Source organism: Mesorhizobium kowhaii (assembly GCF_042431665.1).
GTDB classification, from domain to species: domain Bacteria; phylum Pseudomonadota; class Alphaproteobacteria; order Rhizobiales; family Rhizobiaceae; genus Mesorhizobium; species Mesorhizobium kowhaii.
Window position 1 is genome coordinate 53,894 of sequence record NZ_JBHLYT010000008.1, and the last position, 55,010, is coordinate 108,903.

Below are 55,010 nucleotides of genomic sequence, written 5' to 3' on the forward strand. Positions count from 1 at the left end.
CCGGTTTTGAGACAACGACATGCATACAAACAAAGACTTAAAGCGCGGCGCATGAATCCGTTTCGACGCGACGCGCTTTAGAAAAGTGCGCGGTGTCGGCTTGCACTTTGATCGACATCGATCCGTTGTCGCATCTCCGATCTCCTATATGCTTAGTGCACGGCATAGGATCGGCCATGGCCTTCACTGTCATATGGTATGGGAAAACAGGCATTGTGGCAAAGACGCCATTCGATGCCGAGAAGGCTGCGAGGGATCACGCCATGGCGACTTTCCCCGCTCGAAAGCTGGAGGACGGCATTGTAGCGGTGGAGGTTCGCAAAGACGACGGCACGGTCGTTTTCAGCAAGGCAGGGTGACGAATAGCTGCCAATTGGACCTAAGGGCCAAAACGCCCGCCGACGTGATCGGCAATGCCATTGAAGTGATCGTGAAGGCCAGTGTCTCAGTTTGAAATTCGCCACGATCGCAGTGCTTAGGAGTGGCAATGAAGCTTGAGAGCACCCTTACTTGCCCTGAGTGCGGACATCAGTCTGTGGAAACGATGCCGACCGACGCCTGCGTTCACTTCTACGAATGCAAAAACTGCGGCGTGCTCTTGAAGCCCTTGGCGGGTGATTGCTGCGTTTTCTGCTCATATGCCGATCTGCCATGCCCGCCGCTTCAGGAAATAGCCGTGACCGCCGTTGCTAACGGCCAGAAGCCTCCGCCGGCGTAGTTGGCAATGCCGTGCGCGTCATGCGCATGATCGAGCGTTGAATTTCAAACTGACCCACCGCCGCAAGGCGCCTGGTTTGCCAAAGGCGCGACAGCTGGGGCGACCTGCGGCAGGGTCGCCATCGGCAGCTATTTGTCGACCTTCTTGATCGCCTCGGCGGTCACGGGCGTGAAGAAGTTCACCAGATTGCCATCCGGGTCGCGGAACAGCAGCGAGCGGTTGCCCCAGGGCATGGTGGTCGGCTTCTGCACGGTTGCGTCCTTGATGGTGTCGGACAGCCTGGCGAATTCCGCATCGACGTCGCCGACGCGGAATTCGATGATGGCGGTGTGGTTGTCGGCGGGGCGGGCGACGTCGCCACCGAACAGCTGCAAGGTGCGCGTGCTGCCGATCGCCAGCGTGCAGGCCGGTGTCGCCAGTTCGGCGAAGTCTTCCGTGTACATCGTCACGGGCATGCCGGTGATCTCGCCGTAGAAGCGCACGAGGCGCTGGACGTCTGACGTGATGATGCGGACGGAGACGAAATTCATTGTTTTGTTCCCTGATTGCTGAGCCGCCGCCGGGCTCCCGTGATCGCCTTATAGGCCAGGGCTCCTGACAGCTTACCGTCAGGAGTGGGGCCAGACAGGCGGCAGGCCGAAGGGAGCAAAAAGGTCGGGGCCGAGTGGGCCGACATAGACCGTCAGCGAGGCGATCCCGCCGTCGGCCGGCTCGATGACATGCAGCGACTGGGCGCGCCATTCGGGATCCTGGTGGCGGCGGGCGTAGATCGCGACCGCGGGCTGGCCGTTGGCCCTGGTGGCGACCGCGTGGTAGCCGGCGAAATTGCCCCAGACAGTCTTGAAGAAACCGCGGATCGCCTCGCGTCCCTGATACCAGTCCCGCCATGGCGGCATGTGGTAGGTGGCGTCCTCGCGCAGCAATTCGATGAAGCCGTCGAGATTGGCGGCCTGCCAGGCCTGCATGTAGCGTTCGAGCAGCAGGCCTTCCTCGCTGTTGGGGCGCGAGCGCTGCAGCGGACGCCCCTGCGGATAGCGCTCGCCAAGCGTTGCGCGGGCGCGCTGCAGGGCGCTGTTGATCGAGGCGGTGGAGCCGCCAAGCAATTGCGCGGTCTCGAGCGCCGACCAGCCCAGCACGTCGCACAGCAAAAGGGCGGCGCGCTGCCTCGGCGGCAGAGACTGGATCGCGGCGACGAAGGCGAGTTGCACGGCTTCGCGGGTCTCGTAACGCGCTTCCGGGCCAGGCTCGCCGTCGACGAGGTCCGGCAGCTCGGTGTCCGGGTAGGGCTCCAGCCATGCGAGCTCGGCGGCGGGTCCGGCGGCGGCGCGTCCTTCGGTCGGCGGCCGTCCGGGCGGCGCGACAATGCGCTGCGCTGATGACCGCGCCTTGATGGCGTTGAGGCAGCTGTTGGTGGCGATTGTGTAGAGCCAGCCGCGCAGCGAGCCGCGCCCATCGAATTGCGACCGGCCGCGCCATGCCTTCAGGAACGTGTCCTGGACGAGGTCGTCGGCCTCGTGCAGCGAACCCATCATCCGGTAGCAGTGCAGCTTGAGCGCGCGGCGGTGGGCCATTGTCAAGCGCTCGAAGGCCAGCCGATCGAGGATCGGCTGGCCTTGCTCGCCCAATGGCTCAAGCGGGCCGGGAGCGTCTGTCATATCGAGCCCACTGTGTTGAATTCGACTGGCATCCTGCGCGCCTCATGCCGCCGCCGCAAGTCCGCTGCCGCTGACGGTGAAGGAGACGCCTTGCAGCTTGCCGCCGGCGAGCGTGACCACGGCGTGTCCGACATCGGCCGGCGTCTGCATGTCGGTCATGCTGGCGAGGAAATCCGCCGGGCTGATGCCGAGATAGGCCGAGACGCCGTCGATACCGCGCTGGCCGACGCCGGTGCCCGGCATGATCCGCATCGGCACCAGCGCCATGAAGCGCAGGCCAAGGCCAAGCCGGTCCGCTTCCTTCTGACAATGGGCGGCAAGGAACATCTGCATGCGCTTGGCGCCGGAATAGCCGCCGGAGTTCGGCGGGCCGCCGCTGAGTGCTGCGCCGCTGGAGATCAGCACCACCCGGCTGTCCGGCTTCAGCCGGCCCTGAAGTGCGGCCTTGCAAAACAGGAACGACGCCTTGACGTCCATGTCCCAGTTCGCGGAGAAGTCCTCCCAGCTTTGGTCCTGCACGGGTGCTGACGGGGCAAGGGCGCCGGCACAGATCACCAGCACGTCCGGCTGAAGTGTTGCGAACACCGTATCGGGCGCCGCCTCTTGCGTGGCGTCGGCCGCCAGCGTCTTGACGCCTGACGTCTCCCAGGAAAGCTCTTTCAAATCGGCTGCCCCGCGGGCAACGGCGAGCACCGTCGCGCCTTCGCTCAACACGGTTTCGACGATCGCGCGGCCGACACCCCGGCTGCCTCCGACGACGACGACATTCTGACCTTGTAACGATCCCATGGATCACCTCGCTTGTCCGGCGTCTGGACCATTCCACCGCCTGTAGATCAGGACAGCGCGGGTGAGCGGAAATCATCGGTGGGTGGTAAAGATTTTTCCGAGGTGTCGCGGTTGAAGAAGCCAGCACCCGCCGTCGAGTGCCACAGAGCGCAGCCTTTGAGTTGTTCACTCACCCCGCCAGCAGCGCCAACTCCTCCGGCGTCAGGTGCCGCGCCGTGCCCTTGGCGAGGTCGCCGAGCGGCAGGCGGCCGATGGCGATGCGGATCAGGCGCAGCACTTCGATGTCATGCGCGGCGAGCAGGCGGCGGATGTGGCGGTTGCGACCCTCGTCGAGCACGACCTCCAGCCAGGCGGTGCGGCCGCCGCTGCGCAAAAGCTCGATCGCGTTTGTGGTCAGGGTCTCGCCGTCGATGGTCACGCCGGCGCGCAATCTCTCCAGCATCGCCGCGTCGGGCACCGTGCCGATCTGCACGTGATAGGTCTTAGGCAGATGCGAGGCCGGGTCCATCAGCCGGTTGGCAAACTGGGTGTCGTTGGTCATCAGCAGCAGGCCTTCGCTCGCCTTGTCGAGCCGGCCAACCGGCGAGACGAAGGGCAGGTCGAGCCCGTCGAGGCAGGCATAGACGGTGTCGCGCTGTTGCGGGTCGTCGCGGGTGGTGACCAGCCCGCGCGGCTTGTTGAGGATGAGATAGACCTTGCGCTCGGCAACCACCGGCCGGTCGTCGACGACGATGCGGTCGCGGTTGAGGTCGACGCGAAGGGCCGCATTGCGCACCACCTTGCCGCCGACGCGCACGCGGCCTTCCGCGATCAGCAGCTCTGCCTGGGTGCGCGAGCACAGGCCGAGCTTCGACAGCGCCCGGTTGAGACTGACGCCGGGTAGCCTGGCCGGCTTTCCGGCGGGTGGTGGTGGTCGTGCTGCCATGCTGCTGCGGATCGGTCCGTTGTGTCAGACAGATGCCACGGGCGATGACGGCTTCGCAAGCCGGATGCGGCGAGTGGGCGGTGGGGTGCTACTCTCGCCCGTTGAAAAACGCCGTCAGCACGGGCGCGTGCGCAGTGGGTTTCAGCATGTGGTTCCGGCCGGCCAGCGTCCGATAGCGGGCATTGGGCAGCGCCTCGGCCAGCGCCTTGTTGCCATGCTGCATCCAGAGCGGGCTCTTGCCGCCATCGGTCACCAGCGTCGGCACGCGCACCGAGGCCCAGCGGGCAGGGTCGAGCGTCTTGCCGAGCTGATCGCCGGCAACGATGGCGCCGTCATAGGGCAGTGTGTGCGCCACCGCCTTGAGTTTGCGCCAGATCGGCGTCAGCCGCATGAAGGCAATCAGCAGGCCGGGCATGCCGACCGATCTGAGGAAGGCGGTCACGGCGTCGCCGCGCCGGCCTTCCGCGATCGCGGCCCGGATCGTTGCCCAGTCGCCTTGCGTGGTCTCGCGGCTGTCGTCGACGACCAGTGGCGCCTCGTAGAGCGCCAGCTTGCTGATGCCGGGCAGGCGGGTTGCCGCCGTCAGCGCCAGCATGGCGCCCGACGACATGCCCCAGACGAAAGCCTCGCCGCCGGCTGCCTGGAGCACGGCCTCGATGTCGTCGACCTCGCGCTCGGCCGCGTAGGGCGCGGTGTCGCCGCTGTCGCCACGGCCACGGCGGTCGTAGCGGAATACGGTGAAGTTGCCTTCGAGCGCCTTGGCCAGCGGACCGCTCGGGCCCATGGTGCGGGAACAGAGCGCGCCGTCGACGAGGATGAGCGGATGGCCCTGGCCACGGCGCTCGCAGGCGATCGGCGTTCCATCCCGCGACAGGACGGCTTGCGTCGTTGGCCCTTCAGCCAGCATGGCTGCCTCCTATCAGCTGCTCGAGCCGGTCGAAGCTTTGCGTCCAGCCGCCGCGCATGCCGAGCGCCAGCAGGCGCTCGCGGTCGGCGACGCTGGCCAGCGTCACCTCGAAATGGACGTGGGTTCGCCGCGCATCCGGCGTGAAGGTTACCGTATGGCGGCTTTGCCCCGGCGGCTTGCCGGCCCATTCGCGCAATTCGGGATCCGGCTCGTCGGAATAAATCAGCCTGATGTTCTCAACGATTTCGAGATAGCTGCCCTGGTTGCGGTAGAGCGCGCCGCTGGCGGTCAACATGTCGATGCACCAGCGGCCGCCGATGCGTACGTCAAGCACACAATGCGGAATGGTGCAGTCCTTGATGCCCCACCATTGCGCCACCAGCACAGGATCCGTCCACAGCCGGAAGACACGCTCGACCGGGGCGTCGAAAACCCGCTGGATGGCAAAGCTGCGGTCGGCGGCCGAGGCCTGGGGCGCGCTCATTCCGGTTTGTCCGTGCCGCGCCGCAGCAAGTCCTCCATGCGGTCGAAGCGGCCTTCCCAAAGCTTGCGATAGCCGTCCAGCCAGCGGTCGATGTCGCACAGCGGCTTGAGCTCGATGCGGCTCAGATGCTTCTGCGCCGACCGGCTGCGGGTGACCAGGCCTGCCTGCTCCAGCACGCCGACATGCTTGGAGATTGCCCGCACGGTCAGCGCGAAAGGTTGCGCCAGTTCGGCGACCGAGGCTTCGCCGTCGAGCAGCCGGGCAAGAATGGCCCGACGCGTCGGATCGGCGAGGGCGGCGAATGTGTCGTCGAGGGATATTTGAATTGCCATTGTGGAACCAATTAGTTCTGGAACTATTTGGTTCTATAAAAGACGTCACTTGCTGCGTCAACCGAGAAAAGCGTGAAACGGGGTGTTCGTCATGATCGCGCAAAGCTCACACATTGAAGGCGGCCCGCGAAGGGCAAGGCGTTGCCCGCGCCAAAAATCCGATAATTCCGATAATTTGCTCAACAGTTCCGTTGCATCGATTATTGCGCAAAGTGTTGACCCTGGGTTAGCATCCCCGCGCTGACGTCGATGGGAGGCACTTTTCAACAGCGGCGACCAGCTGGAGCGGCACGCGTTTTCGGGCGCACGGAGGATGCTCCAACACTTTGAACTGACGCATGATCCCTTCCCAAGACCGATCCCGGCCTTGGGGATGATGCGTCTCTGTGGAGGAGGATCCTATGAACAGACGTGAATTCCTGCTGTCGTCCGCGGCCTTTGGCGCCATGATGCTTGCCGCACCCTCGGTATTTGCCGAGGACAAGCTGACCATCCTCGGCTCGGTGCCCAATCTCGGCTTTCCGTTCTTCGTGCACATGCTGAACGAGATCAAGGCCGAGGCCGCCGCGCAAGGCGTCAACCTGACCGAGAGCGACGGCCAGAACTCGGCCACCAAGCAGACCGCCGACATCGAGGCGGCGCTGGTGCAGAAGGTCAACGCCATCGTCATCTCGCCGCTCGACGTCAACGCGCTGGCGCCGGCCATCGAAGAAGCGGTCAAGGCCGGCGTTCCCGTGGTGACGATCGACCGCCGTGTCGACGGTGTCGAGGGCATTCTGGCCCATGTCGGCGCCGACAATGTCAAGGGCGGCGAGGCGGAAGCCAATGCCATGGTGGCGGCGTTCCCCAATGGCGCCAAGATCTTCCATCTGCAGGGCCAGCCCGGTGCCGGGCCGGCGATCGACCGCAACAAGGGCGTCCACAATGTGCTCGATCCCTTGAAGGACAAGTACCAGATCGTCTTCGAGCAGACCGCCAACTTCGCCCGCGCCGAGGCGCTGTCGGTGACAGAGGCCGGCCTTGCCGCCAACGGCAAGCCGGACGCCATCGTCTGCGCCAATGACGACATGGCGCTCGGCGCCATGGAGGCCTGTGCCGCCCGCAACTTCACCGACGTCAAGATCTACGGCTTCGACGCGCTGCCGGAAGCGCTGGTCGCGGTGCGTGACGGCAAGCTCGCCGGCACCGTCGAGCAATTCCCCGGCGAGCAGTCGCGCACAGCGGTGCGCATCGCGGTGGCCTATGCCAAGGACAAGACCGAGCCGAAGGAGAAGCTGGTGCTTTTGACGCCCATCGTCATCGGCAAGGACAATCTCGACAAGGCCGAGCGGATTGGCGAGACGAAGTAGTCTGTGAGAGCCAGGCGCATGGCGGATGGAGGTCGCGCTTTGTCGCGCCCCCCTCTGTCCTGCCGGACATCTCCCCCACGAGGGGGGAGATCGGCCGTCGCTTTGGTTTTCGCCAATCGCCAGCCTTGCAGAAGAGGCGCTGCCGGCAAAACTGCCAATCTCCCCCCTTGTGGGGGAGATGTCCGGCAGGACAGAGGGGGGCGCTGTCCCGCTGCCTGCAGCAATCCGGGAGCAACCCTTGCCAGCCGCTGAAGCCGCCACCGCATCGCCCGTCCTGCTTGCCGTCGAGGGCGTCACCAAACATTTCTCCGGCGTGACCGCACTGAGCGATGTCTCGCTCGACATCCGGCCCGGCGAAATCCTTGGCCTCTTGGGCGAAAACGGCGCCGGCAAATCGACGTTGCTCAAGATCCTGTCCGGCGTCATGCCGCCCTCCAGCGGCCACATCACTTTCGACGGCGCCGACTATCATCCATCCAGCCCGCAGGATGCCAAGCGGCTTGGCATCGTCACCATCTATCAGGAGCTGAGCCTGATCCCGACGCTGACGGTGGCCGAGAACATTTTTGTCGGCCGCGCGCCGATCGGCCCGCTCGGGCTGGTCAGCTGGCGGCGTATGGAGGTAGAATCCCGCGCGATCATCGCCCGCGTCGGTCTCTCCATCGACCCGATGACGCCGGTCTCGGCATTATCGGTGGCCGAACAGCAGCTGGTCGAGATTGCTCGCGCCTTGTCGCTGAAAAGCCGGCTGATCATCATGGACGAGCCGACTTCGGCGCTGACCGAGACCGAGGTGCAGCGGCTGCTGTCGATCATGGACCGGCTGCGCAGGGATAAGGTCGCCATCATGTTCGTCACCCATCGGCTGGAGGAGGCGTCGGCCATCTGCGACCGCATGACAGTGCTGCGCGACGGCAGGCTGGCCGGGCATCTCGACCGCCAGGGCGGGCCGATCGCGCTGCCGAAGATCATCGAGAAGATGGTCGGCCGTGCCGCGTCCGAACTCTATGCACGGCCGGCGCAGCGCGCCGTGGCCGGCGATGTCGTGCTGTCGGTGCGGGGCCTGCGTACCGTGCGCGACCCCGAGGCGCCGCATGCCATCGTGCTCGACGGCGTCGACATCGACCTCAAGGCGGGCGAAATCCTCGGCGTTGCCGGCCTGGTCGGCTCGGGTCGCACGGAATTGGCGCGCGCCATCTTCGGTGCCGACCGCATCGCCGCGGGCACCATCACGCTCGACGGCCAACCCATCGCGCCGGCCTCACCGGCGGACGCCATCGCGCTCGGCATCGGCCTTGTGCCGGAGGACCGCAAACACCAGGCGATCTTTGCCGCACTCGGCATCCTGCCGAATTTCTCCGTCGCGTCGCTCGGCACGTTCAGCAACGGCTTCGGCTTCATGGCCGAGCGGCGCGAACGCGACGCGCTTGCCGGCTTCAGGAAAATGCTGTCGATCCGCATGGCCTCGGTCGAGCAGGCGATCGAGGGCCTGTCGGGCGGCAACCAGCAGAAGGTGATCCTGGCGCGCTGGCTGGCGCGCGATCCAAAGGTGCTGATCGTCGACGAGCCGACGCGCGGCGTCGATGTCGGCGCCAAGACAGAAGTGCACCAGATCCTGGTGCAACTGGCGGCGCGCGGCATCGCGGTGATGATGATCTCGTCCGAGCTGCCCGAGGTGCTGGCGGTTTCGGACCGCATCGTCACCATGCGCCGGGGACGCATCACCGGCGAGATGCCGGGCGTCGAGGCAAACGAGGAAAAACTGATGGAACTGATGGCGCTCGACAGACAGGACGCGAAGGGGCAGGCACGATGAGCGTGGCGGGAGAAGAGAACCAGCGTGGCGGCATCAACATAACGCGGCTGCTGATGAGCTTCGGGCCGCTGCTGTTCCTGGCCGCTTTGGTCGTCGTTTTCACCGTGCTGAAGCCGAGCTTCATCGACCCGATCAACCTGTTCAACATCACGCGGCAGATCTCGATCACCGGGCTGATCGCGCTCGGCATGACCTTCGTCATCCTCACCGCCGGCATCGACCTGTCGGTCGGCTCGCTGCTCGCCTTCTGCGGCATGGTCGCCGCCGTGGTCGCCAAGGGCGGCACCGCCAACACGCTGTCGCTGTCGACTTCCGGCACGCAGGGCTATGGCTGGTTCGCCGCGCTGCTGGCCGCCGTCGTGGTGGGGGCGGCCGCCGGCGGCGTGCAGGGCCTTGCCATCACCCGGCTGAAAGTGCCGCCCTTCGTCGTCACGCTGGGCGGGCTGACGGTGTTTCGAGGGCTGACGCTGACCATTTCCAATGGCGGCCCGATCTCCGGCTTCGACGCCTCGATGCGCTGGTTCGGCACCGGCCTGATCGGTCCGGTGCCGGTGCCGGCGCTCATCTTCGCGGCGGCCGCCATCCTGTGCCATATCGTGCTGCGCTACACGCGCTACGGCCGCGCCGTCTATGCCGTTGGCGGCAACGCCGAGGCGGCACGGCTATCCGGGCTGCGCGTCGACCGCATCCTGGTCTCGGTCTATGTGATCGTCGGCTTCTTTGCCGGGCTCGCTGCCTTCGTGCTGTCGGCGCGGCTCAACTCCTCGGAGGCGGTCGCCGGCATCGGCTATGAGCTGACGGTGATCTCGGCCGTCGTCATCGGCGGCACCTCGCTGTTCGGCGGCATCGGTTCGGTCGGCGGCACAGTGGTCGGCGCGGCGTTAATCGGCGTGCTGCAGAACGGGCTGCAGTTCAACAACGTCTCGTCCTACACGCAAAGCATCGTCATCGGCCTGATCCTGATCCTGGCGGTGGCGTTTGACCGGTGGCTGAAGTCGCGGGTGCGAAGGTGAGGGTCAGGCCGCTTCCAGCGCCCACAGATGGTGACCGTAACGGCGGAAGTAGCGTGCCAGCAGACGCTGCTGCTTGGCTCTGATGAGATCGGGCAGGCGCCGCTCCTGGCGCCAGCGCGGCATGTTGCGCCAGAAGGCGATGAAGCGGGCGGCGTCCTCGATGGCTTCTTGCGCCGACAGCGCCGGGCCGATCGCCGCCAGGAACAGCGCCTCCGAATGTTTCAGCGCATCAATGACCGCCTTGCGCCTGACATGATCCTGGCGCGCGCGCTCGATGCCGTTGCGGCGGATTGCCTCGAAGGCTTCGAGCAGAGCAGGGCTGTCGCCGGTGTAACCGCAGGCGCGGGCGAAATCGGCGGCAAGAGTGTCCATCGTCGCTCCCGGATACGATGTGGCGGGCGGTTTGCGCCTCCGACTCACATTTGTGAGTGGATATAAGCATAACTCAAATAATTGTAGAAGAAAAACTTTTGGGAATCTTTGAAATGCGCGACTCGACTCGCGGCTCAAAACACAGGAATATGTGAACAAATCAGGAACAAAGGCGAGGAGGGGCGATGGCATTGCCAGGCAAGGAACCAGTGATCGCGCATGTCGCTTCGATATCGGTCGAGTGCGCCGATTGCGGCCGCAACAGGTGGTGGCGGCCCGATCAGCTGAAGCGGTTCGGGGTGACAGGAAACACACCGCTGGCCGCCCTTTCAGGACGCATCGTCTGCTCCGCCTGCCGCGCCGACGGGCTGCCGGGCGTGGCCATTTCGATCCAGGCGGCGTTCATCGACGAGCGCCAGCGCGTGCGCAGCGAAGCGCAGATGCTGAGCGACCGCGACGTGCCGCTGGAGGGGTCGAGGCGGGGGTGAGAAGAGGGGGGCGGCGCTGGTTTTCCCTTCTCCCACGGGGGGAAGGCAAAGGCGCCCGCTAATACCCCAGCAATTCCTTGAGCGGGATGACGCGCCAGACCTGTTTTATGGCGTAGCGGTTGAAGGTCAGCGTCTTCGGCGGATTGTACTGCTCGACCACCAGCTCGGCGGCGGTGCGCTTGACCAGCTTTTTGATGAAGGCCTTGCCGTTGCGCTCGTTTTCTTCCGGAAAGGTCTCGATCACGACATGGTCGCCGGGCACGGCCTCGCGGCCGCCGCAATAGATCATGTCGCCCGGTTCGTAGCGCGGCACCATGGAATCGCTAAGCACGTGCAGCGCGAACACCTTGGGGAGGTTGCGGATGCCAGGTGGGCGCTGGACATAGCCGGCTGGCTCACCGTTTAAGGTGAAGTCGCCGTCATCGCCGCCGACTGCGGCGCCCAGCACCGGGATATCCATCGGCCCGGCGGGCGGTGGGCCGGCATCGGTGACGATCTCTACGTCGGCGACCGGGCCGGCATCGTCGAGGAAGACGACCTCGCCCTTGCCCAGCGCCACCGGATCGACGCGCAGGAAGGCGGCGGTCTTCAGCAGGTTCTCGGTCTTGGGCAGATTGCGGCCGGTTTCCCAATTGCCGACGGCGGCGACATCGGTGTCGTTGTGCTCGGCAATGTGGCGCATGACGAGGCCGCGCTGCTTGCGCGCCTTGCGGATCGCCGCCCCGACCTTGATCGACAGTTCCGTTTTTGCCATGGCGCCCATGTGAGCGATGAAAGCGGCTCTCGTCTATGAAAGAATGGCTTGCATTTGTTTTTGAGTTATGCTTATATATGGCCATGCAAAACCTGTCCAGATTCGATGGCATCGTGGCGCCGGCCTCACGCGAGGCACATAAGGCGGTCATCGCCGCCGCCCTTCCGTCCCGGCCGTCCTCCTCCCCGGCCGGGGCGAAGCCCGAGGTTCCTTGCTTGATTGCATCGGCCTCGGATCCGGTCCGCCTGTCACCGGCGACCGGAACGGCCGGAGCCGCTGCTCCCAGCGGCTCCGGCCCCCAATTCGATCGAGATGGCGCCGGTCCCGCTGGCTGCTCTTGCATCCGCACGCAGGACGGCACCGTCATCCTGTTCGACACGCTGACGGGCAGGGCCGTTTCCGCCCCTGACAGAAAAACGGCAGAGGCGCGGCTTTCGTGCCTCGCTGAACCGGCCGGGCAGCAAGCCCGGTTCGGCTGAGCCGGCGCCAGCCGGCCCTCGAACAAGACAACCCTGATTGCGGCCCAGGCAACCGGGCCGACCCCCGATGCTTGCCTGACGGCGCGCGGCCGTACGCAGAACTTTGGATGGAGACTGGAGATGGCAAGCTATACCGACGCGGAACTGCAAGAGATCGCCTGCTGGCTGAAGGACGGGCTTTCTGCCTCAAAGATCGCGGCGGCGTTCAGCGCGCTGCGCGGCAGCCCGGTGTCGCGCAACGCCATCATCGGCATCGTGCATCGCAACGCCATGCTCGGCGCGATCGGCTTTGCCCATGGCAAGGGGCTGCCTGCCGGAGCCAAGCGGGCTGCGGGCAAGCGCAGCAAACGGGCGAACGGAACGCCGGCACAGGGCAGGGCCATCGCCACCGCAGTTGCCGGCACGATCGACGTCGCATTCGCCACCGGCGGCGCCAGCGTGCGCGAGCCGGCCCGACTGAGGCGCGAACCGCCACCGGCCTCTGGCTGCCGCCACGCCTATTCGTGCACGAAGTGGGCGTGCTGATCGCCGATGGCGAAGCCTATCGCCTAGAGGTGCCGGTGCCGTCACGTGCGGCCGTTGGCCGCCAGCCGCATGGCGTGGCGATGCGCTTCATCGACTGCCTGTTCGGCCGCTGCCGCGCGCCGCTGGACCTGACGCTGGAGGAGGACCCTGAGAACGACGCACCGGGCGGCCGGCCGGGCGCCGACATGCTGTGCTGCGGCATGCGCACCAAGGCGCTGAAAAGCTATTGCACCTACCACCAAGCGCGCTTCCGCCGCCGGGTTTTTGAGGCGACGCCGGGGTGAGCATCCCTTCTCCCCGTTCACGGGGGTGAGACGTGATCCGCGCAGCGGACGAAAAGCCAATTGCTTGGCTTTTCGAAAGGCGAACGCCCGAAGCGACAGCGAAGGGCACCCTGCCGGCAGGCGGATGAGGGGCAGCGCCCAATGCGCAAGAAAGTGGATGAGCGGCCACGAGGATTTTGAGATGACGCTGAATCGAAACGAAAGCGCAGCAACCCTATTTCGGCATTTGCCGGCCCTGCTTGGGCATGCGGCTTTGCACGGTCTTGGGCTCGAGTGTCATGGCCGGTCCGCTTTCGGCCTCCAGGATGTCGGTCACCCTGGCAAAGCCGGTGAACACTTTCATGGCGTCGGATTCGGAGATCTGCGCGGCAATCGCCGCACTGCAGGCGTTGAGGGCGCTGCGATAGACATGGCCGCGCCGCTCGAGCGGCCACCGCTGCAGGAAGTCGGCGGCGTCGCTGACGCAGTCGATCTCTTCGATCTGGCCGTCCATCCGCACCTTGAGCGGCACTCCGGTCTTCATCGTACCCATTGCGCTCACCTTCACTCTGCGCGGGGCAAGAAACCTCGCTATAATCAACGCGCCACTCTGCCGGGCGGTTGCATCACATTTTCGGCCCGGCCCAGCCCACGTACCTTACTGCCCGGCCACTGCGTCCAGCCAGTCATAGGCGCGGCTTTTGGGCCTGGCCACCAATATGTTCTGTTGCCTGGCCGCCCTGGTGAGGGCGTCGAAGGCGATGCGCTGGCAACAGGTGCCGTCCACGGCCAGGGCGACGAGCCGAGCCGCCTCGACATAGCCAGGTGCAGTCTTGTCAGGCCATTGCTGCCCAAGCGCGTTGGCGGCCTCGGCCACCGAGCCGACCAGCATGGTTCTGTTGTCGCAAAAGCGCAGTGTAATCGGCATGAAGGCTGTCATCGTCGTGTCTCCCGTGGACGCCGCATGACGTCGCAAGATCGCGCTGGTTCCATCGCCGATCGTGAAGGCCTCGACCTCGAAAGCTTGGGTTCCTCGCCCCACGCAGTGGGGAGAGGTGGCTCGGCGTAGCCGAGACGGAGAGGGGGCAACCGTCACGAAGCCAGAGCCGGCTGAGGATGGGGCACGAGACCACGATCCGCCGCGCTGCCCCCTCTCTGTCTCGGGCTTCGCCCGAGCCACCTCTCCCCCGTTCCACGGGGGCGAGGAACCCAGGTTCTGCAAGGCCCAAGCCCAACACACCACACCGCCCAACCAGGAGCCACGCTATGAGCAAGAAGACGAGACCCGCCAAACCCCAGGCGCCAAAACTGCCGAAGGGCGAGGCCGAGCAGGTGCGCATCCGCCGCGAGATCGGCCATGATTTCGCGATGAAGGACGACGAATTCGGCCGCAAGCGGCTGGCCGCCGGCACGCTGGAGGCAGCGCGCGTCTACGAGGTGTCGAATGACGGCTACACCGCCACCGGCGGCATCGTGCGGGTGCGCACTATCGACCCGCTTCTGGGCATCACCTCGCTGTCGCGCCAGCAGCGCGAGGCAGGCCTGCGCTACCGCGAGGATTTCCGCTGCAGCCAGCAGGCAAGCGTCAAACCGATGCGCTGGACCGAGCGCGTCGACGGCGGCCGCCACGGCGGCGGCATCGCCGACAGCGTGCTCGACACCGGCCGCGCGCATGCCGCCGCCACCAGGGCGCTCTGCCATTGGGAAGTCGCCGCCGTGGTGCAGAAAGTCTGCTGCGCCGGTGGCTCGATCAAGAGCCTGGCGGAGCAGACCGGCGAGGGCAGGGATGTGGTAACCAAGCTGCTGAAGGTCGGGCTGGATCTGCTGGCGGTGCACTATGGGATGATGGTGGGGAGAAGGGTAGGGTGAGAGGCGATCCGACCGGCAATGCCGGCCAGATCAGTTTTCACAAGATCGGGTCATCCGCAGACGCGGATTTCCTCGATGATCCTGTGGTGATGGCGCCAGTGCTTGACCAGTTCGATGTGGCAACGGTGGTGCCGGTGGTAATAACGCGGCCTGTAGCCGTTGTCGTAGGCGTCGTACTGGTCATAGGGGCGATAGACGTAGCGATCGCCGTAGTCGCCATAACCATTGTAATAGTCGTTGCCGTAATAGTCGTCGGCATAGCCGCCGATGCCGATAGTGATACGAGCGCGGGCATCCACGGGGGCGATCATCGCCGCCGCCGAAGCAATGGCGATAACCGAAACAAGCAGGAGCTTTTTCATGGCTACCTCCTTTTCAAGGTTGACCTAATATAACCCCCGAGCCGCAGCCTCGTTCCACAGATTCGCAAGATGTAACGAACAATGCTACCGTCCCAATCTCCCCATCTGCCGCGCCAAAAACTCCACGAACAGCCTTGCCCGCACCGGCAGTTGCCGGCCGAAGGCGTGCACAATGTGCACCGGCATGGTTGGCATCGGCACATCAGGCAGGACGCGCATAAGGCGGCCGGTGTCGAGGTCGTCTTGCACGGCGACTTGCATTAGGTGGGCTATGCCGGCGCCGGATAGGGCGGCGTTTTTGATGGCACCGCCGTCGTCGGTGTCGAAACGGCCGTCGGGCACGATTTCGGTGCCGTCGGCGAAGGCGATGGGTTGCGGGCGGCCCGCCGAGACATAGCGGATGAAATCATGGCGCCGCAGGTCGGCGATCGAGGCTGGAAAGCCTCGACGCTGGAGAAAGGCGGGGGCGGCCACCAGCACGATTGGCAGGCTGGCGATGCGCCGCGCGGTGAGCCCGGCATCAGCCAGCGCGCCCATGCGCACCGCCACGTCATAATTCTCGCGGATCAGGTCGGCGTGGCGGTCGGTGACGCTGAGCTCCAGTTTCACCTCGGGTTGCTCGGCCAGGAACAGTTGCGCCCATGAGGCGATGAGGCCGCGGCCGAGCTCGACCGGGGCGGTGACGCGCAGCAGGCCGCGCGCCGTGCCGGTGCTCTGCACGATGTCCTGCGCATCGTCGAGCGCCCGCAGCAGCGGCGCCACGCGTTCGTAATAGGCGATGCCTTCGCTGGTCAGCCCCAGCCGGCGCGTCGAGCGCTGGATGAGTTTTGCGCCGAGCCGCCGTTCCAGCTTGGCGACGCTCTTCGACACGGCCGACGGGCTGGAGCCGATCAGCCGGCTGGCGGCCTGGAACGACCCGGCATCCACCGTGCGCACGAAGGCAACGAGGCCGGCGGTCTTTTCGAGGATGGTGGTCATTGCGGCATCATCGCATGTCGAGAAGGGTTGATTGCGGAATTTCAGGCAAGAAAGACTGGCCTGTTGTCAGGCTAATACGCTTTTTCGGCGCGCTTAAATACCGCTCATCGTCAGGGTTGCAAGGAGAGAATGGATGAGCAGTCTGAACGGCAAGGTCGCCATCGTCACCGGCGCATCGAAGGGCATAGGAGCAGCCACCGCCAAGGGGCTGGCGGCGGCGGGTGCCGCTGTGGTGGTCAACTATGCCTCATCGCGGGAAGGGGCCGAGCGCGTCGTCGCTGCTATCGAGGATGCCGGCGGCCGGGCGGTGGCGGTGAAGGGCGATGTCGCGCTGGCGGCAGATGTGCGCGGCCTGTTTGAAGCGGCAAAGTCCTCGTTCGGCGGCGTCGACATCCTGGTCAACAATGCCGGCGTGTTCCAGTTCGAGCCGCTGGAGGCGGTGACCGAGGCCGAGTTCCACCGCGAATTCGACACCAATGTGCTGGGCGTCGTGTTGACCATCCAGGAAGCGGTGAAGCATTTCGGGCCGGCCGGTGGCAGCATCATCAACGTCAGCTCTGTCGCCAGCTTCAACCCGCAGCCCAACTCGCTGGTCTATGCCGCCACCAAGGCGGCGGTGGATTCGATCACGCTGTCGATGGCGCGTGAGCTGGGCAGCCGCCACATCCGCGTCAACGCCATCGCGCCGGGCGGCGTCGACACCGAAGGGCTGCAGCGCGTCGGCATCGTTGGCAGCGAACACGAAAAGGCGCTGGTGGCGATCACCCCGCTCGGCCGCTTCGGCCAGCCCGACGACATTGCGAAAGTGGCGGTGTTTTTGGCCTCCGACGAGGCGGGCTGGGTGACTGGAGAGCGGATCACGGCGTCGGGTGGGTGGCGGTAGGGGGGTGAGAAGCGGTTCGCGCAGCGAACGAAAAGCCAATTGCTTGGCTTTTCGAGCTTCGAACGCCCTGTGCCTGCGAGGGTTAGGTGGCGCACGATCCACCTGCCGTGTCCCCGCCGCTTCGCAGCGTCCCGGCGTTCGCCGGCCTTTCATCGTGCCAGTGGCACGATGAATTCGCTTCGCGAACCGGCCGCTCACCCCACAAGGGGAGAAGGGAGAGCGCGCGTCTAAAACAGCGCCCGCTCCAGCGGCCCCTCCAGCGTCTCGGCAAACGCGGTGGCGAGGTGGTGGCGGTCGCGGAAGGCGAGCTTGCCGCCGATGAAGACGTGGCAGGAGGTGCGGCCGCAGAAGCGGTCGGTGAGGTCGACATAGAGCGTGTCGGGTACGCTGGTCACAACGGCGCGTTCGGCGGCGGCAGCAGTGTCATTGGCGGCGTCGGCCCTTGGCGTGTCGCAGTGCGGCGACGGCGCCTCGCGCCACCACAGCGTGCGCGCCACGCAGGAGTCGGCGAAGCTGGCGCTGATCGGTGTGTCGCGGATCACCGCCGCCTCGACGCCGGCCCGGCTGAAGGCCTGCAATGTCGAGCGCAGGCCGGCCTGCCAGCGCGCGGTCTCGGCGGTGCGGCTGGCGGCGGGCATGTCGCGCGTCAGATTGCCGATGGAGAATTCCGAGATCACCACCAGGCGCGGCTTGCGGGCGATGATGTCCGATATCGCCTGCTCGCGCCAGGCATCGCATTCGGTGTAGTCGCGCTTCAGCACGGTGTTGAAGGTCGAGAGCCGCGAGGCGCGGCACGATGATTTGAGATAGGTGACCACCCTGGTGTCGTTGCGCCTGGCCGCTTCGATCAGCGGCGTCGACCAGTGGTCGGCATGCGAATCGCCGAACAGCACGATGGTGTGGGCGGCGTCAGCCGCGCCGAACGTGCAGGGCTTGGGCGTCACCGTGTGGAAGTCGAGCAGGCAGCTCTTGTCGACGGCGCGCGCGATCGAGGGTTGTTCGGCCGCCTGCTCGATGCCGCGCTGCTCAGGGTCGATGTTGCGCTGCGCCAGATGCGCATTGGCATAGGCCACCGCCACGCCCGCACCCGTCAGCGCCAGCGCGGGAGCCAGCGCCTTGGCGCCCGCGGTCAGCCAGCCGGCGCGCCGTCCCGGGTTCTCGATCAGGTGATAGGTGAACAGCGACAGCGCCAACGCCAGCGCGCCGCAACCGAGGCGCTGCGGAACGCTGAGATCCGGCACCAGCATCTGCGCATAGACGATGACCGGCCAGTGCCAGAGATAGAGCGAATAGGACAGCGCGCCGATCCATTGCAGGGGTGGCAGCGACAAGGCGGCGGCCGGGCCAAAGGCCTGCCACTCGGCCCGCTTTCCGGCCTGCTCCGCGCCAACCCCGCTCAACAGCACCAGCACCGTGCCGGCGACCGGCAGCAGCGCATAATAGCCGGGAAAGGGCAGGTCCTCGCTCAGCCACAGATAGGCCGCCGCGATCAGCGCCAGGCCGAGCCAGCCAAGTGCAGACCGCAGCCACGGGCGGTGCAGCAGGAAGGTCGCAGATACCAGCGTCGCCAGGCCACCGGCGGCGAACTCCCAGGCGCGCAGCGGCGAGAAATAGAAGGCCCAGGCTGGCGCTGCGCTGGTCAACCAGGCGCAGGCGGCGAACGAGGCGAGGCAGGCCGCGCCGATCACGGCCACGGCCGTGCGCCGGCCCGGCCGCAGCCAGGCGGCCAGCAGAAGCAGCACCGGCCAGGCCAGGTAGAACTGCTCCTCCACCGACAGCGACCAGAAGTGGATGAAGGGATTGCTGGTGGCGTCGGCTGCGAAATAGTCGAACGACCAGCGCAGCAGCCACAGATTGATGGCATAGGCGGAGGCGAACATGGCGCCGCCCGAATAGAGCGCCTGCTCCTGCGGCGAGAGGATGAAATAACCGGCGGCCAGCGTGGCCAGGATGACGAACAGTGCCGCCGGCAACAGGCGCCGGGCGCGCCTGGCATAGAAGCGCCACAGATCGAGCCTGCCGGTGTCGCCGATCTCCTGCATGAGGTGGGTGGTGATCAGCCAGCCGGAGATGACGAAGAAGATGTCGACGCCGGCAAAGCCGCCGGGCAGGCCGGAGAGGCCGAAATGATAGGCGACGACGCCGCCGACGGCGAGTGCGCGCAATCCCTGTATGTCCGGCCGGAACGATGCTGCCACGATGGCTCCTTCGTGCAAGCCCAGCCCCATCGGCCCAGCCCCATTGGCAGGGTCGGCCGGGCAGGTTGATATCGCAATGCAACAAATCTATCGCAGTGCAACATGGCAGGAAAAGGGAGGCGGCACGTCAGGCGGGAAACAGGAATGCTGCCGCCGGATCGAAAAAGACCTGCCGGCTGCAGGGTGACACGTCCTGCGACTGCATGGCGGCAGAGGTCGGTCTGATGTCGACCCCCTCGCCGGCGGCAGTGCGCGCGACGATGCGCCGGCGCTCGCCATAGAAGGCGACGTCGACGATCTCGACGTTGAGCTCCGCGCTCGCCGGGCTCCGCTCCATGCCAAACGCTTCCGGCCGGATCATCAGCCTGGTCTTCTCGCCTTTGCCAAACGTGCCGTTGGCCCTGACCCCGGAGACGACAGAACCGTCGGCCAGCCTGATCGTTGCCGTGCCATCGGTGGTGTCGAGATGTTCGGCGGCGAGGAAATTCGAATTGCCGATGAAGCCGGCGACGAAATCGGTCGCTGGCCTGAGATAAAGGTCCTCGCCGCTGCCGGTCTGCTCGATGCGGCCATCCTTGAACAGGGCGATCCGGTCCGACAGATGCAGCGCCTCCTCCTGGTCGTGGGTGACATAAAGGATGGTGACGCCGGTCTCGCGATGGATGCGGCGGATCTCGGCCTGGATTTCCTCGCGCAGCTTCTTGTCGAGCGCCGACAATGGTTCGTCCATCAGCAGGATCGGCGGATCGTAGGCCAGCGCCCGGGCTAGTGCTACGCGCTGCTGCTGGCCGCCCGACAGTGCGCCCGGCAAGCGCGCGGCGAAGCTTTCGAGCCGCACCAGGGCCAGCATGGCGGCGACCTTCTTCTTCACCTCGGCCTCCGGCCGGCGGCGAACCCGAAGCGGAAAGGCGACGTTCTCGGCCACCGTCAGATGCGGAAACAGCGTGTAGCGCTGGAAGACCATGCCGATGTTGCGCTTGTGCGAGGGCACTGAAAGTAGCGACTTTCCTTCCAGCAGCACATCGCCGGAACTCGGATCCTGGAAGCCGGCGATCGCGTAGAGCGTCGTCGATTTTCCCGAACCCGAAGGCCCGAGGAAGGTCAGGAACTCGCCCCTGGGTATGTCCAGCGTGACGTCGTGCACGGCGGTGATTGCCCCGAACGCCTTGTGCAGATTGCGGATGGAGAGGAAGGGCTGGGTCATGTGCGGAACTTTCGCTGCAGCAACGCCGTCACCACCATCAGGGCAAGCGTCAGCCCGACGAGCAGGCTGGAGGCGGCGGCGATCACCGGGCTCAAATCCGACCGCAAACTGCCCCAGATCTTGACGGGCAAGGTTTGCAGGCTGGGGCTGGCCATGAAGATCGCCACCACGACTTCGTCCCACGAGGCAAGGAAGGAAAAGATCGCGGCGGAGAAGATGCCGATCCGGATCGACGGCAAGGTGATCCTGAGCCTGGCCTCGAGCGGGCTCGCGCCGCAGACGATTGCCGCGTCCTCGATCGACTTGTCGAAGCCTTCCAGCGCGGTGGCGATCGGGATGATGGCGAACGGCAGTGCCAAAACGGTGTGGGCGATGACGAAGCCGATGGTGGTGCCGCCGAGGCCAAGGCGAAGGAAGAAGGCATAGATGGCGATGGCGAAGACGACGACGGGCAGCACCATCGGCGTCAGCAGCAGGCCGCGCAGGATCTCCCGCCCGGCAAACTGTCCGCGAACCAGGGCAATGGAGGCGAGCAGGCCGATCGCTACCGCCAGGATCGCGGTCATGGTGGCGATCCGGGCGCTGGTCAGCGCCGCATCGAGCCAGGCCGGATCGGCAAACAGTTCCTGGTACCATTTGAGCGTCCAGCCGGGCGGCGGAAAGGCCAGCCAGCGGGACGAACCGAAGGAGAGCAGGACGATGAAGACGACAGGCAACAGAAGAAAGCCGGCGACCAGCGCGGTGAAGCCGAGCAGCGCAACCCGCAGCCAGCCCATGCGGTCATAGTCGAGCAGCATCTCAGATGCCTCCGCTCATGCGCCTGGCGCCGACGAGGCGTAGCTGCAGCGCGTAGAGCGCCATGGTGACGACAAGCAGGATGAAGGCGGCGGCGCTGCCGAGCCCCCAATTGAGCAGCGACTGGATCATCTGCGCGATCATTTCGGCAAGCATCATGTTCGACGTGCCGCCGAGCAGCGCCGGCGTGACGAAGTAGCCGAGCGACATGACGAAGACCATCAGGCCACCGGCCGCTATACCGGGCAGCGACAGCGGCAAAAGGATGCGGCGGAATGCCTGGAAAGGACTTGCGCCGCACAGTGCCGCGGCGCGCAGCGTCATCGGATCGATCGCCCGCAACGTGCCGACCAGCGGCAGGATCATGAAGGGCAGCATGATGTAGACCATGCCGATGGTGACGCCGGTGAGATTGTTGATGAGCGGCAGCGGCTGGTCGATGACGCCGGCGGCAATCAGCGTCCGGTTGATGACGCCGGTCCGCTGCAGCAGCACCATCCAGGCATAGGTGCGGGTCAAGAGATTGGTCCACATCGACAGGATGATGACGCCGAAGACGATCGAGGCCAGCGCCGAGGGCATGATCGCCAGCATCCAGGCAACCGGAAAGGCGACGAGGACAGTGGCGATCGTGACCACCGACGCGACCAGGAAGGTGTTGAAGAACACCCGCGCATAGGTGCCGTCGCCAAGCAGGGCGGCGTAGTTCTGCAGGCCGGGCTCGGGCTCCGTGACGCTGCGCAAAAGCAGGGCCAGAACCGGGACGACGAAGAACAGCACGATCAGGACCAGGGCCGGCAGCAGGCCACTGAAGCCCGCCGGCAGCCGCACCGTTCCAAAATTCCGACGTGTTTCGACCGACATGGCAGCGATCCGGGCTAAGGGACGAGACGGCGCGCGCCGTCTCGTCCCTTGCTGTTCAAGGGTCAGGCTTATTTCGCCTGCCAGGCATACCAGCGCGCCGCGATGGCGTCGCGATTGGCGGCCCAGTAGTTCATGTCGAGATTGATCTGTCCGTCGACATGGGCGTCCGGCAGCGATTTGACGGCATCGACCGGCATCTCGGCCTTGGCCTTGGTGTTGATCGGCGCATAGCCGCTGGCCTCGGCGAATTTCGCCTGGCCGGCTGGGCTGCTCGCCGCGGCGAGGAACTTCATCGCCGTGTCCTTGTTCTTGGCGCCCTTCGACACCACCAGGACGTCGGCCGCGGTCAGGTTCTGGTTCCAGGAGACGCCGACATCGGCGCCATCCTTCTCCAGCGCGAAGACACGGCCGTTCCACAGCTGGCCGAACGTCGCTTCGCCGGATGCGATCAATTGCTGCGACTCCGCGCCGCCGCCCCACCAGACGATGTCCGACTTGATGGTGTCGAGCTTCTTGAAGGCGCGATCGAGATCGAGCGGATAGAGCTTGTCGGCCGGAACGCCATCGGCCAGCAATGCGATCTCGATGACACCGGGCGCCGACCATTTGTAGAAGGTCCGCTTGCCCGGGAATTTCTTCAGGTCGAACATGTCGGCCCAGCCGGCCGGTTCACCCGAAACGGCGCCCTTGTTCCAAGCCAGCACGAAGGAATAGTAGAAACTGCCGACGGCATGGTCGGTGGTGAAGCGCGGATCGAGGTCGGCCTTCGGCACAGCAGCGAAGTCGATCGGTTCGAGCAAGCCGTCCTTGGCCGCCTTGATGGCGAAATCCATCTCGACGTCGACGACATCCCAGTTGACGCTGCCGCTGTCGACCATCGCCTTCAGCTTGCCGTAGTCGGTCGGGCCGTCCTGCATGACCTTGATGCCGGACGCGGCGGTGAACGGTTCGGCCCAGGATTTGGTCTGCGCTTCCTGGGTCGTCCCGCCCCAGCTGGTGAACACCATGTCCTCGGCCTTTGCGGCCGTCGTTGCCAGAAGTGTTGTTGCGAGCAGTGTCGTTGCAAGAAGGCGGGCAAGGGCGCCGGTGATGATCAGTTTCATGTCGTTCTCCTCTGTTTGTTTTCGTTGTTGGCTGTTCGCGATCGGCGTTTTCGCCTTGATCGCGAATCCCCGTCCGCGGCGGCTACCGCATGACAAAAGGATCGGGAATCGGGTCGTCCGAGATGCGTATCCACACCGACTTCGAACGCGTGTAGTCGCGGATCGCATCGAGGCCACCTTCGCGGCCGAGGCCCGACTGGCCATAGCCGCCAAACGGAACCAGCGGCGAGACGGCGCGATAGGTGTTGATCCAGACCACGCCGGCATGGATACCGCGCGCCATGCGATGGGCTTTTGCGAGATTGGTGGTGAACACGCCGGACGCCAGGCCGAACGGCGTGTCGTTGGCAAGCGCCAGGGCTTCGCCTTCCGCGTCGAAAGCGATGACGCTGAGCACGGGACCGAACAGCTCCTCGCGCACGCAGGGCAAGCCGGTGTTGTCATTGGCATCGATGATCGTCGGCGCGTAATAGAGGCCGCCGGCGTGACCGGCGGGCCTTTCGCCGCCGGTGACCAGCCGTCCACCTGCGGCAAGGCTTGCCGCAACGACCTTCTCAATCCATTCGCGCTGCCGCGACGTGGCCAGCGGTCCCATTTCGGTTGCGGGATCTTGCGGGTCGCCGATCCGGATCGCCTCGGCCTTGTGCTTGAGCCGGGCGAGGAATTCGTCCTTCACCGAACGCTCGACCAGCAGGCGCGAGCCGGCGACGCAGCTCTGGCCGGTGGCGGCGAAGATGCCGGCGACGACCGCGTTGGCGGCGCTGTCCAGGTCGGCATCGGCAAACACCACGACCGGGCTTTTGCCGCCGAGCTCGAGCGTCGTGTAGGCAAGATTTTCCGCCGTGTTCCTGACGATCTGCCGGGCGGTTGCCGGACCACCGGTGAAGGCGACACGGGCGATGAGCGGATGGCTGGTCAGGCGGTGCCCGCAATCATGGCCGAAGCCGGTCAGGATGTTCACGGTGCCAGCGGGAAAGCCGGCCTCATGGACGAGTTCGGCGAAGGCCAGCAGCGGGGCGGGGCCGTCTTCCGATGCCTTGAGGACGACGGTGCAGCCGGCCGCCAGCGCCGGCCCGAGCTTGACGGCGGACAGGAAGAGTTGCGAATTCCACGGCACGACCGCCGCGACGACGCCGATCGGCTCGGGCCGGATCGTCACCTCCATGTCCGCTTTGTCGATGGGGACAAACGAGCCTTCGTGCTTGTCGGCCAGCCCGCCATAATAGCGATAGTAGTCGCCAACATAGGCGATCTGGGCGCGGGTCTCGCGGATGATCTTGCCGGTGTCGCGCGTCTCGAGTTCGGCCAGCCGATCGGCATTGGCGACCACGAGATCGCCGAGCCGCACCAGAAGCTTGCCGCGCGCCGTTGCCGTCATTGCTGCCCACCGGCCGGAGCGCAGCGCCCGGTGAGCGGCTTCAACGGCGCGGTCGACGTCATCAGACGATGCAGCGGGCATCCTGGCCCATGCCGTGCCGGTCGACGGGTCGATGCTGTCGAAGGTCGCCGCCGCTTCGACGAAGCTGCCATCTATGTAGTTCCTGAATTCGACGGTGCTCATCGCGATCCCGCTTTCGGCTCGGAGAAGGCCGGCATGACCCTGTCGATGAAGAGCTGCAGCGACTTCTTCTTGCGCTGGTGGGAAAGGCCGCTGTCGATCCAGATCGAATACTGGTCGTAGCCGAGCGCCTCGTAAGCCTTCAGCCTGGCGATCACCTCGTCGGCTTCGCCGATGACGAGGTTCTGCCTGATCTTGTCGGGCGCATATTGCGGCATGGCCGCGATCTCGGCATCGGTCAGCGTTTCCAATATGCCCTGGCGCACCGGCTTCTTGTTCTGGAACCAGGCGCCGAACTGGCAGTAGAACTGCGACAGGTCCTGCGCGAGGCGGTCGGCATCGGCCGCGTCCTCGGCGACAAATGTATGCATCAGGAGCATGATTTCGGGCCGTGCTATGTCGGGGTGGGCACCACAAGCGGTGTTGAAGCGCTCCATCAGGCTGGTCACTTCGCCATCGCCAGAGGCCAGCGGCGTCACCTGGACGTTGCAAGCGTTGGAAACCGCGAAGTCGTGCGAGTTGGGGTCGCGCGCGGCCACCCAGATCGGCGGATAAGGCTTTTGCAGCGGCTTGGGCGACGAGGTGGTCGAAGGGAACGACCAGAACTCGCCGGCGAGTTCGAAATCGCCATCCCACAGGCCGCGGATCGCCGGCACCATCTCGCGCATGCGCTGGCCGGCGCCCCAGGCCTCGAGGCCCGGGAAAAGCCGCTCGTATTCGTAAGCATAGGCGCCGCGCGCAATGCCGATGTCGAGACGACCGCCGGTGATGACGTCGGCCATCGCCGCTTCGCCGGCAAGCTTGATCGGATGCCAGAACGGCGCGACGATGGTTCCGGTGCCGAGCCGGATCCGCCTGGTCTTGGCGGCGAGCCAGGCGATGTTGATGAACGGGTTGGGCGAGATGGTGAATTCCATCCCGTGATGCTCGCCGATCCAGGCGGTCTCGAACCCTGCCTCTTCGGCCTGCACAACCAGTTCTTCCAGCTCGCCAACAAGCTCGGAATGCGGCTTTGCCAGGTCCGATCGCTCCATGTGGACGAAAAGCGAAAATTTCATAGGCTTCACCCGCGACCGGAAAGAAGAACTGGCGAGGGCTTGGCGAGCGGCCGGACTTCGCCTTCGACCTCGTTGCCGACATAAACGCCGAATGCATCTTCCATGCGTTCGCGAGCATAGCGGGCAAGCATCGACCGCACCGCCGGGTCGGCGATCCTGAGATCGGCGATCTGCTCGATGTCGACGAGCCGCACATGGCGATCGTCGGAATAGGGGCCATCGACCGTTCCGCGATAGTAGACATGCGTGTGCGAGGGGGCGGCGGCATCGTCCCACACCGCGAACAGGAAGCCGAGCTGGGCGTCGATGGCCCTGGCGGCAAGGCGGCCCTTGAGGCTGCGCGCATCTTTCGGCGTGCCCAGTCCGCGCCCGGCCGGCAATTCATGAAACCCATCGGCCGTTTCGAAGAACAGCACACGGCCCTCGTTCTCCAGAATGGCGCCGACTTCCGTATCGGGGGGCGCTGCCGCCAGCGCTTCCTGGCTGAGGCCGGGCGTCACATAGGTGCCCCTGCAATAGCCGAGAGGCTGGGCTCCGTTGTGGCTGAAATCGCGGACGCGGCCGATGAGGATCGAATGATCGCCGGCATCGACCAGCTGCTGCATGGCGCAATCGAACACCGCAACCGAACCGTCGATCAGGGGATTGCCGGTCTGGCCCGGTTGCCAGGCCACGGCTGCGAACTTGTCGGCGGCCTTGGAGGCAAAGATGCCGGAGTGGGCCTTCTGGCTCTCCGACAAGATGTTGATGGCGAAGCCTTTCGATGTCGAGAAGGCGCTGTGTCCCAGCGCCTTCTTGGCGATGCAGACAAGCACCAGCGGCGGTTCGAGCGAGACCGAGGTGAAGGAGTTGGCGGTGAAGCCGCGCGGTTCGCCTTCAGCCCCGATCGTGGTGACGATGGTGACGCCCGTCAGGAAGGAGCCGAGTGCGCGCCGGAATTCGCCGCTGTCGAACGCGGCATCGGCCTGTGGCTTCTCGGCTTCCCCGGCGTCGAGAAAGGCGCTGATGTGTTGGGTCACCTTTTCGGGGGAGGCTATTGCCATCATGTGCCTTTCTCCGCTGAGCACCAGGCATTGGCCGTGCGGCGCAAGCCGCGCCATGGCCGCAGACATGGCCGGGGTCGAATTGCTGTCCTGCGAGCCGGTCATGAACAGGGCTGGTGCGGCGAGCCCCGCCAGCGCGTCGGCATGGTCGGCATCGGCACGGGCAAAGAGGCGATAGGTGCGTGCGTAGCCTTGCGCGTCGACGCCTTCAAGGGCGGTGCGTGCTGTGGCGGCCGCCCCGGCAAGGCTGGCCGGCAGCGGGTCGCCGAACCAGCGGGCAAGCGTTGCCGCGACGGCCGCAGCATCGCCATGCGCGCCGAGCGCGGCCGCGCGTTCGCGCACGGCCCGCGCCAGGGCCGGGGGGCGGCGGAAGACGGCGTTGAGGCAAACGATGGAGTGGACGCGCGAAGGCGCGCGAAGGGCGATTTCCAAGGCGACCAGCGCGCCCATCGAATGGCCGACGATCGATACCGAAGCGAGGCCGAGATGGTCGAGCAGGCGCACCGCCTGATCGGCGAAATCCGACAGCGTGGCATTCTCCGGTGGCAGAGGCGAAACGCCGTGGCCGAGCATGTCGATAGCGATCAGGTCGTGGCGGTCTTTCATCGAGGCGATCTGACCCTGCCAGATCGTCGCGTTCATGCCGACGCCGTGAATGAGCAGAACCGGCGCGCCGGAGCCGGCGCGGATGAAGCCGGTGCCGTCCGGAGCCGTGTTGCGGACCCATGCGGAGGCGGCGATATCAGCCATGCAGATCTCCGACCTCCTTGAGGTCCTGATAGCGGTCGCCGATACGGTGGTGCGGGCGGCCGCCGATCGAAGCGCCAAGCGCCACCACCAGCTCGTCGGGCGCGGGCGCGTCGCCGATCTGGAAATGCACGGTCAGATAGTGGGAGCGGCGGCCCTCGTCGTTCTTGTCCATCAGCGGTATCATGATCGGCGTGTTCGGCCCGCCGCGCAGGTTGGTGAAGGCGAGATAGGTCTTGGCGCCCACTGCGCGACGATAGTGATTGCCGAAGTGCAGCGTATGGATCAGCGCCGATGCGTGCTCGATCTCGCCCGAAGTGCCGCAGATCGCAGCCTTGCCATAGCCTTCTATCGCCTCGCCCGAGCCGGCGACGGCAATGATCTCGCGGGTCAGCAATTCGCCGAGGACGGGAGCAAAGGCGCGGATCTCCGGCGACAGGTCTTCGGTGAAACCGCGGCCGGCCCAGGGGTTCGTCAACACCGCGGCAACGCCGATCAGGCGCAACGGTTTCGGCGCCGCCTTGCCGCCCTCGATAAGCGTGTTCTCGATGTAGGTGACGGTCTTTCGAATGGCCGGTTTCATGAAAGTCCTCGGTCGCGATGGCGCCATGCGGCGCCGTCATCACTGTATCGTCTTATGGTATACCATGCTATGGAGCGCCAAGGACCTTGTCAATCGGCTTCGGAATCTGTTTTGTGACGGCGCGAGGGAAGGCGGAGAAGAAATGTCAGACGATACGCTGCGGATCGACCGCTCTGCCAAGACGTTGAGGACGCTGGCGCTGGAGCGCATGCGCGAGGCGATCATGGGCTTCCATTTCCAGCCCGGCGAAAGGCTGGTCGAGCGGCCGCTTTGCGATCAGCTCGGGGTGAGCCGTTCCGTCGTGCGCGAGGTTCTGCGGCAGCTGGAGGCGGAAGGCCTGGTGCAGATGATACCGGGCCATGGGCCTGCCGTGGCCAAGCCGGATCTCGGCCGTACCGACGAAATCTACGAATTGCGGGCGCTGCTGGAGGGCATCGCGGCGCGGACTTGCGCACTATCGGCCACCGACGCGCAGATCGCTTCGCTCGATGCCGCCTTGACGAACCTGCTTGATGCGTGGGCGTCAGGCGCGCCGGTCGAGGTGATGCGGGCGACGACCAAGTTTTACGAAACGCTGTTCGAGGCGGCCGACAAGCGCATTGCCTGGGAAATCGTGACGGGCCTGAATGTCCGCATCAACCAGCTGCGCTCGATGACCATCGCGTCGGAGAACCGCCGCGAGCCGGCGATCGCCGAAATGACCGAAATCATGGATGCCATCAGGTCGCGCAAGCCGGACGAGGCGGAGGCGGCGGCCCGGCAGCACGTCGAATCCGCCTGGCAGATCGCACGCAACACGCTTCGTCTTGGCTGACCGCGAACGCCCGCCGCCGGTGCATCAAGCCTCGCGCGCGAGGCTGGCCACCAGATTATCGACGCCGGGATCGTCGAGCCTGACGATATGGGCCATGCGCATCGCCTGTCTCAGGCTGATCCTGGTGACGTCCTGCCGCATGATGACCGACACGAAGGCTGGCCCCGGTCCGGCCAGGACGATGGCCCTGCCGACTAGGACCGGTTCCGAGATGGGGGCCCATTGCACGGCTATGATCGACGGCTCGCCGGTCTGGCGGCTGTTGATGCCGCTGAAATAGATCCAGTTCAGGCGCGAGATCACCACGCCATAATGGTTGCCGGGCGCCCGTGCTCCGCCCTGGCTGTCGCCTGGAGCCCAGCGCGTCGCTCGCCTGAAGGTGACCAGCTCGGCCTCACGCCGCACGAAGGTGACCGAGCGCATCAGAAGGTCGGGGCGGCCGGGGACCGAAAAATAGGTGAAATAGGTGCCACTGGCGATGGCGGGCGAGGGGGGACGCACCATGTTCTCGTAAAGCGTCTGGCGCAGCGATGCGTGGCCGTCGCTGGCCGCCGCGGCAGCGGGCTCGCGATACAGTTCGTTCTCGTCGATCTTGAAATACTCGCAGATCAGCCTGGCGGTGGCCTTGTTCGGAATGGCCTGGCCTTGCAGATAGCGCTCGAACTGGGTGCGGTTGATGCCAACCTCACGGCACACCGCACTCACGGAAGCGTGGCGTTGGATCAGCCGCCTGAGGTTGGCTGCGAGGTTCTCGCGAATTGGCACAACATCGCCCCCGCGACTGATGTACGACCACTTATACAAGCGGTAGCTTATATTACAGCAATCTCGCACATCGGAATGACTTCGCGAATGGGACCTTCGGCCAATACCGCAACCGGCAGTGCGCAGACTGTACGTTTTTGACAGTTTAGCTATGCAAGCCATGCAAATGGGCGTATTCCATTGCCAAGAGCGACCTCTATCGGCCACTCGACATCGTATGATGGAGGGCGGTTTGGATCATACCGACCTGGTCGAGCTTCTGGACTATACGCACACGCAATTGAGCAAGATACGCCAGGCGGTCGCCGCGAGCGACCACGCCGGCGCCATGTTCGCCATCGATTGCCTTGTCGGAGCGGCGGCCGAACAGGCGAAATGCAAGCTCGCAAGCCTGGAGCATGCCGGGTTGCCAATTGGCAGAGATGGGCCGATTGGCCGGCACAGCGCGACGGATGCCTTTGAAGGCGGTGTGGCACGGTCCAAAGTGACACCATCGGGCAAAGCGACACCATCGGGCAAGCCGGCGGCGCCGCGCGATCGCTCTTGATCAGGCCGCGCCGAACTCGCCGATCAGCCTGACATATTCGGCCTCGGCTTCGCCGTAACTGCCATTGGCGAGTTCTTCCAACCCGGCACGGTCGCGAATGACGATCTCGCCGCGACGCGAGCGGATCAGCGCACGGCCTTCCAGCAGCTGGAGCTCAACGGTGACGCCTGGCCGCCGTACACCAAGCATGATGGCCAGGAATTCATGGGTGATGGCGAGGCTTTCGCCGGGCACCCGGTCGTCGCACATGAGCAGCCAGCGCGCCAGCCGCTCCTCGAGCTTCAACCGTGCGTTGACGAGCGCGGTGCAGCCGGTCTGGGTCTGCAGGGAATTGACGAAGCGCAGCAGGAACAGTCGCAAGGTCGCACTTGCCTCTAGCACTGCATTGAAAGGGCCGGCTTCGATGCGGATGGCTTGGCCTTCGAGTTGCACAAAGCAGGCGTGCGCCGCACGGTCGTCGCCCATCACCAGGGAAGATCCGGTCATGCCTTCGAAACCGATGAAGCCCACTTCGGCCTCGTGGCCGCTCGTCGTCCTGGCGACCACCGAACCAATGCCCTGTTCGATGAAGTAGACGGCCTCGATCGGCACATTGGGGGTCGCCAGCATCATGCGCAGCGGCAGATCGCAACGCCGCATATGCGGCTCGAGCAGCGCCAGATCATCCGCAGACATGCGCCGCAACAGTTGATTTCGGTATTGGTGGTTCTTGTCGGGTTCAGATTTTTTATCGGGATTAGTCATGGCGCGGCCCACTGCAGGGCAAGAGCCATCCGATCTCCCAGCCGTCCGCGCCCGTAACAACGTGCCGACGATGGCCTGTATATAGGCGCTCTGAACGAAGAAACCTAGGAATACAGTATGGAATTCGATGCACGGCGTCCCCCCAACGTCCGTTTCGCATACGAAAAGATCGACCAGAGCGTTAGTGTCGGAAACGTACCAAGCACCTCTTGGTACAAAACCGACATATCCCTTGGGAGCTTCCGATCACGAGGACGGTCGATAAAATCCGCCGGCTAACGACAAAGCTCTATGTCGGTCGGCGAACCGTTCGAAAGCGTGGCCAACGACCCGCGCAGGTCTTCCGGCCAGCGAGAAGTGTACGATTTTTACGGTTGGAGCGGGATATTGACTCGTCCTGCGCTCGATTTCATTTTTCGAACCACAGCGTCAGGCAAGTGGGTCGCTGCTCCGAGCGGGGCTTCTCATGTCCAGCCTTAACAAGCGCCATCCCGGCTTCTATCCTTCCGATCTGCAACTGTGCCAACGCGTCTTCGATCAGGTCTGCTCCGAGCGCAAACTGGACCCGAAGTCGCCGGAGCCGGACGTGCAGCAGCTCGCAGCCACGGTGTTCTCGCTTTTCGAGAATGGCTGCAGCAATGAAACCGAATTGCTTGAGAGTTTCAGGTGGACTCGCCAATGACCAAAGTCCGGGTCACCTCCTCGACCCCCCGGGACTGAAAACGAGCCTTACGACACAGCGGTCTTTGCAAAGAAGCACGGCATGTCGCAGAAGGCCGCGGAGGTGTTGCTGTTCGCAAACGGACCATCCAGAACGGCCTGTGACGCTGCCGCACGCTCTTTTTTGGAAGCAGTCGCCCGGAGATCGAAAAAGCAGCAATGAATGCTGACGATACGCCTGGGCCGAAGAGCAGCGGCTCCGCCTGGGGCTCCTGCCAATGAATGCAAGCGATCCGTGACAAACTGCCTGATATGATGTGCTGGAACAGCTCGAAATCTCGACCTGCCGAGCGTGGTTTTGCGCCACCAGAAATGCGCGCCGCAACTATATCTTTGACAAACCTGCGGTTCGTTCGAGGACGGCAATCTGTCTATCCGCTTCAACCTGGGCGATTTGCATAGCGTATCGATTTCAATCACCGCCTCGATATGGCGCGCGTCAATGACAGCCTTGCGGGCAAGACGCAGGAACCCCTGACAACTCTGAGAGTGTCGACAACGCTGGGCTGGTCTGACACCGGTAGTCCTCCCTTGGGAGCTACGACCATAGCGAAGTGACAACGTTCCAACCCCCGAATTGACTCGCTATTTCTGTACGAAAGCGTACGCTTCTCAGGTCGTCCGCCTCCTACGGCACACGGACGTTTGGTAGCCAACTCAGGTGCTCCCGCCCTCTATGCGGTGACTGAAATGGCAGATGACTATTCAGGCGACAGGATATCGGCTTTCGACTGCGAGATTCTTCGCGGCGCCTTCAGAAAATCGGTCGTGGAAAAGCGCATCGCCGAAAGGGAATGGCGCATGCACGCCCGGCTTCTGGCGCGTGAATTGACCGAGCTTGACGAGATCGATCCGGACATTCTCGACTGGATCGTGCGCAAGTAGCCGTTGCTACCCGTCAGTTCTTGTCCACCGGCTTCGAACGCATCCTCGACACCGTCTCGCGTTCGGCGCGCTTGGAGCGCAGCGGCGGCAGGCCGCGATCGATCAGGTCCATGTCCTCCAGCACCATGTCGCCCATGCGCTTGAAGGCGATGTCGAGCGCGCCGGCACGGTGGGCCGAGCGCAGGAAGCCGGAAAGCGCCCGCACCGGATGATCCTGCGCCAGCGGCTCTTCCGGGAAGACGTCGCTGGCGGCGACGATGTGGCCGCTCCTGACCGCTGCCATCAGTGCAGGGAAGTCGACGACGCCGGCGCGGCTGAGCAGGATGAAGGCTGCCCCTTTGCGCATTGTCGCGAAGGCAGCGGCGCCGAGAAAGCCCTGGTTCTCGTTGGTCACCGAGGCGACGACGAAGACGAAGTCGCTCTGCGACAGCACCTCGTCGAGTGAGGCCGGCTCGACGCCGTTGTCGATCAGGATCGACGGCGGCAGCCAGGGATCGAAGACTTTTGTGCGGGTGCGGAAACCCGACAGCAGCCGGTTCAGCGCGCGGCCGAGATCGCCGAAGCCGATGATGCCGACATCGGCGCCCGAAAGCAGCCGGGCTGTCTGGTTGCCGTCGCCGCCCCACAGCTCCTCGCCGTGGCGGAAGGCGAGGTCGGCATCGACGATGTTGCGGGCGAGGTTGAGCGCCATGGCCAGGCCAAGCTCGGCCACCGGCTCGGCGAAGACCAGGCCGGTGGTGACGACATGGATGCCGCGCTCAAACAGCGTCTCGTAAGGCATGTTGTTGATCAGGTTGGTCTCGACATTGAAGACGCAGCGCAGTGCCTTCATCTTCTCGAGCGTTTCAGGCGTGATCGGCGGCTGGCCGACGATGTAGCGGGCTTCAGCCAGCACATCGGCCGGCAACTTCGCCACGCCATCGGGCGTCGTCTCGACGATGCGGTATTTTTTCCGCAGGCGCAGCAGTTGCGGCGGCGTGAAGATGAGGTCAAGCGTGCGCGGTTCCGGCGCGCTGATCACCAGCGGCAAGGTGTTGTTTGACATTGGCAATTCCTCCCGGCGCGATCCTCATCGCACATTTTTTAGTTTGTGCATGTCGTTGTCCCAAAACCGCTGCACACTTTTGGGCGACGTGCACGGAGACAAAATACCTCTGATTAAACGATTTACAACTGCGAAAAATCGATTTACTCATTTGGCAGCGGACGAAAAATGCTGACGTTCGCGCCTCGGGAGGAGGACCAATGGCGCATAGGCAGGCCCAGCAGCGGCGTCCGTCGATCCACGACGTGGCAAGCCATGCCGGCGTGTCGGCCGCCACCGTCTCCAAGGTCATGGCCGGCGTCACCACGGTGAAGCCCGAGAATGCGCAGCGCGTCTTCGATGCCGTCGAGCTTTTGGGCTATCGCGTCGATCCGCTGGCCTCCGACATGCGGCGGGCCAAGCGCCGCATCATCGGCGCCATCATGCCCGAGTTCGAGAGCGAGTTCTTCGGCCAGATGGTCACGCAGCTCGAAAGCCTGGCCGAGCAGCGCGGCTATACGCTGGTGGCCGCATCGAGCCGCGAATCCGAAGCGCGCGAAAAGGAAATCCTCGAACGCATGCATGACTGGCGGGTGGCCGGCGTGGTGCTGGCGCCGGTGCGCAACGAGCACGGCCCGGCGGCTGAATTCATGAAGGCCAACGGCATGACCGGCGTGCTGATCGACCGCGTGCTGTCTGACGACGCCTTCGACACCGTGTCGGCCGATAGTGCGGCGGCAAGTGCCGAGGTGGCGCGCGAGCTGATCGGCAAGGGCCACCGCCACATCCTGGTTGTCGGCCTTGGCGAACAGGCGGCGACCGTGCGCGCTCGCCTCGACGGCTTCCGTGGCACCGCATTGGCGCTGGCGCCGGATGTCCGCATCGACGTCGTGCTTGCCGAAAGCGATGTCGAACCGCTGCGGGCGCAATTGCGCGACTACTTCGATCAAGGCGAGGGTGGGAGCAGGGGCAACCGCCCGACGGCCGTCTATTCGCTGTTCCTCAAGGGCACGCTGGTGGCGCTGTCCGAGTTCCGCCGGCGCGGCTGGCACTGTCCCAACGACATTTCTCTGGTCGGCTTCGACGATGCCGAATGGATGCAGGTGACATGGCCGGCCATCGCCGCCGTGGTGCAGCCGGTGCGCCAGATCGCCGGCCACGCCATGGAGGCGTTGTTCGCCAGGATTGAAGGTGGGGAGGGGCCGCCGAGAGCGCGGCTCGAGCCTTGCCAGGTTTTGATGCGGGAATCCGTTGGCTCGCCAGGCAACGGCCCGCATTCCGGGGGAGGAAACCGACAATAGCCCCCATTGTCGACAGGCAGTAGCGCTGCACCTGGCCTCGGCTCGCGGCACGTGACATCAACCGGAGGAGAAATGAAATGACACCGTTCGTTCTGAAGATAAATCGATTTACTTTGGCCTTGGGCGCGGCAATCGCGTTCTCGGCCATCTCCGTGGCCAAGGCCGACGACGCCGAATACGGCGTGCTGATGAAGACGCTGGCCAATCCGTTCTGGGGCGCGATGGCGCAGGGCGTCGAAGCAGGCGCCAAGGAAGCCGGCGTGAAGTATTTCCAGCAGGCGGCCGAAAGCGACCAGGCGGCGGAGCCGCAGCTCAACCTGTGCAACACCATGCTGGAGCGCAAGCCGGCGGCGATGATCACCGCGGCGATCAACTCGACCAATCTGTTGCCGTGCCTGAAGGCGGCGCAGGAGGCCGGCGTCAAGATCGTCGACCTCGACAACAATCTCGACCAGGCGGTGCTCGACAAGGAAGGCATCAAGGTGACCTTCCATATCGGTTCCGACAATGGTGCGGCCGGTGCGCAAGGGGCGGAATACCTCGTCTCCAAGCTCGGCAAGGATGCCAAGGGGCCGGTGCTGGTGATCGAGGGCCTGTCGGGCAACATCACCGGCGAGAAGCGCGCCAAGGGCTTTGCCGACAAGCTCAAGGAACTGGCGCCGGGGCTGGAGATCGTCGCTTCGCTGCCGGGTGACTGGGATCGCGGCAAGGCGGCCTCGATCGCCACCGACACGCTGACGGCACATCCCGACCTCGTCGCCATCTTCTGCGCCAATGACGGCATGGCGCTGGGTGCTGTCGAATCCGTCTACGCCGCCGGCAAAGGCCCGCAGGTGACGATCATCGGCGTCGACGGCAATTCGGATGCGGTCAAGTCGATCAAGGATGGCCGGCTCAATGCCTCGGTGGCGCAACTGCCTTACCTCGTCGGCAAGCAGGCGGTCGAAAACGTCAAGAAGGCACTGGCCGGCGACAAGGTCGAGGACAGCATCGCCGTGCCGACCCTGGTGCTGACCAAGGACGTGATCGACGCCGGCAAGGAACCGATGCTGGAATATGTGAAGTAAGGAAGGGAATAGGCAGTAGGCAGTAGGGCAGTAGGGGAAAGTCAGCGGTTCGTCCCGCTCAGATCGATCTCTTATTCACTACTGCCTAATCCCTACTGCCTACTGCCTTGCTGCCCTCTCTCAAAGGTGCAAAAAATGGCTTCTGACATGGCGCAGCCCGGTTTCTGGGCCAAGGTGCAGCGCGCATCCGTCGAACGGCTGCATATAAGGCTGGAATCGCTGCTGGTGCTTGTGGCACTCAGCGCCGTCATGGCGGTGCTGTCACCCTACTTCCTGTCGCTCAGCAATTTCCTCAACATTCTGCTGGCCACATCGACGATCGGCGTGCTGGCGATCGCCGCCACCTTCGTCATCGGCTCGGGCGGGCTCGACCTGTCGCTCGGCTCGGTGATGGGGCTGGCCGGTGTCGCCGGCGCTTTCGTCGCGGTCAATCTCGGCTGGCCGTCGGTGTTCGCGGTCTCAGCCTGCATCATCGCCGGCGGGCTTGCCGGCTACATCAACGGCCAGCTCGTCACGCGCGCCTTCGTGCCGGCTTTCATCGTCACGCTCGGCATGCTCGGCCTGGCGCGCGGGCTGGCGCTGGTCATCTCGCAGGGCAGGGCGATCTACGGCCTGCCGCCTGAAATCGTCTATATCGGCCAGGGCCGGCCGTTCGGCATTCCGATGCCGGTCATCCTGCTGGTGCTGACGGCCATCGTGGCGCACTGCCTGCTTGCCTATACGCGCTTTGGCCGCCACACGCTGGCGCTCGGCGACAGCGAGGGCGCGGCGCGTGCTGCCGGCATCCGCGTCGAACACCATCGCCGCATCATCTACACGCTGTCGGGGGCGCTCGCCGGCCTTGCCGGCCTGCTGTTCACCGCCCGCGTCAATGCCGGCGACCCGACCGCCGGCATCAACTACGAGCTGACCGCGATCACCGCGGCGATTATTGGCGGCACCAACCTGTTCGGCGGCCGCGCCTCGATCCTCGGCACCATGATCGGCGCGCTGATCATGGGCGTGCTGCAGAACGGGCTGACGCTGCTGGCGGTGCAATCCTATTACCAGCAGATGGCGATCGGCGCGGTGCTGATCCTGGCGGTGTTCATCGACCAGTATCAGGTCAGGAAGGAGTCACGCGTATGACCCTTCTCACCCTGCAAGGCATCCGCAAGAGCTTTGGCGCCGTCGACGTGCTGCATGGCGTCGACCTCAGTGTCGAGGCGGGCGAAGTGATCGGCCTCGTCGGCGACAATGGCGCCGGCAAGTCGACGCTGATGAAGACCATCACCGGCATCTATCGCGCCGACACCGGCTCGATCGAACTCGGCGGCAAGGATATCCTGCCGCTCGACCCCGGCCAGCGGCGCCAGCTCGGCATCGAGATGATCTACCAGGACCTGTCGCTGGCCAAACAGCAGGATGTGGCCGCCAACATCTTCCTCGGCCGCGAGCCGACCAAGAAGCTGTTCGGCTTTCTCCCGGGCTTTGTCGACAAGGCCGAGATGGACCGCCAGGCGGGCAAGATGATCGAGCGGCTCGGTGCGCATCTGCCGTCGATCAACCGCTCGGTCGGCTCGTTCTCGGGCGGCCAGCAGCAGACGGTGGCGATCGCGAGGGCGCTGACCTTCAACCCGAGGCTGGTGATCATGGACGAGCCGACGGCGGCGCTCGCCGTGCGCGAGGTGCAGAGCGTGCTCGACCTCATCCGGAGGCTGAAGTCGGAAGGCATCGCCGTCATCCTGATCTCGCATCGGCTGAACGACGTGCTGGCGGTCACCGACCGCATCGTGGTGCTGCGCCACGGCCGCGCCGAGGCCAATCTGGTCACCGCGAAAACCAACATGAACGAAGTCGTCGGCCGCATCGTCGGCGGCGGCGACACCAGCGCCGCGGCGGCGCATGAACAGAGAGGCTAGAGCTGATGAATGTTTTTGGACTGCACACTTTCGCCATTGCCCCGGTCTGGAATCTCGACCTGATCGAGCCGCAGATGGAGCGGCTGAAGGAGCTCGGCATCGGCCTCCTGGAAATTCCGCTGCTGCGCCCCGAGGAGATCGACACCAAATGCACGCGCGCCTTCGCCGAACGGCAAGGCGTCGATGTCATCCCGTCGCTCGGCCTGCCGGCGTCGCTCGACGTGGTGGTGCGGCCGGACGAGGCGCTGGCCTTCCTGGAACCTGCCTTCAGCGTCTGCGAGGCTGTGGGCAGTGAAGCGCTTGGCGGCGTCACCTACGGCACGATCGGCAAGACTTCAGGACGCGCGCCAACCACGGAGGAAATCGACGGCATGTGCCGCTTCCTCGCGCGTGCCGCCAAGGCGGCCAAGGCGCATGGGCTGAAGCTCGGCATCGAGCCCTGCAACCGCTACGAGACGCATCTGATCAATCGCGGCATCGATGCAGCAGGAATCATCGAGCGCGTCGGCGCCGACAACATCTTCATCCATCTCGACACCTATCACATGCATATCGAGGAGGAGAGTTTCGAGGCCGGCTTCCGCGCCGCGGCACCTTACCTTGGCTACGTCCATGTCTCCGAGGCCAATCGCGGCGTGCCGGGGCGCGGCATGCTCAACTGGGCGGCCTGCATGAAGGCGATCGCCGCCATCGGCTACACCGGCGCCATCACGCTGGAAAGCATGAACCATGTCGATGTCGACATTGCCGGTGGGCTGGCGGTATGGCGGCCGGTGGCCGACAATCCCGACGATGTCATCGGCGTCGGCCTGCCGTTCCTGCGCGAGGAAGCGCGGAAGGCGGGATTGACGCTGGGGTGACCCGGGCGGCCGGGTGTTCTATGACACTTCGCCGGCGACAGCCGTTGCCCGCCGCTGTCCCAAATGCCGTATCTTGCGGCCGACGATCATCAGTTGGCGCGCGGTGTTGTTGCGAAGCCGGCGGATGCGCCATTCCAGCCCTGTGCCGGTGGTGATCGCCTTGGAGTAGATGCTGGACCTCATGCCGTTCTCATCGGCGGCGATCTTGACCGGGTCGTCATAGAAAGCACTGATCTTGTCAGCCGCCATTCCTGGTGTTTCGAGCCAGCGCGGAATGTGAACCGAACAGAGCTGACCGACATCGGTCATCACCCGTTCGATGCCGACGCCCGGCGTTGGACACGTCGTCAAGAAGGCGTCGCCGACGAAGACCACTCCGTCGCGGCGGTGGCCTTGCGTCGTGGTCAGATTGATCTGCCTGACCTCGACGGGACCTGCGACCTCGAAGTTGCCGCATTGCGCTGATATCTCGGGCATCAGCTCGCAAAGCATCTTTTGCGGTTCCTCACGAAACGCCCTCGTCCACGGCTCGGCCACTTGCCGGTAGACGAACATGTTCGCCCGCATCTTGTTGCCGATGGGAAAGACGGTGATATAGGCGATACGATCCCCGGCCCGTTTGCCGTAGCAGGTGACGGACCGATAGGCGCAGTCACGCGGCGAGATGGCGAGGTCGAAGCCGATCGATAGCGAAAACGCCTTGGATTCTTCCATGCGGTTCACGCCGATGGCGCGCCGCACCGCTTCGCTGTGGCCGGTGGCCACCACCACAAGACGCGCGTCGATGATGGCGCCGTCGACGAGCACAAGCCGCTGCCTGTCCGGTCCGGTGGTGATCTCGGCGACCTTGCCCACCGTCAACGGAACTTGCGGCGGCAGGGCGTCGCGCAGGCCGTTGATCAGCGCGCCATAGGAAAATCCAAATTCGTGATTGGTTTCGCGCGCGAACAATTGCCCAAGGCGAAAGATGTGCACCTCTTCTATCGGGGTGACGAGAGGCAGAACCGTCGCATCGAGGCCCAGCCTTTCGAACAGCTGCATCTGCTTCCTGCCGATCTTCTCGGCTCGAAACTCGGGGTGGTGGACGCGGTGCGGATCGATCAACGCCACCTTGCGGCCGGCTTTGCCAAGCACCGCTGCCAAGGTGGTGCCGGCCAGTCCGGCGCCGACGATCGCCACGTCGACTTCGGCTGGGCCAGCTTCTGCGGTACTCATTTCACTGCCCTTTCCGCTGGTCATCTTTCCTCTCTGCAATCTGTGGTGGAAAATACGCCCGGACCCAAATCAACCTCAAGCAACCTGCGCGCGCGACTGGTAGTAACCAATCTTTAGGTTAATACCGGCCGCCTCCTCTCTGCTTCCAGCGCGGTGCGATCGCCGAACCGTCGATGAACTCGAAGCCACCCGCCTCGTTGAGGGTGTGAAGCTTGCGCCCACCCCATAGCGCACCTGGATTTAAGATCGTCTCAACGACTTGCTCCATGCCGATCAAATCAAGGTGAGAAATGCGTGCAATGCCGAGAGCCGCGCCATAGCTCCTGCGACAGTCCTGCACCGGGCGCAGCAATTGGTCGCCTCGTTTCACCATGCGGCCGGCCGGGCGCGCCGAGGCGATGTCGATCAGCACGGGATTGTTCGGATGCGGCGTCCAGGGGCCGCGAAAATCGGGTGCCGACCACAGATGAAGCGCGTCGGAGAAGGCGCCTGCGCCATCCCGGATGGTGCCCTCACCGTCCCGGACGGTGGCGAACATCCACCAGGCGCCGCCATGCTCGACCAGAGTGGCGTCGCTGGCGACGACGTCGGACAGCAGCGTCGCCTCCTTGACCCAGCCACCCGGGAACGCGGTCGCCCGGTAGAGGTCGATCGTACCGTTGGCGCAGCTTTCCGGCACCATCCAGACCTCGCCGTCGCGCTCGAAGACGAAGGGGTAGGAGAGATGATAGGGCAGTTCGAGCACCGGCTCAGGGCGGCCAAGCGGACCGGCCGGACCGAACGGCACAGCCGAGATGATGGCCTTGCCGAGCCGGTGGATATAGTCCTCGACGAACAGGGTTAACTGACCCTGATGCAGGATCGGGAACGGATCGGCGTAGAAGCGGCTGCCATCGTCCGGCAGCACGTTCCAGCCCGATGCCGGATGCGCGCGCAGGTCGAACAGATCCCGGCCCTTGGTTTCTCGCCAGCCGACCTTCCAGTGCGGGGCGTTGTAGCAAAGATGGTAGATCTTCTGGACGATCCGCCGCGCCAGCGCCTTGCCCGCCCTGACGCCAAGCTTGGCGGCCGAGGGCATTGGCGGCGGGGCACCAGCCTGCGCCGGCTCGGGCAGCACCGGCACGGTCTTTGCCGCATTTGTCATCGCCGCGACGATCAGGCTTGCCGTGCGCGCCAGCATGTCCTGGAAGGAAGCCAGCGCGACGCCGCCATACTCGGTTCCCAGGCGACCAGCGGCAATTGCAACGCCGTTTTCCTCGATCCGGGCAAGGGGCGTCTGGCCGTTGAGGATCAAGGCCAGCAAGGCCGCTTCTCCACTGGCGCCATCGTAGGTGACGCGCCAGACTCGCGTGCCCTCCAGCCTGACGTCACCGCAGAGGTCGAGCACCAGGTCGGGTGAGAGCTGCTCCGTGCGGTAGGGAGCGAGTTCTAAAAGTGGCACTTGCCTGGCCAGCCCATCGCGGGGCAAGCCATGTATTGCTGTTTCAAGTTGGAACAAGGCCGCGGCGCTGCGCGGGATGCCGCCGCCAGCCGGCCGGGCGTCGACGAACAGCGTCACATCCGGAAGCGAGGCCAGGCGCTGAAGCAACATGACATGAAAAGCGCGGACGCATTGGCTGTCCAGGCGAAGGCTTACCCGCATATCGAACGCCCGACGGTTTGGCACATGTCATTGCCGACGCGGCCGGCTCGGTTGAAGTGTTGCCCCATCTATGTCCGACTCCTGCTCAGTTTTGCAATCTCAACACTCCGGTTTCCTTCTAAGCAAACTCCGTGCCAAAATTCACCGGAGCTGTGAACATAATTAATAATGTTTTAACAATTGGAGTAATAGCTAGGCTCATGCCCGCGATTTGGTCTTGCAGGCAAATGGAGTATTGTAGGAGGCAGCTATGCTATCATCTCTGCCCATGGTGCCTCAGCAATACTTTCCGGAAGCAGGATCGGTGGAACCAGCGGGATCATACGCACCTTCGACCGTCGAGCTTGGCGATCTGAAGCGCATTTTGGTGCGCCGTCGCCTCTGGATCATCGGCACCGCCGTGCTGCTGACGCTCGCAACCCTGCTCTATGGCCTCCTCACCCCCGCGCTCTACAGCTCGGTGGCGGAAATCATCATCGATCCGCAGGACCTGCAAGTGGTCACCAACGATATCAATCCGAGCGGGCTGGCGCCCGATGGCGGCATCACGCAGGTTGAAAGCCAGGTCAGCGTCGTCCAGTCGACGGGCGTGCTGCTGCGGGCGATCGCGGCGACCAAACTGACCGAGGATCCGGAATTCAACGGGCAGGGCATGCTGTCGCGCGTCCTCGGTTCGGGTTCGGCCGCGACCGACAGGACGGTGGAAACGCTCGATGCATTGCGCCGGCGCCTTGCGGTGAAGCGGGCGGACAAGGTCCTGGTCATCGACGTGATCGTCACCGCCAAGAGCGCCGACAAGGCCGCACTTCTGGCCAACGCCATCGCACAAGCCTATCTGGCCGACCAGGCGAGCGCGCGCGCGCAATCCGCCACCGATGCGTCGAAGGCGATCACCGCGCGGCTGGACGAACAGCGCAAGCGCGTTCAGCAGGCCGAAAATGCTGTCGAGGCCTACAAGTCCGCCAACAACATGGTGATGGCAGCAGGCAATCTGGTCAGCGACCAGGAACTGACCGAGCTCAACACGCAGCTTTCGGCGGCGCAAAGCCGCACCGCGACGCTGAAGGCGCAGGTCGACCAGATGCGCAAGCAGAGCGGCACACCCGACGCAACCTCGGAAGCGATGCGCTCGTCGGTGATTTCGAGCCTGCGGTCACAGGAAGCTACGCTTGTCGACCAGGTCTCGCAGCTTGGCACGGAACTGGGACCGCGCCATCCCTCGATGATCGCCGCGCAGCAGCAACTGCGTGACACGCGGCAGCTGATCGCGCGCGAACTTGGCCGGATCCAGACCGCCGCCGAGACCGATTACGAGCGGGCGCTTGCCAACCAGCAGGCGCTGGAAACGAAAGTCGCCGGCCTCAAGAACAAATCGCTCGACACCGACCAGGCATCCGTGCGGCTGCGCGAATTGCAGCGCGATCTCGAGGCGGTCCGTTCCGTCTACGCAACCTACCTGCAGCGGGCTCAGGAAACGCGCGAGCAGGTCAACGTCGACAGCACGAACGCGCGCGTCATTTCGGATGCCATGCCCGCCCAGAAAAAGAGCTGGCCGCCACTGGGGCTGCTTTTGTTTGGGGCTGTGTTTGGCGGATTGGGGCTGGGCACCGGCCTGGCGCTGATTGCGGAGTACTCCTCGCCGACAGTGCTTTCCAGCGCCCAGATGCAATTCACGATCGATGCCCCCGTGCTTGGCATCCTGCCGGCGGGAGCGAAGGCGGGAAGGCGCTGGTGGCCTTTCGCCGGGAGTTCGTCCGTCGCGTCCAGCCAGAAGACGGACGCCGTCGTGGGGCTCGCGCTCCGGCGCATGTTCAATTCGGGCCGGCGTCCGCCGGATTGGCCGCTGGTGCCGTCGATCCTCGTGACGTCGCCGCCAGAAGATGGCCAGCAACGCAACAGGATCGCGCGGCTCATCGCCAACGCCGCGGCGGCCAGGGGCAGCCGGGTCCTGTTCGTCGATACCAACACCAGCAACGGCCAGAAGGACCCGCAGCCCGGGATACTCGATGTGTTGCGCGGCGAGTATGCGTTTGAAGCCGTCAGCCGTTACGCCCCGGGCAGCAACGTCGCGCTTTTGGGCAGGGGCCGGCCGAAGGCGATCTTCCAGGAAGCGCACGGCGTCTACTTCGCGCAGCATATGCTGGCCCAGGCGAGCCGGAGTTTCGAACTCGTCGTCGTCGATGGCGGCGCGCTCGCCGAGAATCTGAATGCCTCGCCGCTTGTCGCCATGGTCGACGAGATCGTGCTCGTCGCCAGGTTGAACGCCACGCCGATGCGTGACGTGACGGCGACGATGCAGGCGATTTCCGTCATGGGGCGGGTGCCGACAGGCGCCTTGCTGGTCGACGAGGCGGCCTGACATGGCCTCCGGCTGGAGCGGAACCGCCTCGAATTTCGGCGCTGCCGCGCCCCGCGCCGGCACCTCCGTCGATGTGGTGACCCAGTTTGGACTGATCGCAGCCGTGCTAGTGCTGTTCAGCGTCTCGGGCGGCATGCTCTGGCTGCTGGGCTACAATTACGACGGCCTGTCAGGCAGCGCGGCGACCAAGATACATCCCTCCACCTATCTCATCATCCTGCTGTTTGCCTGGCGTTCGTGCACGTTCGGCAATCCGGTCGGCTACCTCGTCCACGTCGCCGACAGGCGGCCGGCCACCGCGCTGATGATCGTCATCGCCGTCGTGCTCCTGGTCGTCGTCATCGTCAGGCAACGTCCAGGCATGGCCGGCATGATCGACACTTTCGTGGCTTCCGGGCTGCTGGTGCTCCTGCTCGGCGAAGATGACGAATGGACATTCGCGCGGCTGCGCACCGTCATTCACGCGGTCATGACGGTCAATGCGCTGCTCGCCCTTGTCGAATTCGCCACCAAGACACTGGTGTTTCCCTATCGTTTCGATGGCGAGGTGTTTGCCACCGATCTGCGTTCGAGCGCGCTGCAGGGGCATCCGCTTTCCAACGCCACGATGACGTCGATCTACGTGCTTGCGCTTTTGAGCGGCTCAAGATCGTTGCCGGCTCCGCTGCGGCTGGCGATGATCGGTCTGCAATGCGCGGCACTCGTTGCGTTCGGCGGCCGGTCGGCGATGGTGGTGACCATCCTGCTGGGCGGCTGCTATGTGCTTTTCCACGGCTTTCGCAAATTGCGCACGGGACGCGTCAACCTGCTCGGCGCTGCCCTGGCGATGATGCTGGCCGCGCTGCTGCCGGTTGCCATCGCCGTATTGGCCTCGCAGGGCTTTTTCGATGCGCTGCTTGGCCGTTTCGTTTCGGATGGAGGCAGTGCCAATGCCCGCGTCGAGATGTTCGAGATCTTCAACTATCTGGAACTGCGCGATGTGATTGTCGGGCCGAGTATCGATCTCGTCGAGAGCCTGCGCCGGATCAACGGCCTTGAATGGGGTATCGAGAACCCTTTCATCCGCATGACGGTCTACCAGGGCGCCTTCTTCACCCTTTTGATGATGTCCAGCTTCGGGCTGTTCATGCATGAGGTGGCGCGCCGCTGCCATCCTGGCGTCTGGCTGCCGGTGGTGGGCTGGCTCATTCTTCTCAACACCTCGGAAAGCATCTCCTCCAAGACCACGCTCCTCACCAAGGTCGCGGTGCTGTGCCTTGCCCTTTACCGGCCGGCGCGTTCGGTGATCAGGCCGGTAAAAGCGGTTCGTCCTTTCGCGGAAACGCAGAACCGCTCTATATCTTTTTAACGCAATTGCGGACGGAAAGCCGTTTCACAAAGCTCAATCAAACTGGCTGCCGCCAATGGCCGGGATTGGGCCCAAAGCTGACTGGCAGCTTCTGGCCTCGGATATTCAATAGCGACCTTCACGCCGGTACGAGCATCGTCGTGAGCTGACCCTTGTCGGACTTTTGCCGTCAAGAAGCCCTAAGGCCTTTCTTGGCCAGAAAGCCGACCTTAGTGACCCAACTTAGCCGCCTGTAAACGGACGTGACTCCTTGCTGGCCTTCCTCGACATCAGCCCCAAGGACAAGTCGTGGGCCAATGGGCCAGTCGACTGGCGCGATCACCCCATGTAGCGGTTTGCCGATCGAGCTTCGAAGTCAGCCTGATAGACTTTTGAAATGGGCGTCATACAATCCATTTTTCTGCTTTCAATGAAAGCAAAGCGAAATGGCCGAAGAACGCGCCCAACGCCGTCTTGCCGCCATATTGGCCGCCGACGTGGTGGGCTACAGCCGACTTCTGGACCTGGACGAGCAAGGAACGTTGACCGCGTTAAAGAGGAGGCGGAAGGAGATCCTGGAACCACTGGTCCGCGACCGTCACGGCCGTGTCGTAAAAGTGATGGGTGATGGCGTCCTAGTCGAGTTCGGAAGCGCAGTGAACGCTGTGTCATGCTCCGTCGAACTCCAGAAGCGGATGATGGCCGCGAACGAGGGTTTGGCGTTCGACCGACAAATCAACCTGCATATCGGCATCAATCTGGGCGATGTCGTTGTCGAGGACGGCGATCTGTTCGGCGATGGCGTTGTTGTCGCAGTGCGGCTTCAGGCAATGGCCGAGGCTGGAGATATCTGCCTCTCCGGCAGCGTCTACGACCAAGTCAAGCGAAAGCTTGAATGCGACTTCGACGAACTCGGTCCGCAAGCGATCAAGAACGTTGCCGAACCGGTGTCCGTTTACCGGATTCGGTTATCGACCTCATCTGAAGGTGGCGGACCGGCGGAGAAAGCGCCGCTGCCGCTCCCCGGCAAGCCCTCCATCGCCGTCCTTCCCTTTACGAACATGAGCAACGATCCGGAGCAGGAGGCTTTTGTCGACGGCCTCACCGAAGACCTGATCACGGATCTGTCGAGGAACAGCGAGTTGTTTGTCATCGCCAGCAACTCGGCTTTTGCATACAAGGGCAGGCACGTGGATGTGCGTCGCATCGCGCGAGACCTGGGAGTGCGCCATCTTCTTGAGGGTAGTGCACGGCGGGCAGCTGGACGGGTGCGTATCAACGCTCAATTGATCGATGCGATCGGGGGCAACCACCTTTGGGCCGAAAGATTCGACCGAAGCCTTGAAGATATCTTCGCCGTTCAGGACGAGGTGACCGGCAAGATTGTCGAGGCTCTGGTGGGCCGTCTGACCGCCGCGCCGGCGCGCAACAGACCGAGCAACCTGGAGGCCTATGATCTATGTGTGCGTGCACGGGCCTTGGGCCTGCAAACGGCGCTCACCGCGAAAGAAGCCATTTTCCTGCTGAACCGGGCAATCGCGCTCGATCCGGAATATGCGGAGGCGCATCGTTGGCTGGCACTCAACCTCTGGCTGGGCTGGGAGTTCTGGGACGAACCGATGGATCCCAATCGCGCAAGTGCGCTTGCCGAAGCACAGCAGGCGGTCGAACTCGACCCGAATGACGCTGGGAACCGATGGGTATTGGGCGTTATATTAGGACATGAGGGTCGCTGGGCGGAATCGGATGCCGAATTCGCCGCCGCCCACAAGCTGGATCCCAACCACGCCGACGCATGGGCGATGCAGGCTGAACTGACGACGGAAAACGGCCGGCCTGCCGAAGCCATAGAGCAGGTGCGCAAGGCGCTGCGGCTCAACCCTCACCCGCCCGGTTGGTATTACTGGATGTTGGGCCAGGCTCAGTATGCCATCGGCGACTACGAATCCGCGGTTCAAACGTTGCGGAGACCCGAAACTTATCGCACGACTTCACGACGCCTGCTTGCAGCAAGCCTTGCGCAACTTGGCCGTTTGGAGGAGGCGCGCTGGGAGGCGGAAATGTTCATGATAAGCAATCCGCACTTCACAATCCGGCATTGGTCAGCTTCGCAGCCTTTCCCGGCCGAAGACGTGCGGCGGCATATCGTGGAAGGCTATCGCATGGCGGGGCTGCCAGAATGACTGTCATGGCTATGCCCGTCGGGCCGCAGTGGATAGGCGTCTCGAGGCTGCCGCAGCAGCGAATATATGGTCTCTTCTGCCGGAACGAAATTCGTCATATCGAGACTTGAACATGGCCAGTGAACACTTTCGGCACCGGAAAGCACAACGCGAGGATCGCCCGGCCCTGGTTACGCTCATGGACGCGGCGATCTCTGAACTCCAAAACCCCTTTCTAGATTAGTGTGCGACTTGGAAAGCTGCCGCCATCAATTCTTTGGGATTTGGTGCCCGGCATACATTTTGGCCTTCCTCTTCAGCTTCCGTGAAGGTCCAGCGCACAATGCCTTCCCGATCGAGCAAGAACTCGCCGACAAGCGGCATGTGACCGGCGATCATAATCTGCCGGTCGGCCTCCGTAATTTCGTACCCGTCCTTTTTCTCAAAAAAGTCGCCCGCCGCAGCCGGGTTCATCGGCTCGGGCAACTCCCCCGGCAGATCGATCCGCATTGTCATGACTGCGTCCATTCCGAGCTTGTGCGGCCATTCGGTTTCATTCTCCGTGAGCTCGAGGATGGGTAAACCGAAGGCGCGGTGTGAAGCGCCCTCCGGGTCGGATGCGCTAAGAAGATCGGGTAGCGGATGGTAGCGGAAGTAGAGCCGCGCACGTTCGACCGGCGTCTTGACCACTGCGAGACATTCTATGCCTTTCTCCTTCAGGGCCGGATTGAGCTGCGCCATCACCGCGACGTGGCGCCGGCAGAATGGACAATGCAGGCCCCGAAACAAACCGACCAGTAACGGGCTACGGCCTCGAAAATCGTCGAGCGCGATCTTGCCTTCGCGCGAGATCGCGTCGAGCACAATATTCGGTGCCCGGTCGCCCGGCTGCAGCGGGCGGTCGATATTACTCGTGGACATGGACAACCTCCTCGCCCCGGATCAGTCAGAAAAAGGCAGCACACCCAGCGTTTCGGAGTTGAGCCCGTGCTTGGGCGCAAAACTTCCTGCGCCAGGGCAAAATAGCTTTCGGCCTCTGCCATTGCCGAGGTCGACTAAGCGTCGCAACACCATCATAGCACGGAAAAATCATCTGCGGGTCGCCCGTTTCTCGCGCTGTCTCGAGCGCCTTTATAGTAGATAGTAGCTAACCGCCAGCACCGGCCTTGCCAAACACGTCGGCCAGCGTGGTCGTTTGGGAAGTCGGCTTTCAGGAAGCGCCAAAGGCACCCTGAATGGCCGCTGTAGGCGCAAAGTTGCCGTTCGCGTCATGGAAGACGTAAGTCGGCTTTGGGTTTGACTCGGTTGTTCGGAGTGATTGGGTTTTGCCTAGTCCCCCGGCATGGTCAACCCAAGCGCGTCGATCATCGCGGGGTCCAGCACCCGCGTGGTGTCGTCCATCATCCCCATGCCGTCGAAGAGATTCCAGAATGCCCAGCCAAAGCCGAGATCCTCGGCGCCCTGGCGTACGTCGGCGATGTAGCGCGCCCGATCGGGATTGGGCGCCGCCACATAGCGGGCGTCGGTGCGCAGCGCGCCGAACTCGCCCATGATGATGCGTTCCGGCGCAAGGCCGTGGCCGTCGCCCCAGGCGCGAACCTGGCGAAGATATTTGTCGACAAAGCGCCGGTCGGGCTGGGCGTCGAAATAGACCTTCAGCACGCGCTCGGTTTCCGCATAGGCGGCTTTCTTGGCCTTATCAGTCGTTTCGGTATCCTGCGCCATGCGCCCCCTGACCGACGCCAGCGTCTCTTCCAACGAGCCGGCGGACGCAGGCCACGGCACGTTATTGAGCGAACGGTAGACGGGCTCGCGCATCCACGGCGCGCCCTGATGGCTGAACAGATAGGGCTCGTAGAAGTGGAAGGTGAACAGGATCGGCTCGAACGGCGACAGCGGCGCCGGATCGAGCGCGGTCAGCCCGCTTACCATCGAGCCGCAGCCCCCGGTGACGACCAGCGGCAAGGTTGCAGCCGATGCCCGTGCCGCGGTCAGAAGCGCGAGTTGGACCTGCGACCAGACCTCCGAAGCGCAGGCCTGCGGCGGCTCGTTGACGGCTTCGAGCGCCACCTTGCCGGGCTGGAAGCGCTCCAGCCTGCCGGCAAGCTCGCCGACCAGCCCGCGATAGAGATCGAAGGCGGGCGCGGCAACGCTGGCGACCATGCGGTCAGGATTCCAATAGTGGGTGGCGCCATTGGCCTGCACGTTGACGATGATGCCGAGACCCGCATCGAGGGTGGCCGTGACGGCCGCGTCGACCATGTCCAGCAACAGGCCGCGCGCGGTGGCGTCGGCCGCCAGGAACGGGCCGGGATCGACCGGCAGGCGGATGAAATCGAGCCCCGTGTCGCGCAACCGGCGCAGGTCGTCCGCGGTGGGAACGGGCCGTTGCGGCTGGAAGGGCGGCCAGCCATAGTCGGTGCGCGGTGCCGGAAATTCACGTGTCAGCGAGAACCAGGGCCAGGCGTTGACGCCGCGCCGAAAGTGCGGCTCGGCGGCGCGGGCGAATGGCGCGATCGGGAGGGAACCGAGTGCCGCCGCCGTGAACAGCGCCGTCCTCAGCACCCGCCGGCGCGACCAGCCTGTCATGCGGTGCGGCGCGATGCGCGATCGGCCGCGACGGCTTCGTCGGCGGTGACACCGAGAAGCCGATAGGCTTCACGCTCATAGGCAACCAGGACATCCTCCCAGCGGAAGGCTTCGCGGGCGCGCACCCTGGCCGCGATGCCGCAGTTCCTGACCAGGGCGTCATCGTCCTGCGCCTGTTGCATCCGCTCGGCGCAACTGTCGGTGTCGGTGAAGTAGATCGCGGCAGCACCCGCGGTCCAGCGATTGAACGGATTGTCGTGCGCTATCACCATGTTGCCGGCCGCCAGCGCCTCGACCAGCGACGGATTGGTGCCGCCGACCGTGTGGCCATGCAGGTAGGCGCGCGCGTGATAGCGCAGTGCCTTCACCGTCGCCTGGTCGTAGATGGCGCCCGGCAGAACCACCGAGCCGTTCGCCGCCTTGCGGATAGCGACATGATAGGGGATGTCGTCGGACAGCGTTCCCAGCACCACCAGCTTCATGTCGCGCTTGCGGCTGCAAAAGGCTTCGACGATCGGCAGGATGTTGTTGTCGGGCTCGATGCGCGCGATCGAGATCAGATAGCGCCCGGGCTCCAGGCCGAGCGCCCGGACAGGTGCCTCCGGTGCCGATGTCACCGGATCGGCGCCATAGGCGATGGTGGCGATGGCGCTGCGCGGCCGGCGCGTCGCCAGATGGTCGGCGATGGCAGGATGATCGGCGACCAGACGATGCGAGGCCCAGGCGCCAATCCATTCGTTGAGCCAGAACCAGGTGCGCGCCGCCAAACCCCATTTGGGGCGGCGCCACTCGATGCCGTCCATATTGGTGAAGATCTTGCGCCCTTTCAGCCTGAGCCAGGTCAGGAAAACCGCGCCGTTGTAGCCGAGCACCAGGCAGACGCCTGGCCGCCTGGCGGCGTCGCGCACGCATTGCCAATCGAATTCCAAGGTCGCACGCGGACCCTTCGAGGCAACCTGGACGTGGATTAGTTCGATGCCGCGCCAGGTTTCGCTGCGCACCCTCTGGTCGATCCGCTCGACCTCCTCCTGGCAATAGACGCCGACCTTCCAGCCTCGCCCGGCAAGAAAAAGTGCCAGTCTTTCGGCGAAGGTTTCAAAGCCGCCATGAGCCGCCGGTATGCCGCGCGTCCCCAGGATCAGAATGGCAGGCTTCTCTGGTTTCATGGCCGGTGGCACTTTCAGATCTGAACATATTAGCGATTGCTGCATCATGAAGAAGCAGACGGGCAACTTCCGTGCCATCTCACGATTTCGGCGCTCGGGCGAATGATCATCGCGCCGGGTTGTAAAAAAACTGTATTGAAGCCGGCGGTTGTTTCATTATCGGTCAACCCTTCTGTGCGTATCTGTGTCGAAACGAGGCATTGCCAGGATTTGGCGTCCGGCAGCCGGACGGTTCAACCAGGCATGGTTCTTGCGACAAGGTTCCTGCATCCCACCGCCCGGCGCGATGGTTGCGGCACCTGGCGGGATACAAAGATGCGGATTGCCTGCGTTCATCAGGGTTATGAACTCTATGGTTCCGACCGCAGCTTCGCGGAGAGCGTTGCTGCGCTGCGCGGGGCGTTTCCGTCCGCCGACATCGAAGTGGTACTGCCGCGCAGCGGACCGATCGTGCAAATCCTTGAACCACATGCCAGCCGGATCGTCTTCGAGCCGCTTTGGGTGCTGAGACGCCAGGCCATCGCGCGCCTTGCGACGGTCGAGATGGCGCGGTTGCCTATGGCGGTGCTGAGAGCCTGGCGGCGCCTAAGGGATTGCGATCTCACCTACGTCAACACCTCGATCGTGGCCGACTACGCGCTGGCCGCGCGCCTTCTCCCCGACAAGGCTGTCCTGCATATCCACGAGATCCCCGAAGGCGCCATGCGCAGGATACTGGTCGGCCTGATGCGCTGGAGCCATGCAGATCTCATCTTCAACTCACGCGCGACGCGCGCCGCGTTCGGCGATCCCAAGGTCTCGCGCACGCATGTCGTCTACAACGGTGTCGCCGGGCCGGCGGCCGCCGAACCGATGACTTATGACGGCAAGCGCCCGTTGCGGGTACTGCTGCTCGGCCGCGTCAACAGGATCAAGGGCCAGGAGGTCCTGCTCGAGGCGATCGCTTCGATGCCACCGGAATTGCGGTCGAGGATCGAAGTGCGGCTGGTCGGCGGCGCCTTCGAAAGCGCCGAGCGCGAGCGCGCGCTCGCCGAACTGGTCGAAAGCATGGGCCTCGCCGGATGCGTCAGCGTTCTGCCTTTCGTGCCGGACCCCTCGGAGCATTACCGCTGGGCCGACGTCGTCACCGTGCCGTCGCGGCGTCCGGAATCGCTGGGGCGCGTCGCCATCGAGGCGATGGCCTATGGCCGGCCGCCGCTGGTGTCGGCCATCGGCGGCCTGGTGGAAGTGGTCAGCGATGGCGAGACCGGCTGGCATGTTCCGCCCGGCGATCCAGCCGCTTTGGCCGACAAACTGCGGGAGATCATCCGGCGGCCAGATGCCTGGCGTGGTTTCGTCGCCGCGGGCCGGTTGCGATACGAGGAGATTTTCAGCGAGCCGGTGGCGGCGGCGGCGATCGCGGCGATTGCCACGGACAAGCTGAGGGCGGCGCTGGCGAAGCCCGGCCGGGCGCATGTCGCCCGCGAAGCGGAGACCAGTTCGTGAAATTCGCGTTTCCAGGCCATCTGCTGCGACGCCTTGTGCTGATGATCGGCGGCGAGGCCATACAGAGCGGCTTTCACTTCGCGCTGAACCTCGCGCTGCTGCATGTGCTGTCAGCGCAAGGATACGGCATCTTCGCCATCGCGATGGTGATGGGGGGCGTCGGCCTGTCCTACATCAGATCGCTGACCGCCGTCCCCGCCAGCATATGGATGGGCAAGAGCACCAACAGGGCCGGCGTCGACGCGCACGACGTGACGTTCGGAGGGGCGGCGGTGGTCGTTGCGTCGATCGTGGGCGCTGCGACCGCGCTGCTGATGCTGATGTGGGGTGACGCGGGCGGCATCGCCGCCGGGTGCTTCGTCGGCGCGTGGTCGCTGCGCAGTCATATGCGCACGGCTTTCTTCGCGCGTCGCCAGCAGATGGTCGTCAGTATAAGCGATTTCACTTTCACCGTCGCCGGTGCAGCGATGACTGCGCTGGCGATCTGGACCGCGCCGAATGTGCTGCAGATGGTGTTCTATGCCCTTGCAGCGGCCAATCTGATCGGCATAGCCGTGCTCGCTCGCCTGGCACCCCGTCCGCTTCGCCTCAGTTTCCGAGCGCCTGTGCGGCGACGCTATGCCAGGCTCTGGCGCCAACTGCGCTGGTCGGGATTCAGCGCGACGACCACCAACATTCAGGGTCAGTGCCTGGCGCTGCTGGTCGCGGGTATTGCCGGTCCGGCGGCCTACGCGCCTATCGCGGCGGTTCTCGTCCTGTTTGCTCCCCTGCGTATCGTCAGCCTGGCCTTTGTCAACATGCTGCAGCCCGAGCTTGCGAAGCTGATGGCGAGCAATGAAGTCAGGCGGGTGTGGATGCACGCCAAGCTATGGTCGCTTGTCATGGGGCTCGGGAGCCTGGTTTACGGAGCCGGCATCATGTTTGTTCTGCCGACGATAAGATCGCAGGCCCTCGCGGATGCTTCTGTCAGCTTCATCGGGCTTCTCGCCGTGGCGAACTTCATACCGATCATGCTCTATATCATGCCGCGCATCGTCCTCGAGATACTCGGCGAGTTCCGGGTCGTGGCGTTCATCACAACGGCCGGCGCGGTCGTCGGGCTGGTCTTGATCGCAATCCTGCTGGCTATCGCTTCCCCGCCATGGTCGCTTGCAGGTGCCGCGGCCTCCGAGACCGTTGTGCTCGCGGCCTCATGGTATTTCGCACGCCGCCATATCCTCGCGCTTGAGAGCGGGACGCTTGACAGCGGGGATAGCCGGCATGACAGCAAGTCAACGTCGTGGCGAGGGACCGAACCCGCCCCGCTTGCCACCGGAAAAAGGTAGGAGACAGACATGTCGATCCAGACATTGACGCCTGCGCCAGATGCGCCGATGGCTAGGGCGCCAGCACCGGCCGGGCAGGCTATTGATGCTTCCCGAAGCATCGCAGGGGGGGTCTACACGGCGCGGCTGCACACCAGTCTCGAAGCCGTCATACCGCTCTGGCTTCAGTGCCAGGCGAATGGGATGTGCTCCGCCCATCAGCTCTATGCGTGGGTCGAGGGGATCGTCAAACGGCTGATGCCTGAAGGCGCCGACCTTCTCGTCGTCGAAGTGGTCGACGCCGGGACCAGTGAGCTCAAGATGCTGGTGCCGCTGATGCGGCGGACGAGGTTCGGACATCGGGTGATCGAATGGCTGAGCTGCGGCGTCTGCGATTATTCAGCGCCGCTTCTGGCGGACAAGAGCCTGTGGACCCCGCAGGCTGCCGAAGCGGCGTGGGCGGCGGTCCGATCCGTCATGCCGCGCGCGGACCGCATCCACATCACGGGAATTCCACGTGAGATCTACGGCCTGGCCAATCCACTGGCGCTGCTGGCGGTCGCGCGCGAGTCCACCCTGATCACATCCGGCCTCGTGCTGGACGGCGATCCGGAGACCCTGATCAAGCGCAAAGGCAGACCGTCCTTCGTCAAGACCTTCTACAAGGACTGGCGCCGGCTCGAACGGCACGGCAAAGTGGATATGGTCGAGGCCAACACGCCGGCCTTGATAGAGCTCGTCTTCGCCGCCCTGGTCGAGATGCGGCTCAAGCGTTTTCGCCAACTGGGGCGTTTCGATCTGCTGGCGCTGCCGGCGGTTGTCGATTTCTACCGAAACGCGGCGCTTCAGGGCCTGTCCGACGGATCGGTGCGGATCTTCGGACTGCGCGTCGGCGAGGATTGGGTCTCTGTCCAGTACATGCTGGTCCGGCACGGCACCTTGCATGCCCTGTTGATCGGAATGGACCTGGAGGTGGTGCCCAACGCCTCACCGGGCCTGGGGCTCATGGGCGAACTGAT

The 55,010-nt window shown here is 64.4% G+C and carries 53 protein-coding genes and 3 pseudogenes (1 of these 56 cut by a window edge); 26 read left to right on the plus strand and 30 right to left on the minus strand.

The genetic code is table 11. The features are described from left to right. Positions 1-176 precede the first annotated feature (176 nt). Both ACFFNA_RS09980 and ACFFNA_RS09985 read left to right on the plus strand, forming a co-directional pair. Positions 177-359 carry a hypothetical protein gene (locus ACFFNA_RS09980; protein ID WP_111543268.1) on the plus strand — a complete coding sequence of 61 codons (183 nt, stop codon included), beginning with the start codon at positions 177-179 and terminating at the stop codon, positions 357-359. Between the two features lie 128 nt (positions 360-487). Then, positions 488-718, plus strand: coding sequence for a GDCCVxC domain-containing (seleno)protein (locus ACFFNA_RS09985; protein ID WP_111543269.1), 231 nt, complete (start codon positions 488-490; stop codon positions 716-718). A 128-nt stretch (positions 719-846) separates the two neighbouring features. Here ACFFNA_RS09985 and ACFFNA_RS09990 read toward each other — a convergent pair whose 3' ends face one another. The 7 genes from ACFFNA_RS09990 to ACFFNA_RS10020 form a co-directional block, all read right to left on the minus strand. Next, positions 847-1,248, minus strand: a complete 402-nt coding sequence (locus tag ACFFNA_RS09990; RefSeq protein WP_378917815.1) for a VOC family protein — start codon at positions 1,246-1,248, stop codon at positions 847-849. A 78-nt stretch (positions 1,249-1,326) separates the two neighbouring features. Beyond that, entirely contained in the window at positions 1,327-2,373 is a 1,047-nt protein-coding gene (locus tag ACFFNA_RS09995) for an RNA polymerase subunit sigma-70 (protein WP_378917817.1), read from the minus strand. Positions 2,374-2,415: 42 nt separating this feature from the next. Next, positions 2,416-3,162 carry an SDR family NAD(P)-dependent oxidoreductase gene (locus ACFFNA_RS10000; protein ID WP_378917819.1) on the minus strand — a complete coding sequence of 249 codons (747 nt, stop codon included), beginning with the start codon at positions 3,160-3,162 and terminating at the stop codon, positions 2,416-2,418. A gap of 169 nt (positions 3,163-3,331) precedes the next feature. Beyond that, entirely contained in the window at positions 3,332-4,087 is a 756-nt protein-coding gene (locus tag ACFFNA_RS10005) for a pseudouridine synthase (protein WP_378917821.1), read from the minus strand. Between the two features lie 88 nt (positions 4,088-4,175). Next, positions 4,176-4,994, minus strand: coding sequence for an alpha/beta fold hydrolase (locus tag ACFFNA_RS10010; protein WP_378917823.1), 819 nt, complete (start codon positions 4,992-4,994; stop codon positions 4,176-4,178). Beyond that, positions 4,984-5,478 (minus strand): SRPBCC family protein, encoded by a 495-nt coding sequence (locus ACFFNA_RS10015; protein ID WP_378917825.1) that lies wholly within the window; start codon positions 5,476-5,478, stop codon positions 4,984-4,986. Before ACFFNA_RS10015 ends, ACFFNA_RS10010 begins: the two co-directional genes overlap by 11 nt. Then, positions 5,475-5,810, minus strand: a complete 336-nt coding sequence (locus tag ACFFNA_RS10020) for an ArsR/SmtB family transcription factor (RefSeq protein ID WP_378917827.1) — start codon at positions 5,808-5,810, stop codon at positions 5,475-5,477. Before ACFFNA_RS10020 ends, ACFFNA_RS10015 begins: the two co-directional genes overlap by 4 nt. A gap of 401 nt (positions 5,811-6,211) precedes the next feature. Here ACFFNA_RS10020 and ACFFNA_RS10025 point away from each other — a divergent pair, with 401 nt between their 5' ends. The 4 genes and pseudogenes from ACFFNA_RS10025 to ACFFNA_RS10035 all read left to right on the plus strand — a co-directional run bounded on the left by ACFFNA_RS10025 (position 6,212) and on the right by ACFFNA_RS10035 (position 9,988). Beyond that, complete coding sequence (locus ACFFNA_RS10025; RefSeq protein WP_378917828.1) at positions 6,212-7,159, plus strand: substrate-binding domain-containing protein; 948 nt, start codon at positions 6,212-6,214, stop codon at positions 7,157-7,159. A 334-nt stretch (positions 7,160-7,493) separates the two neighbouring features. Next, positions 7,494-7,922: pseudogene (locus ACFFNA_RS41265) on the plus strand (ATP-binding cassette domain-containing protein); the annotation flags it as partial. Positions 7,923-8,276: 354 nt separating this feature from the next. Continuing rightward, a pseudogene (locus ACFFNA_RS41370) lies at positions 8,277-8,975 on the plus strand (ATP-binding cassette domain-containing protein); the annotation flags it as partial. Continuing rightward, entirely contained in the window at positions 8,972-9,988 is a 1,017-nt protein-coding gene (locus ACFFNA_RS10035) for an ABC transporter permease (protein ID WP_378917832.1), read from the plus strand. The pseudogene ACFFNA_RS41370 and the gene ACFFNA_RS10035, both read left to right, overlap by 4 nt. 3 nt (positions 9,989-9,991) lie before the next feature. On the opposite strand, the gene ACFFNA_RS10040 is transcribed toward ACFFNA_RS10035, so the two are convergent. Then, positions 9,992-10,360 carry a hypothetical protein gene (locus ACFFNA_RS10040; protein WP_378917834.1) on the minus strand — a complete coding sequence of 123 codons (369 nt, stop codon included), beginning with the start codon at positions 10,358-10,360 and terminating at the stop codon, positions 9,992-9,994. A 185-nt stretch (positions 10,361-10,545) separates the two neighbouring features. Here ACFFNA_RS10040 and ACFFNA_RS10045 point away from each other — a divergent pair, with 185 nt between their 5' ends. Continuing rightward, entirely contained in the window at positions 10,546-10,848 is a 303-nt protein-coding gene (locus ACFFNA_RS10045; protein WP_378917836.1) for a hypothetical protein, read from the plus strand. Between the two features lie 58 nt (positions 10,849-10,906). Here the strand turns inward: ACFFNA_RS10045 and ACFFNA_RS10050 are convergent, their stop codons facing one another. Continuing rightward, complete coding sequence (locus tag ACFFNA_RS10050) at positions 10,907-11,611, minus strand: XRE family transcriptional regulator (protein ID WP_378917837.1); 705 nt, start codon at positions 11,609-11,611, stop codon at positions 10,907-10,909. Positions 11,612-11,637: 26 nt separating this feature from the next. On the opposite strand from ACFFNA_RS10050, the gene ACFFNA_RS10055 reads away from it, so the two are divergent. Together ACFFNA_RS10055 and ACFFNA_RS10060 are read left to right on the plus strand one after the other, a co-directional pair. Further along, positions 11,638-12,081 carry a hypothetical protein gene (locus ACFFNA_RS10055; RefSeq protein ID WP_378917839.1) on the plus strand — a complete coding sequence of 148 codons (444 nt, stop codon included), beginning with the start codon at positions 11,638-11,640 and terminating at the stop codon, positions 12,079-12,081. A gap of 120 nt (positions 12,082-12,201) precedes the next feature. Then, positions 12,202-12,890, plus strand: a pseudogene (locus tag ACFFNA_RS10060) (GcrA cell cycle regulator). Positions 12,891-13,104: 214 nt separating this feature from the next. On the opposite strand, the gene ACFFNA_RS10065 reads toward ACFFNA_RS10060, so the two are convergent. Both ACFFNA_RS10065 and ACFFNA_RS10070 read right to left on the minus strand, forming a co-directional pair. Continuing rightward, entirely contained in the window at positions 13,105-13,422 is a 318-nt protein-coding gene (locus tag ACFFNA_RS10065) for a DUF982 domain-containing protein (RefSeq protein WP_111543283.1), read from the minus strand. A gap of 105 nt (positions 13,423-13,527) precedes the next feature. Then, positions 13,528-13,809, minus strand: coding sequence for a DUF982 domain-containing protein (locus tag ACFFNA_RS10070; RefSeq protein WP_378917841.1), 282 nt, complete (start codon positions 13,807-13,809; stop codon positions 13,528-13,530). A 326-nt stretch (positions 13,810-14,135) separates the two neighbouring features. Here ACFFNA_RS10070 and ACFFNA_RS10075 point away from each other — a divergent pair, with 326 nt between their 5' ends. After that, positions 14,136-14,738, plus strand: coding sequence for a DUF6456 domain-containing protein (locus ACFFNA_RS10075; RefSeq protein WP_378917843.1), 603 nt, complete (start codon positions 14,136-14,138; stop codon positions 14,736-14,738). A 50-nt stretch (positions 14,739-14,788) separates the two neighbouring features. On the opposite strand, the gene ACFFNA_RS10080 is transcribed toward ACFFNA_RS10075, so the two are convergent. Beyond that, positions 14,789-15,100: a hypothetical protein gene (locus ACFFNA_RS10080; protein WP_378917845.1), complete on the minus strand. Its 312-nt coding sequence runs from the start codon at positions 15,098-15,100 to the stop codon at positions 14,789-14,791. Positions 15,101-15,184: 84 nt separating this feature from the next. Then, complete coding sequence (locus ACFFNA_RS10085) at positions 15,185-16,078, minus strand: LysR family transcriptional regulator (protein WP_378917847.1); 894 nt, start codon at positions 16,076-16,078, stop codon at positions 15,185-15,187. 133 nt (positions 16,079-16,211) lie between these two features. Between ACFFNA_RS10085 and ACFFNA_RS10090 the strand changes: the two genes are divergently transcribed. Continuing rightward, the gene (locus ACFFNA_RS10090; RefSeq protein WP_378917849.1) at positions 16,212-16,961 is read left to right on the plus strand and encodes an SDR family NAD(P)-dependent oxidoreductase; all 750 of its coding nucleotides are present in this window, start codon (positions 16,212-16,214) and stop codon (positions 16,959-16,961) included. 227 nt (positions 16,962-17,188) lie between these two features. On the opposite strand, the gene ACFFNA_RS10095 is transcribed toward ACFFNA_RS10090, so the two are convergent. From ACFFNA_RS10095 to ACFFNA_RS10135, 9 genes are all read right to left on the minus strand, one after another. Then, a complete protein-coding gene (locus ACFFNA_RS10095) occupies positions 17,189-19,159 on the minus strand; it encodes an acyltransferase family protein (protein WP_378917851.1) in 1,971 nt (656 codons plus the stop codon). Between the two features lie 127 nt (positions 19,160-19,286). Then, the gene (locus tag ACFFNA_RS10100; RefSeq protein WP_378917853.1) at positions 19,287-20,363 is read right to left on the minus strand and encodes an ABC transporter ATP-binding protein; all 1,077 of its coding nucleotides are present in this window, start codon (positions 20,361-20,363) and stop codon (positions 19,287-19,289) included. Then, positions 20,360-21,160, minus strand: a complete 801-nt coding sequence (locus ACFFNA_RS10105) for an ABC transporter permease (RefSeq protein ID WP_378917855.1) — start codon at positions 21,158-21,160, stop codon at positions 20,360-20,362. The genes ACFFNA_RS10100 and ACFFNA_RS10105 overlap by 4 nt, the downstream gene beginning before the upstream one ends. A 1-nt stretch (position 21,161) precedes the next feature. Continuing rightward, positions 21,162-22,022: an ABC transporter permease gene (locus ACFFNA_RS10110; protein ID WP_378917857.1), complete on the minus strand. Its 861-nt coding sequence runs from the start codon at positions 22,020-22,022 to the stop codon at positions 21,162-21,164. Between the two features lie 68 nt (positions 22,023-22,090). Next, positions 22,091-23,125, minus strand: coding sequence for an ABC transporter substrate-binding protein (locus tag ACFFNA_RS10115; RefSeq protein ID WP_378917859.1), 1,035 nt, complete (start codon positions 23,123-23,125; stop codon positions 22,091-22,093). Positions 23,126-23,207: 82 nt separating this feature from the next. After that, on the minus strand, positions 23,208-24,686 hold the full coding sequence (locus ACFFNA_RS10120; protein ID WP_378917861.1) for an aldehyde dehydrogenase: 1,479 nt from the start codon (positions 24,684-24,686) through the stop codon (positions 23,208-23,210). Next, positions 24,683-25,741: an LLM class flavin-dependent oxidoreductase gene (locus tag ACFFNA_RS10125; protein ID WP_111543292.1), complete on the minus strand. Its 1,059-nt coding sequence runs from the start codon at positions 25,739-25,741 to the stop codon at positions 24,683-24,685. The genes ACFFNA_RS10120 and ACFFNA_RS10125 overlap by 4 nt, the downstream gene beginning before the upstream one ends. Before the next feature lie 5 nt (positions 25,742-25,746). Beyond that, a complete protein-coding gene (locus ACFFNA_RS10130; protein WP_378917862.1) occupies positions 25,747-27,534 on the minus strand; it encodes an alpha/beta fold hydrolase in 1,788 nt (595 codons plus the stop codon). Next, positions 27,527-28,114 (minus strand): amino acid synthesis family protein, encoded by a 588-nt coding sequence (locus ACFFNA_RS10135; protein ID WP_378917864.1) that lies wholly within the window; start codon positions 28,112-28,114, stop codon positions 27,527-27,529. Before ACFFNA_RS10135 ends, ACFFNA_RS10130 begins: the two co-directional genes overlap by 8 nt. A 142-nt stretch (positions 28,115-28,256) precedes the next feature. Between ACFFNA_RS10135 and ACFFNA_RS10140 the strand changes: the two genes are divergently transcribed. Then, positions 28,257-28,928 carry a GntR family transcriptional regulator gene (locus tag ACFFNA_RS10140; protein ID WP_378917866.1) on the plus strand — a complete coding sequence of 224 codons (672 nt, stop codon included), beginning with the start codon at positions 28,257-28,259 and terminating at the stop codon, positions 28,926-28,928. Between the two features lie 24 nt (positions 28,929-28,952). Here the strand turns inward: ACFFNA_RS10140 and ACFFNA_RS10145 are convergent, their stop codons facing one another. Beyond that, on the minus strand, positions 28,953-29,693 hold the full coding sequence (locus ACFFNA_RS10145) for a helix-turn-helix domain-containing protein (RefSeq protein WP_378917867.1): 741 nt from the start codon (positions 29,691-29,693) through the stop codon (positions 28,953-28,955). 232 nt (positions 29,694-29,925) lie between these two features. Here ACFFNA_RS10145 and ACFFNA_RS10150 point away from each other — a divergent pair, with 232 nt between their 5' ends. Further along, positions 29,926-30,240 carry a hypothetical protein gene (locus ACFFNA_RS10150; protein WP_378917869.1) on the plus strand — a complete coding sequence of 105 codons (315 nt, stop codon included), beginning with the start codon at positions 29,926-29,928 and terminating at the stop codon, positions 30,238-30,240. Here the strand turns inward: ACFFNA_RS10150 and ACFFNA_RS10155 are convergent, their stop codons facing one another. Further along, complete coding sequence (locus ACFFNA_RS10155) at positions 30,241-30,984, minus strand: Crp/Fnr family transcriptional regulator (protein ID WP_378917871.1); 744 nt, start codon at positions 30,982-30,984, stop codon at positions 30,241-30,243. Between the two features lie 466 nt (positions 30,985-31,450). Between ACFFNA_RS10155 and ACFFNA_RS10160 the strand changes: the two genes are divergently transcribed. After that, positions 31,451-31,666 (plus strand): hypothetical protein, encoded by a 216-nt coding sequence (locus tag ACFFNA_RS10160; RefSeq protein ID WP_111543297.1) that lies wholly within the window; start codon positions 31,451-31,453, stop codon positions 31,664-31,666. Between the two features lie 728 nt (positions 31,667-32,394). Further along, entirely contained in the window at positions 32,395-32,589 is a 195-nt protein-coding gene (locus ACFFNA_RS10165; RefSeq protein ID WP_111543300.1) for a hypothetical protein, read from the plus strand. 13 nt (positions 32,590-32,602) lie between these two features. On the opposite strand, the gene ACFFNA_RS10170 is transcribed toward ACFFNA_RS10165, so the two are convergent. Beyond that, positions 32,603-33,634 carry a hydroxyacid dehydrogenase gene (locus ACFFNA_RS10170; protein WP_378917873.1) on the minus strand — a complete coding sequence of 344 codons (1,032 nt, stop codon included), beginning with the start codon at positions 33,632-33,634 and terminating at the stop codon, positions 32,603-32,605. Positions 33,635-33,834: 200 nt separating this feature from the next. Here ACFFNA_RS10170 and ACFFNA_RS10175 point away from each other — a divergent pair, with 200 nt between their 5' ends. The 5 genes from ACFFNA_RS10175 (at position 33,835) to ACFFNA_RS10195 (ending at position 38,742) form a co-directional block, all read left to right on the plus strand. Continuing rightward, positions 33,835-34,914, plus strand: coding sequence for a LacI family DNA-binding transcriptional regulator (locus ACFFNA_RS10175; protein WP_111543302.1), 1,080 nt, complete (start codon positions 33,835-33,837; stop codon positions 34,912-34,914). A 77-nt stretch (positions 34,915-34,991) separates the two neighbouring features. Next, entirely contained in the window at positions 34,992-35,981 is a 990-nt protein-coding gene (locus ACFFNA_RS10180) for a sugar ABC transporter substrate-binding protein (protein WP_378917875.1), read from the plus strand. Positions 35,982-36,116: 135 nt separating this feature from the next. Further along, positions 36,117-37,109 carry an ABC transporter permease gene (locus ACFFNA_RS10185; protein WP_378917877.1) on the plus strand — a complete coding sequence of 331 codons (993 nt, stop codon included), beginning with the start codon at positions 36,117-36,119 and terminating at the stop codon, positions 37,107-37,109. Next, the gene (locus ACFFNA_RS10190) at positions 37,106-37,882 is read left to right on the plus strand and encodes an ATP-binding cassette domain-containing protein (protein ID WP_378917878.1); all 777 of its coding nucleotides are present in this window, start codon (positions 37,106-37,108) and stop codon (positions 37,880-37,882) included. The genes ACFFNA_RS10185 and ACFFNA_RS10190 overlap by 4 nt, the downstream gene beginning before the upstream one ends. Positions 37,883-37,887: 5 nt before the next feature. Next, positions 37,888-38,742: a sugar phosphate isomerase/epimerase family protein gene (locus tag ACFFNA_RS10195; protein WP_378917879.1), complete on the plus strand. Its 855-nt coding sequence runs from the start codon at positions 37,888-37,890 to the stop codon at positions 38,740-38,742. Between the two features lie 18 nt (positions 38,743-38,760). On the opposite strand, the gene ACFFNA_RS10200 is transcribed toward ACFFNA_RS10195, so the two are convergent. Both ACFFNA_RS10200 and ACFFNA_RS10205 read right to left on the minus strand, forming a co-directional pair. Beyond that, entirely contained in the window at positions 38,761-39,957 is a 1,197-nt protein-coding gene (locus ACFFNA_RS10200) for an FAD-dependent oxidoreductase (RefSeq protein WP_111543778.1), read from the minus strand. A gap of 118 nt (positions 39,958-40,075) precedes the next feature. After that, positions 40,076-41,599: a glucosamine inositolphosphorylceramide transferase family protein gene (locus ACFFNA_RS10205; RefSeq protein WP_378917880.1), complete on the minus strand. Its 1,524-nt coding sequence runs from the start codon at positions 41,597-41,599 to the stop codon at positions 40,076-40,078. 250 nt (positions 41,600-41,849) lie between these two features. Here ACFFNA_RS10205 and ACFFNA_RS10210 point away from each other — a divergent pair, with 250 nt between their 5' ends. The 3 genes from ACFFNA_RS10210 to ACFFNA_RS10220 all read left to right on the plus strand — a co-directional run bounded on the left by ACFFNA_RS10210 (position 41,850) and on the right by ACFFNA_RS10220 (position 47,468). Then, entirely contained in the window at positions 41,850-43,958 is a 2,109-nt protein-coding gene (locus ACFFNA_RS10210) for a GumC family protein (protein WP_378917882.1), read from the plus strand. Between the two features lies 1 nt (position 43,959). After that, on the plus strand, positions 43,960-45,306 hold the full coding sequence (locus ACFFNA_RS10215; protein WP_111543309.1) for a VpsF family polysaccharide biosynthesis protein: 1,347 nt from the start codon (positions 43,960-43,962) through the stop codon (positions 45,304-45,306). Between the two features lie 425 nt (positions 45,307-45,731). Further along, positions 45,732-47,468, plus strand: a complete 1,737-nt coding sequence (locus ACFFNA_RS10220) for an adenylate/guanylate cyclase domain-containing protein (RefSeq protein ID WP_378917884.1) — start codon at positions 45,732-45,734, stop codon at positions 47,466-47,468. A 219-nt stretch (positions 47,469-47,687) separates the two neighbouring features. Here the strand turns inward: ACFFNA_RS10220 and ACFFNA_RS10225 are convergent, their stop codons facing one another. From ACFFNA_RS10225 to ACFFNA_RS10235, 3 genes are all read right to left on the minus strand, one after another. Then, the gene (locus ACFFNA_RS10225) at positions 47,688-48,368 is read right to left on the minus strand and encodes a peroxiredoxin-like family protein (RefSeq protein WP_378917886.1); all 681 of its coding nucleotides are present in this window, start codon (positions 48,366-48,368) and stop codon (positions 47,688-47,690) included. Positions 48,369-48,776: 408 nt separating this feature from the next. Continuing rightward, positions 48,777-50,036 (minus strand): glycoside hydrolase family 5 protein, encoded by a 1,260-nt coding sequence (locus ACFFNA_RS10230; protein ID WP_378917888.1) that lies wholly within the window; start codon positions 50,034-50,036, stop codon positions 48,777-48,779. Then, entirely contained in the window at positions 50,033-51,202 is a 1,170-nt protein-coding gene (locus ACFFNA_RS10235) for a DUF1972 domain-containing protein (RefSeq protein ID WP_378917890.1), read from the minus strand. The genes ACFFNA_RS10230 and ACFFNA_RS10235 overlap by 4 nt, the downstream gene beginning before the upstream one ends. Before the next feature lie 315 nt (positions 51,203-51,517). Between ACFFNA_RS10235 and ACFFNA_RS10240 the strand changes: the two genes are divergently transcribed. The 3 genes in view from ACFFNA_RS10240 to ACFFNA_RS10250 are tightly spaced (at most 9 nt apart) and all read left to right on the plus strand, a layout consistent with a single transcriptional unit that may run on beyond the window. After that, positions 51,518-52,687 carry a glycosyltransferase family 4 protein gene (locus ACFFNA_RS10240; RefSeq protein WP_378917892.1) on the plus strand — a complete coding sequence of 390 codons (1,170 nt, stop codon included), beginning with the start codon at positions 51,518-51,520 and terminating at the stop codon, positions 52,685-52,687. After that, a complete protein-coding gene (locus tag ACFFNA_RS10245; protein ID WP_378917894.1) occupies positions 52,684-54,012 on the plus strand; it encodes an MATE family efflux transporter in 1,329 nt (442 codons plus the stop codon). The genes ACFFNA_RS10240 and ACFFNA_RS10245 overlap by 4 nt, the downstream gene beginning before the upstream one ends. Before the next feature lie 9 nt (positions 54,013-54,021). Further along, positions 54,022-55,010 carry the 5' portion of a GNAT family N-acetyltransferase gene (locus ACFFNA_RS10250; RefSeq protein ID WP_378917896.1) on the plus strand. The gene runs 247 nt beyond the window's last position, so 989 of the gene's 1,236 nt are visible here — the first part of the coding sequence; the start codon lies at positions 54,022-54,024; the stop codon falls past the right edge of the window.

Bases quoted from the DNA above. Each gene is read 5' to 3' on its own strand.
- ACFFNA_RS09980 (WP_111543268.1), top strand. From the start codon at position 177: ATGGCCTTCACTGTCATATGGTATGGGAAAACAGGCATTGTGGCAAAG.
- ACFFNA_RS09985 (WP_111543269.1), top strand. From the start codon at position 488: ATGAAGCTTGAGAGCACCCTTACTTGCCCTGAGTGCGGACATCAGTCT.
- ACFFNA_RS09990 (WP_378917815.1), bottom strand. From the start codon at position 1,248: ATGAATTTCGTCTCCGTCCGCATCATCACGTCAGACGTCCAGCGCCTC.
- ACFFNA_RS09995 (WP_378917817.1), bottom strand. From the start codon at position 2,373: ATGACAGACGCTCCCGGCCCGCTTGAGCCATTGGGCGAGCAAGGCCAG.
- ACFFNA_RS10000 (WP_378917819.1), bottom strand. From the start codon at position 3,162: ATGGGATCGTTACAAGGTCAGAATGTCGTCGTCGTCGGAGGCAGCCGG.
- ACFFNA_RS10005 (WP_378917821.1), bottom strand. From the start codon at position 4,087: ATGGCAGCACGACCACCACCACCCGCCGGAAAGCCGGCCAGGCTACCC.
- ACFFNA_RS10010 (WP_378917823.1), bottom strand. From the start codon at position 4,994: ATGCTGGCTGAAGGGCCAACGACGCAAGCCGTCCTGTCGCGGGATGGA.
- ACFFNA_RS10015 (WP_378917825.1), bottom strand. From the start codon at position 5,478: ATGAGCGCGCCCCAGGCCTCGGCCGCCGACCGCAGCTTTGCCATCCAG.
- ACFFNA_RS10020 (WP_378917827.1), bottom strand. From the start codon at position 5,810: ATGGCAATTCAAATATCCCTCGACGACACATTCGCCGCCCTCGCCGAT.
- ACFFNA_RS10025 (WP_378917828.1), top strand. From the start codon at position 6,212: ATGAACAGACGTGAATTCCTGCTGTCGTCCGCGGCCTTTGGCGCCATG.
- ACFFNA_RS10035 (WP_378917832.1), top strand. From the start codon at position 8,972: ATGAGCGTGGCGGGAGAAGAGAACCAGCGTGGCGGCATCAACATAACG.
- ACFFNA_RS10040 (WP_378917834.1), bottom strand. From the start codon at position 10,360: ATGGACACTCTTGCCGCCGATTTCGCCCGCGCCTGCGGTTACACCGGC.
- ACFFNA_RS10045 (WP_378917836.1), top strand. From the start codon at position 10,546: ATGGCATTGCCAGGCAAGGAACCAGTGATCGCGCATGTCGCTTCGATA.
- ACFFNA_RS10050 (WP_378917837.1), bottom strand. From the start codon at position 11,611: ATGGGCGCCATGGCAAAAACGGAACTGTCGATCAAGGTCGGGGCGGCG.
- ACFFNA_RS10055 (WP_378917839.1), top strand. From the start codon at position 11,638: ATGAAAGAATGGCTTGCATTTGTTTTTGAGTTATGCTTATATATGGCC.
- ACFFNA_RS10065 (WP_111543283.1), bottom strand. From the start codon at position 13,422: ATGGGTACGATGAAGACCGGAGTGCCGCTCAAGGTGCGGATGGACGGC.
- ACFFNA_RS10070 (WP_378917841.1), bottom strand. From the start codon at position 13,809: ATGACAGCCTTCATGCCGATTACACTGCGCTTTTGCGACAACAGAACC.
- ACFFNA_RS10075 (WP_378917843.1), top strand. From the start codon at position 14,136: ATGAGCAAGAAGACGAGACCCGCCAAACCCCAGGCGCCAAAACTGCCG.
- ACFFNA_RS10080 (WP_378917845.1), bottom strand. From the start codon at position 15,100: ATGAAAAAGCTCCTGCTTGTTTCGGTTATCGCCATTGCTTCGGCGGCG.
- ACFFNA_RS10085 (WP_378917847.1), bottom strand. From the start codon at position 16,078: ATGACCACCATCCTCGAAAAGACCGCCGGCCTCGTTGCCTTCGTGCGC.
- ACFFNA_RS10090 (WP_378917849.1), top strand. From the start codon at position 16,212: ATGAGCAGTCTGAACGGCAAGGTCGCCATCGTCACCGGCGCATCGAAG.
- ACFFNA_RS10100 (WP_378917853.1), bottom strand. From the start codon at position 20,363: ATGACCCAGCCCTTCCTCTCCATCCGCAATCTGCACAAGGCGTTCGGG.
- ACFFNA_RS10105 (WP_378917855.1), bottom strand. From the start codon at position 21,160: ATGCTGCTCGACTATGACCGCATGGGCTGGCTGCGGGTTGCGCTGCTC.
- ACFFNA_RS10110 (WP_378917857.1), bottom strand. From the start codon at position 22,022: ATGTCGGTCGAAACACGTCGGAATTTTGGAACGGTGCGGCTGCCGGCG.
- ACFFNA_RS10115 (WP_378917859.1), bottom strand. From the start codon at position 23,125: ATGAAACTGATCATCACCGGCGCCCTTGCCCGCCTTCTTGCAACGACA.
- ACFFNA_RS10120 (WP_378917861.1), bottom strand. From the start codon at position 24,686: ATGAGCACCGTCGAATTCAGGAACTACATAGATGGCAGCTTCGTCGAA.
- ACFFNA_RS10125 (WP_111543292.1), bottom strand. From the start codon at position 25,741: ATGAAATTTTCGCTTTTCGTCCACATGGAGCGATCGGACCTGGCAAAG.
- ACFFNA_RS10130 (WP_378917862.1), bottom strand. From the start codon at position 27,534: ATGGCTGATATCGCCGCCTCCGCATGGGTCCGCAACACGGCTCCGGAC.
- ACFFNA_RS10135 (WP_378917864.1), bottom strand. From the start codon at position 28,114: ATGAAACCGGCCATTCGAAAGACCGTCACCTACATCGAGAACACGCTT.
- ACFFNA_RS10140 (WP_378917866.1), top strand. From the start codon at position 28,257: ATGTCAGACGATACGCTGCGGATCGACCGCTCTGCCAAGACGTTGAGG.
- ACFFNA_RS10155 (WP_378917871.1), bottom strand. From the start codon at position 30,984: ATGACTAATCCCGATAAAAAATCTGAACCCGACAAGAACCACCAATAC.
- ACFFNA_RS10160 (WP_111543297.1), top strand. From the start codon at position 31,451: ATGTCCAGCCTTAACAAGCGCCATCCCGGCTTCTATCCTTCCGATCTG.
- ACFFNA_RS10165 (WP_111543300.1), top strand. From the start codon at position 32,395: ATGGCAGATGACTATTCAGGCGACAGGATATCGGCTTTCGACTGCGAG.
- ACFFNA_RS10170 (WP_378917873.1), bottom strand. From the start codon at position 33,634: ATGTCAAACAACACCTTGCCGCTGGTGATCAGCGCGCCGGAACCGCGC.
- ACFFNA_RS10175 (WP_111543302.1), top strand. From the start codon at position 33,835: ATGGCGCATAGGCAGGCCCAGCAGCGGCGTCCGTCGATCCACGACGTG.
- ACFFNA_RS10180 (WP_378917875.1), top strand. From the start codon at position 34,992: ATGACACCGTTCGTTCTGAAGATAAATCGATTTACTTTGGCCTTGGGC.
- ACFFNA_RS10185 (WP_378917877.1), top strand. From the start codon at position 36,117: ATGGCTTCTGACATGGCGCAGCCCGGTTTCTGGGCCAAGGTGCAGCGC.
- ACFFNA_RS10190 (WP_378917878.1), top strand. From the start codon at position 37,106: ATGACCCTTCTCACCCTGCAAGGCATCCGCAAGAGCTTTGGCGCCGTC.
- ACFFNA_RS10195 (WP_378917879.1), top strand. From the start codon at position 37,888: ATGAATGTTTTTGGACTGCACACTTTCGCCATTGCCCCGGTCTGGAAT.
- ACFFNA_RS10200 (WP_111543778.1), bottom strand. From the start codon at position 39,957: ATGAGTACCGCAGAAGCTGGCCCAGCCGAAGTCGACGTGGCGATCGTC.
- ACFFNA_RS10205 (WP_378917880.1), bottom strand. From the start codon at position 41,599: ATGCGGGTAAGCCTTCGCCTGGACAGCCAATGCGTCCGCGCTTTTCAT.
- ACFFNA_RS10210 (WP_378917882.1), top strand. From the start codon at position 41,850: ATGCTATCATCTCTGCCCATGGTGCCTCAGCAATACTTTCCGGAAGCA.
- ACFFNA_RS10215 (WP_111543309.1), top strand. From the start codon at position 43,960: ATGGCCTCCGGCTGGAGCGGAACCGCCTCGAATTTCGGCGCTGCCGCG.
- ACFFNA_RS10220 (WP_378917884.1), top strand. From the start codon at position 45,732: ATGGCCGAAGAACGCGCCCAACGCCGTCTTGCCGCCATATTGGCCGCC.
- ACFFNA_RS10225 (WP_378917886.1), bottom strand. From the start codon at position 48,368: ATGTCCACGAGTAATATCGACCGCCCGCTGCAGCCGGGCGACCGGGCA.
- ACFFNA_RS10230 (WP_378917888.1), bottom strand. From the start codon at position 50,036: ATGACAGGCTGGTCGCGCCGGCGGGTGCTGAGGACGGCGCTGTTCACG.
- ACFFNA_RS10235 (WP_378917890.1), bottom strand. From the start codon at position 51,202: ATGAAACCAGAGAAGCCTGCCATTCTGATCCTGGGGACGCGCGGCATA.
- ACFFNA_RS10240 (WP_378917892.1), top strand. From the start codon at position 51,518: ATGCGGATTGCCTGCGTTCATCAGGGTTATGAACTCTATGGTTCCGAC.